General features: G+C 63.1%; 51 protein-coding genes, 1 rRNA gene and 1 pseudogene (1 of these 53 only partly in view). 28 read left to right on the top strand and 25 right to left on the bottom strand.

What is annotated here, in order from left to right:
• The 8 genes from DBO86_RS22460 to DBO86_RS22425 form a co-directional block, all read right to left on the bottom strand.
• Nucleotides 1-678, bottom strand: partial view of a PrkA family serine protein kinase gene (locus DBO86_RS22460; RefSeq protein ID WP_021488765.1) — the beginning only. 1,245 nt of this gene lie to the left of the window's left edge; only the first 678 of its 1,923 coding nucleotides appear in the window; its start codon is at nt 676-678; the stop codon falls past the left edge of the window.
• A gap of 284 nt (nt 679-962) precedes the next feature.
• Nucleotides 963-1,292: a thiosulfate sulfurtransferase GlpE gene (glpE, locus tag DBO86_RS22455; RefSeq protein ID WP_003463537.1), complete on the bottom strand. Its 330-nt coding sequence runs from the start codon at nt 1,290-1,292 to the stop codon at nt 963-965.
• Nucleotides 1,293-1,331: 39 nt separating this feature from the next.
• Complete coding sequence (locus DBO86_RS22450; RefSeq protein WP_003463533.1) at nt 1,332-2,150, bottom strand: symmetrical bis(5'-nucleosyl)-tetraphosphatase; 819 nt, start codon at nt 2,148-2,150, stop codon at nt 1,332-1,334.
• Nucleotides 2,150-2,530 carry a Co2+/Mg2+ efflux protein ApaG gene (gene apaG / locus DBO86_RS22445; RefSeq protein ID WP_084340932.1) on the bottom strand — a complete coding sequence of 127 codons (381 nt, stop codon included), beginning with the start codon at nt 2,528-2,530 and terminating at the stop codon, nt 2,150-2,152. The genes DBO86_RS22450 and apaG overlap by 1 nt, the downstream gene beginning before the upstream one ends.
• A 29-nt stretch (nt 2,531-2,559) precedes the next feature.
• Nucleotides 2,560-3,369, bottom strand: coding sequence for a 16S rRNA (adenine(1518)-N(6)/adenine(1519)-N(6))-dimethyltransferase RsmA (gene rsmA, locus DBO86_RS22440; protein ID WP_003463530.1), 810 nt, complete (start codon nt 3,367-3,369; stop codon nt 2,560-2,562).
• Nucleotides 3,370-3,482: 113 nt separating this feature from the next.
• A complete protein-coding gene (gene pdxA / locus DBO86_RS22435) occupies nt 3,483-4,478 on the bottom strand; it encodes a 4-hydroxythreonine-4-phosphate dehydrogenase PdxA (RefSeq protein ID WP_108234892.1) in 996 nt (331 codons plus the stop codon).
• A 288-nt stretch (nt 4,479-4,766) separates the two neighbouring features.
• Nucleotides 4,767-6,059, bottom strand: a complete 1,293-nt coding sequence (locus tag DBO86_RS22430) for a peptidylprolyl isomerase (protein WP_108234897.1) — start codon at nt 6,057-6,059, stop codon at nt 4,767-4,769.
• The gene (locus DBO86_RS22425; protein ID WP_108234891.1) at nt 6,040-8,814 is read right to left on the bottom strand and encodes an LPS-assembly protein LptD; all 2,775 of its coding nucleotides are present in this window, start codon (nt 8,812-8,814) and stop codon (nt 6,040-6,042) included. The genes DBO86_RS22430 and DBO86_RS22425 overlap by 20 nt, the downstream gene beginning before the upstream one ends.
• Before the next feature lie 124 nt (nt 8,815-8,938).
• On the opposite strand from DBO86_RS22425, the gene DBO86_RS22420 reads away from it, so the two are divergent.
• From DBO86_RS22420 to DBO86_RS22410, 3 genes are read left to right on the top strand one after another with little or no spacing between them, the layout of a single operon-like run.
• Complete coding sequence (locus DBO86_RS22420; RefSeq protein ID WP_108234890.1) at nt 8,939-9,964, top strand: aminoglycoside phosphotransferase family protein; 1,026 nt, start codon at nt 8,939-8,941, stop codon at nt 9,962-9,964.
• Nucleotides 9,961-10,632, top strand: a complete 672-nt coding sequence (gene murU / locus DBO86_RS22415) for an N-acetylmuramate alpha-1-phosphate uridylyltransferase MurU (RefSeq protein WP_108234889.1) — start codon at nt 9,961-9,963, stop codon at nt 10,630-10,632. The genes DBO86_RS22420 and murU overlap by 4 nt, the downstream gene beginning before the upstream one ends.
• Nucleotides 10,633-11,394 carry a DnaJ domain-containing protein gene (locus DBO86_RS22410; protein WP_108234888.1) on the top strand — a complete coding sequence of 254 codons (762 nt, stop codon included), beginning with the start codon at nt 10,633-10,635 and terminating at the stop codon, nt 11,392-11,394.
• A 21-nt stretch (nt 11,395-11,415) separates the two neighbouring features.
• Here DBO86_RS22410 and DBO86_RS22405 read toward each other — a convergent pair whose 3' ends face one another.
• Entirely contained in the window at nt 11,416-12,405 is a 990-nt protein-coding gene (locus DBO86_RS22405) for an alpha/beta hydrolase family protein (RefSeq protein ID WP_108234887.1), read from the bottom strand.
• A 113-nt stretch (nt 12,406-12,518) separates the two neighbouring features.
• Between DBO86_RS22405 and DBO86_RS22400 the strand changes: the two are divergent.
• From DBO86_RS22400 to trpE, 13 genes and pseudogenes are all read left to right on the top strand, one after another.
• Nucleotides 12,519-14,923, top strand: a pseudogene (locus DBO86_RS22400) (PAS domain-containing sensor histidine kinase).
• Nucleotides 14,920-15,549, top strand: coding sequence for a response regulator (locus DBO86_RS22395; RefSeq protein ID WP_108234886.1), 630 nt, complete (start codon nt 14,920-14,922; stop codon nt 15,547-15,549). Before DBO86_RS22400 ends, DBO86_RS22395 begins: the two are co-directional and overlap by 4 nt.
• 261 nt (nt 15,550-15,810) lie before the next feature.
• The gene (locus DBO86_RS22390; protein ID WP_108234885.1) at nt 15,811-16,908 is read left to right on the top strand and encodes an ABC transporter ATP-binding protein; all 1,098 of its coding nucleotides are present in this window, start codon (nt 15,811-15,813) and stop codon (nt 16,906-16,908) included.
• Between the two features lie 53 nt (nt 16,909-16,961).
• Complete coding sequence (locus DBO86_RS22385) at nt 16,962-17,993, top strand: ABC transporter substrate-binding protein (protein ID WP_108234884.1); 1,032 nt, start codon at nt 16,962-16,964, stop codon at nt 17,991-17,993.
• A gap of 154 nt (nt 17,994-18,147) precedes the next feature.
• Entirely contained in the window at nt 18,148-19,395 is a 1,248-nt protein-coding gene (locus tag DBO86_RS22380; RefSeq protein ID WP_108234883.1) for an ABC transporter permease, read from the top strand.
• A gap of 203 nt (nt 19,396-19,598) precedes the next feature.
• Nucleotides 19,599-20,426 (top strand): ABC transporter permease, encoded by an 828-nt coding sequence (locus tag DBO86_RS22375; RefSeq protein ID WP_108234882.1) that lies wholly within the window; start codon nt 19,599-19,601, stop codon nt 20,424-20,426.
• Between the two features lie 104 nt (nt 20,427-20,530).
• On the top strand, nt 20,531-21,895 hold the full coding sequence (locus DBO86_RS22370; protein WP_108234881.1) for a sigma-54 interaction domain-containing protein: 1,365 nt from the start codon (nt 20,531-20,533) through the stop codon (nt 21,893-21,895).
• Nucleotides 21,896-22,072: 177 nt separating this feature from the next.
• Entirely contained in the window at nt 22,073-23,221 is a 1,149-nt protein-coding gene (locus DBO86_RS22365) for an iron-containing alcohol dehydrogenase (RefSeq protein WP_003463513.1), read from the top strand.
• Between the two features lie 77 nt (nt 23,222-23,298).
• Entirely contained in the window at nt 23,299-24,678 is a 1,380-nt protein-coding gene (locus DBO86_RS22360) for a hypothetical protein (protein WP_108234880.1), read from the top strand.
• Between the two features lie 62 nt (nt 24,679-24,740).
• Nucleotides 24,741-26,201 (top strand): NADP-dependent succinate-semialdehyde dehydrogenase, encoded by a 1,461-nt coding sequence (gene gabD / locus DBO86_RS22355; RefSeq protein WP_108234879.1) that lies wholly within the window; start codon nt 24,741-24,743, stop codon nt 26,199-26,201.
• A gap of 358 nt (nt 26,202-26,559) precedes the next feature.
• Nucleotides 26,560-27,234 (top strand): ribulose-phosphate 3-epimerase, encoded by a 675-nt coding sequence (gene rpe, locus DBO86_RS22350; protein WP_108234878.1) that lies wholly within the window; start codon nt 26,560-26,562, stop codon nt 27,232-27,234.
• A complete protein-coding gene (locus DBO86_RS22345) occupies nt 27,231-27,911 on the top strand; it encodes a phosphoglycolate phosphatase (protein ID WP_108234877.1) in 681 nt (226 codons plus the stop codon). The genes rpe and DBO86_RS22345 overlap by 4 nt, the downstream gene beginning before the upstream one ends.
• A 274-nt stretch (nt 27,912-28,185) precedes the next feature.
• Nucleotides 28,186-29,664: an anthranilate synthase component I gene (gene trpE, locus DBO86_RS22340; RefSeq protein ID WP_108234876.1), complete on the top strand. Its 1,479-nt coding sequence runs from the start codon at nt 28,186-28,188 to the stop codon at nt 29,662-29,664.
• A gap of 127 nt (nt 29,665-29,791) precedes the next feature.
• Here the strand turns inward: trpE and DBO86_RS22335 are convergent, their stop codons facing one another.
• The 5 genes from DBO86_RS22335 to DBO86_RS22315 are packed head-to-tail and all read right to left on the bottom strand — an operon-like array spanning nt 29,792 to nt 35,967.
• Nucleotides 29,792-31,522, bottom strand: coding sequence for an acetyl/propionyl/methylcrotonyl-CoA carboxylase subunit alpha (locus DBO86_RS22335; RefSeq protein WP_108234875.1), 1,731 nt, complete (start codon nt 31,520-31,522; stop codon nt 29,792-29,794).
• Entirely contained in the window at nt 31,519-33,132 is a 1,614-nt protein-coding gene (locus DBO86_RS22330; protein WP_108234874.1) for a 5-oxoprolinase subunit B/C family protein, read from the bottom strand. The genes DBO86_RS22335 and DBO86_RS22330 overlap by 4 nt, the downstream gene beginning before the upstream one ends.
• Nucleotides 33,133-33,141: 9 nt before the next feature.
• The gene (locus DBO86_RS22325) at nt 33,142-33,948 is read right to left on the bottom strand and encodes a putative hydro-lyase (RefSeq protein WP_108234873.1); all 807 of its coding nucleotides are present in this window, start codon (nt 33,946-33,948) and stop codon (nt 33,142-33,144) included.
• Nucleotides 33,945-34,715 carry a LamB/YcsF family protein gene (locus DBO86_RS22320; protein ID WP_108234872.1) on the bottom strand — a complete coding sequence of 257 codons (771 nt, stop codon included), beginning with the start codon at nt 34,713-34,715 and terminating at the stop codon, nt 33,945-33,947. Before DBO86_RS22320 ends, DBO86_RS22325 begins: the two co-directional genes overlap by 4 nt.
• A gap of 16 nt (nt 34,716-34,731) precedes the next feature.
• Nucleotides 34,732-35,967: an NRAMP family divalent metal transporter gene (locus DBO86_RS22315; RefSeq protein ID WP_108234871.1), complete on the bottom strand. Its 1,236-nt coding sequence runs from the start codon at nt 35,965-35,967 to the stop codon at nt 34,732-34,734.
• 275 nt (nt 35,968-36,242) lie between these two features.
• Here DBO86_RS22315 and DBO86_RS22310 point away from each other — a divergent pair, with 275 nt between their 5' ends.
• The 4 genes from DBO86_RS22310 (at nt 36,243) to trpC (ending at nt 40,066) form a co-directional block, all read left to right on the top strand.
• Nucleotides 36,243-36,905, top strand: a complete 663-nt coding sequence (locus DBO86_RS22310; protein ID WP_108234870.1) for a GntR family transcriptional regulator — start codon at nt 36,243-36,245, stop codon at nt 36,903-36,905.
• Nucleotides 36,906-37,590: 685 nt separating this feature from the next.
• A complete protein-coding gene (locus DBO86_RS22305) occupies nt 37,591-38,187 on the top strand; it encodes an aminodeoxychorismate/anthranilate synthase component II (RefSeq protein WP_106733183.1) in 597 nt (198 codons plus the stop codon).
• Entirely contained in the window at nt 38,184-39,230 is a 1,047-nt protein-coding gene (trpD, locus tag DBO86_RS22300; RefSeq protein ID WP_074679595.1) for an anthranilate phosphoribosyltransferase, read from the top strand. Before DBO86_RS22305 ends, trpD begins: the two co-directional genes overlap by 4 nt.
• Entirely contained in the window at nt 39,227-40,066 is an 840-nt protein-coding gene (trpC, locus tag DBO86_RS22295; RefSeq protein ID WP_108234869.1) for an indole-3-glycerol phosphate synthase TrpC, read from the top strand. The genes trpD and trpC overlap by 4 nt, the downstream gene beginning before the upstream one ends.
• A gap of 49 nt (nt 40,067-40,115) precedes the next feature.
• On the opposite strand, the gene crp is transcribed toward trpC, so the two are convergent.
• The gene (gene crp, locus DBO86_RS22290) at nt 40,116-40,760 is read right to left on the bottom strand and encodes a cAMP-activated global transcriptional regulator CRP (protein ID WP_017675648.1); all 645 of its coding nucleotides are present in this window, start codon (nt 40,758-40,760) and stop codon (nt 40,116-40,118) included.
• A gap of 236 nt (nt 40,761-40,996) precedes the next feature.
• Between crp and DBO86_RS22285 the strand changes: the two genes are divergently transcribed.
• The gene (locus tag DBO86_RS22285) at nt 40,997-41,419 is read left to right on the top strand and encodes an OsmC family protein (RefSeq protein ID WP_017675647.1); all 423 of its coding nucleotides are present in this window, start codon (nt 40,997-40,999) and stop codon (nt 41,417-41,419) included.
• 45 nt (nt 41,420-41,464) lie between these two features.
• On the opposite strand, the gene coq7 is transcribed toward DBO86_RS22285, so the two are convergent.
• Nucleotides 41,465-42,112: a 2-polyprenyl-3-methyl-6-methoxy-1,4-benzoquinone monooxygenase gene (gene coq7 / locus DBO86_RS22280; RefSeq protein ID WP_021488790.1), complete on the bottom strand. Its 648-nt coding sequence runs from the start codon at nt 42,110-42,112 to the stop codon at nt 41,465-41,467.
• A gap of 205 nt (nt 42,113-42,317) precedes the next feature.
• Nucleotides 42,318-43,145 (bottom strand): formylglycine-generating enzyme family protein, encoded by an 828-nt coding sequence (locus tag DBO86_RS22275; RefSeq protein WP_108234868.1) that lies wholly within the window; start codon nt 43,143-43,145, stop codon nt 42,318-42,320.
• A gap of 123 nt (nt 43,146-43,268) precedes the next feature.
• Here DBO86_RS22275 and DBO86_RS22270 point away from each other — a divergent pair, with 123 nt between their 5' ends.
• Nucleotides 43,269-44,750, top strand: a complete 1,482-nt coding sequence (locus DBO86_RS22270) for an AAA family ATPase (protein ID WP_108234896.1) — start codon at nt 43,269-43,271, stop codon at nt 44,748-44,750.
• 8 nt (nt 44,751-44,758) lie between these two features.
• Here DBO86_RS22270 and DBO86_RS22265 read toward each other — a convergent pair whose 3' ends face one another.
• The 5 genes from DBO86_RS22265 to hemJ all read right to left on the bottom strand — a co-directional run bounded on the left by DBO86_RS22265 (nt 44,759) and on the right by hemJ (nt 49,448).
• Nucleotides 44,759-45,547 (bottom strand): SDR family NAD(P)-dependent oxidoreductase, encoded by a 789-nt coding sequence (locus tag DBO86_RS22265; RefSeq protein ID WP_021488793.1) that lies wholly within the window; start codon nt 45,545-45,547, stop codon nt 44,759-44,761.
• A 9-nt stretch (nt 45,548-45,556) separates the two neighbouring features.
• Nucleotides 45,557-46,519 carry a DUF805 domain-containing protein gene (locus DBO86_RS22260; protein WP_064495180.1) on the bottom strand — a complete coding sequence of 321 codons (963 nt, stop codon included), beginning with the start codon at nt 46,517-46,519 and terminating at the stop codon, nt 45,557-45,559.
• Between the two features lie 124 nt (nt 46,520-46,643).
• Nucleotides 46,644-47,906 carry an alanine racemase gene (locus tag DBO86_RS22255; RefSeq protein WP_108234867.1) on the bottom strand — a complete coding sequence of 421 codons (1,263 nt, stop codon included), beginning with the start codon at nt 47,904-47,906 and terminating at the stop codon, nt 46,644-46,646.
• Complete coding sequence (locus DBO86_RS22250) at nt 47,903-48,865, bottom strand: NAD(P)H-dependent flavin oxidoreductase (protein WP_100549048.1); 963 nt, start codon at nt 48,863-48,865, stop codon at nt 47,903-47,905. Before DBO86_RS22250 ends, DBO86_RS22255 begins: the two co-directional genes overlap by 4 nt.
• A gap of 154 nt (nt 48,866-49,019) precedes the next feature.
• Entirely contained in the window at nt 49,020-49,448 is a 429-nt protein-coding gene (gene hemJ, locus DBO86_RS22245) for a protoporphyrinogen oxidase HemJ (RefSeq protein ID WP_017675639.1), read from the bottom strand.
• A gap of 134 nt (nt 49,449-49,582) precedes the next feature.
• Between hemJ and argC the strand changes: the two genes are divergently transcribed.
• The 4 genes from argC (at nt 49,583) to erpA (ending at nt 52,180) form a co-directional block, all read left to right on the top strand.
• Entirely contained in the window at nt 49,583-50,617 is a 1,035-nt protein-coding gene (argC, locus tag DBO86_RS22240) for an N-acetyl-gamma-glutamyl-phosphate reductase (RefSeq protein WP_108234866.1), read from the top strand.
• Nucleotides 50,614-51,357, top strand: a complete 744-nt coding sequence (locus DBO86_RS22235) for a DUF6776 family protein (RefSeq protein ID WP_242408763.1) — start codon at nt 50,614-50,616, stop codon at nt 51,355-51,357. The genes argC and DBO86_RS22235 overlap by 4 nt, the downstream gene beginning before the upstream one ends.
• Entirely contained in the window at nt 51,347-51,757 is a 411-nt protein-coding gene (locus DBO86_RS22230) for a bactofilin family protein (protein ID WP_003463429.1), read from the top strand. The genes DBO86_RS22235 and DBO86_RS22230 overlap by 11 nt, the downstream gene beginning before the upstream one ends.
• Nucleotides 51,758-51,829: 72 nt before the next feature.
• A complete protein-coding gene (gene erpA / locus DBO86_RS22225) occupies nt 51,830-52,180 on the top strand; it encodes an iron-sulfur cluster insertion protein ErpA (protein ID WP_003463426.1) in 351 nt (116 codons plus the stop codon).
• A gap of 50 nt (nt 52,181-52,230) precedes the next feature.
• Here the strand turns inward: erpA and DBO86_RS22220 are convergent, their stop codons facing one another.
• The gene (locus DBO86_RS22220; protein WP_108234865.1) at nt 52,231-53,322 is read right to left on the bottom strand and encodes an anhydro-N-acetylmuramic acid kinase; all 1,092 of its coding nucleotides are present in this window, start codon (nt 53,320-53,322) and stop codon (nt 52,231-52,233) included.
• Nucleotides 53,323-53,325: 3 nt separating this feature from the next.
• A complete protein-coding gene (locus tag DBO86_RS22215) occupies nt 53,326-54,753 on the bottom strand; it encodes a peptidoglycan DD-metalloendopeptidase family protein (RefSeq protein ID WP_108234864.1) in 1,428 nt (475 codons plus the stop codon).
• A 181-nt stretch (nt 54,754-54,934) separates the two neighbouring features.
• Here DBO86_RS22215 and tyrS point away from each other — a divergent pair, with 181 nt between their 5' ends.
• Nucleotides 54,935-56,134: a tyrosine--tRNA ligase gene (gene tyrS, locus DBO86_RS22210; protein WP_108234863.1), complete on the top strand. Its 1,200-nt coding sequence runs from the start codon at nt 54,935-54,937 to the stop codon at nt 56,132-56,134.
• Here the strand turns inward: tyrS and DBO86_RS22205 are convergent.
• Nucleotides 56,121-56,564 (bottom strand): hypothetical protein, encoded by a 444-nt coding sequence (locus tag DBO86_RS22205; RefSeq protein ID WP_244185593.1) that lies wholly within the window; start codon nt 56,562-56,564, stop codon nt 56,121-56,123. The two genes, tyrS and DBO86_RS22205, sit on opposite strands and share 14 nt — an antisense overlap.
• 153 nt (nt 56,565-56,717) lie before the next feature.
• On the opposite strand from DBO86_RS22205, the gene DBO86_RS26345 reads away from it, so the two are divergent.
• Nucleotides 56,718-56,790 (top strand): 16S ribosomal RNA (locus DBO86_RS26345); the annotation flags it as partial.

Genomic DNA, 56,790 nt, shown 5'->3' with positions numbered 1-56,790 from the left:
ATCCACCTTGCCGACCAAGGCGGAGATGTCCTGGTTGTTCTCATCGCCCGGCTCGGTCTTGGCCACGGCGATCTGGTTGAGGATTGAGGGGTACAGCTTGACCACGCGGAACTGGCTGATGTCGCCGCCGAACTCCTGCAGGCGCTTGGTGGCCCACGGCGACATGATCGAGCTGAGGTAACGGCGCGGGATGCCGTAGTCCTCTTCGAGAATGGCGCCGTCTTCGGTGGCGTTGAACAGCCCCAGCGGCGACTCGAACACCGGCGAGCCCTTGATGGCGTAGAAGGGCACCTTCTCCATCAGTTGCTTGAGCTTTTCCGCCAGCGAGGATTTACCGCCACCCACCGGACCCAGCAGATAGAGAATCTGCTTCTTCTCTTCCAGGCCCTGCGCGGCATGCCTGAAGTAGGAGACGATCTGGTCGATGCACTCTTCCATGCCGTGGAAGTCGGCGAAGGCCGGATAGCGGCGGATCACCTTGTTGGAGAAGATGCGTGACAGCCGTGAATCGCTGGAGGTGTCCAGCAGTTCGGGCTCACCGATGGCCATCAGTAGACGCTCGGCCGCAGTGGCGTAGGCGCTGCGGTCCTGCTTGCACAGTTCGAGGTACTCCTGCAGCGAGTACTCCTCCTGGCGGGTCGCCTCGAAACGTTGTTGGAAGTGACTGAAAATGCTCATGACTTCACCTCGCTCGATGCTGAAAGCTGGCTCAGGATCGGTCGTGCGTGCAGGTGCTGGGTAACCCCGGCTCGGATACAAGTCGGGAAGAATCCCCCAAAACCCAAAAGTCGTTACCGATGGCCCGATGCCGGTTTGCCGGCTCTACCTTGAGTGGGATGGCCTGATTAACAGAATAGTTCGTTCTGCAGAGCGTCAAGGGCGGGACAGCGATAACGGGATGTTACCGTGCGTCGGGGAAGGGCGGCAGGCCAGAGCGGGCGTGGCCTGCCGGCTGAAGAAATTTATTCTTCGCTGCTTTGCGCGGTTTCGCTCGGGTAAGTGGCGTGCCACAACTCGAAACCACCGTCGAGGCTGTACACCTCGGAGAAACCCTGGGCGACCAGGTAGGCTGCGGCGCCCTGGCTGGAGTTGCCGTGGTAGCAGGAGACGATCAGTGGCGCGTCGAGGTCGGCGTGGCTGATGAAGTCATGCAGTGAGTGGTTGTCCAGGTGGCGCGAGCCGCTGATATGACCATTGGCAAAGCTGTGTGGGTCGCGGATGTCGACCACCACGGCGCCCTGGGCGCGCAGCTCCTGCGCCTGTTGCGGGGAGATACGCTTGAATTCGCTCATGTTGGTGCCTCGCGTGATTCTTGGGGGCGCCTTGGGCGCTTATTCCTTGGGACAGGTGCAGCGGTGCAGTGCTCCGCTGTCGACGTCGAGCAGGGTCATCGCACCACCCCAGACGCAGCCGGTGTCCAGTGCGTAGAGGCCTGGTTCGCTGCAATTGCCTTCCAGCGCCGCCCAGTGGCCGAAGATGATCTTCTCGCCGCGCATCTTGCGCTGCGGGTGGCTGAACCAGGGGGCGAAGCCGGGCGGCGCGTTGTCGGCGCCTTCCTTGCTCTTGAGGTCCAGCGTGCCATCTGCCTTGCAGAAGCGCATGCGGGTGAAATAGTTGGTGATGACGCGCAGGCGGGTTACGCCATGCAGGTCCTTGTGCCACTTGGCTGGTTCGTTGCCGTACATGCCATCGAGAAACAGCGGCAGACGGGCATCGTCACGCAGCGCCTCTTCGACCTCGGCGGCACGACGCAGCGCCTTGCTCAGCGTCCATTGCGGCGGGATGCCGGCATGTACCAGGGTCACCTTGCGCTCGGCGTCGTGGTGCACCAGCTTCTGCATGCGCAGCCAATCGAGCAGATCGTTGCGGTCCGGCGCATCGAGAATCTCGCGCAGGGTATCGCCCTTCTTCAGACGCTCGATGTTGTGGGCCACGGCCAGCAGATGCAGATCATGGTTGCCCAGCACACAGGTCACGGCGTGGCGAATGGAGTAGAGAAAACGCAGAGTCTCCAGCGACTGCGGGCCGCGATTGACCAGGTCGCCGACCAGCCAAAGCTGGTCTTGCGCGGGATCGAAGGACACTTGCTCGAGCAGGCACTTGAGCGGTTTGAGGCAACCCTGCAGGTCGCCGACGGCATACACCGCCATCAGTGAAGGGCTCCCGGTACAGCCAGGCGGAAGGGCGCGATAGTCGCGTCGAAGCGTTTGCCGTCCTCGGCGAGCATCTGGTAGCTGCCCTGCATGGTGCCGACCTGGGTGGTCATGACCGTTCCGCTGCTGTAGGTGTGGCTGGCGCCGGGCTCGATATGCGGTTGCTGGCCGATCACGCCGGCGCCGCGCACTTCCTGCACGCGGCCGTCGCCGTCGGTGATGATCCAGTGGCGCGACAACAGCTGAGCGGGCAGCTCGCCGTTATTGACGATGGTCACGGTGTAGGAGAACGCGTAGCGGCTCTGCTCCGGCTGCGACTGCGCGGCCAAGTAGCGGGTGGTGACGCTGACGTCGATCTGATAACGAGGGTCGGACATGCGATGAATCCGTTGAGCGTGAATGCAGTTTAGTCCGCCGCAACCGAGGGCTGCAGGGCCAACTGGTCGGCCAGACGAACGAAGGCGGCCAGATCCAGCTGTTCGGGGCGCAGGCTGCCATCGACCCCTGCCGCTTCGATGGCATCGGCGGGCAGCAATTGCTTGAGCGTGTTGCGCAGGGTCTTGCGGCGCTGGTTGAAGGCCTCACGCACAACGCGTTCGAGCAGGCGATGGTCTTTGGCGGGGTGCGGCAGGGTTTCATGCGGCACCAGACGGACGATGGCCGAGTCGACCTTGGGTGGTGGGTTGAAGGCCCCGGGGCCGACGTTGAACAGGTGTTCCACGCGGCAGTGGTATTGCACCATGATCGACAGCCGCCCCCAATCGCCGCCGCCCGGGCCGGCGGCCATGCGCTCGACCACTTCTTTTTGCAGCATGAAGTGCATGTCGCGAATCAGCGGTGCGTTGTCCAGCAGGTGGAAAATCAGCGGCGTGGAGATGTTGTAGGGCAGGTTGCCGACAACGCGCAGGCTGCGTGGTGGCGCGTCGAGGCGGGCGAAGTCGAATTTCAGTGCGTCGCCCTGATTCAGGCGAAAACGCGGATTGTCGCCGAACTTGTTTTGCAGGATGGGGATCAGGTCGAGGTCGAGTTCGATCACGTCGAGTTGTGCGCCGCTGCCGAGCAAACCCTCGGTAATGGCGCCCTGGCCTGGGCCGATCTCCAGCAGGCGTTCATCTTCCTTGGCGCGAATGGCGCGCAGGATACGGTCGATCACCCCGGCATCATGCAGGAAGTTCTGGCCGAAGCGCTTGCGCGCGCGGTGTTGGTATTCGGGCATGTACGGCTCCGCGCAACGCCTCGAGTCGTGTTGCTCGAGGCTGGATGCAAAAAAGAAAGTCGCACAGTCTACCAGCGAATGGCGCCGCGGGCGCGGGCCGCGGTCTCAGGGGTTCATTCCTGGCGGCTGGCGGCCATCTGGTAGGCGGTTTCCAGTGCCACCTGCAGGCTGCCGATGTCCACCTTGCCGGTACCGGCCAGATCCAGGGCAGTACCATGATCCACCGAGGTGCGGATGATCGGTAGGCCCAGCGTGACATTGAGCGCCGCACCGAAGCCCTTGAACTTGAGCACGGGCAGGCCCTGGTCGTGGTACATGGCCAGTACGGCATCGGCATGGTCGAGATACTTGGGGGTGAACAGGGTGTCGGCCGGCAGCGGGCCGATCAGGTTCATGCCTTCGCTGCGCAGACGCTCCAGCGTCGGTTCGATGATCTCGATTTCCTCACGGCCCAGATGCCCGCCTTCGCCGGCGTGGGGGTTGAGACCGCAGACCAGGATTCGCGGCTGGGCGATACCGAACTTGCCTTGCAGGTCTGCGTGGAGGATGCGCGTGACGCGTTCCAGGCGCTCGGCGGTGATGGCGGCGGCGACATCCTTAAGCGGCAAGTGCGTGGTGACCAGGGCGACGCGTAGACCATGGGTCGCCAGCATCATCACCACCTGCTGGGTGTGGGTCAGTTCGGCGAGAAACTCGGTGTGGCCAGAGAAGGCGATACCCGCTTCGTTGATCACGCCCTTGTGTACGGGCGCCGTGATCATCCCGGCAAATGTCCCGTCCAGGCAGCCTTGGCCAGCGCGGGTGAGGGTCTGCAGCACATAGGCAGCATTGGCGGGCGTCAGTTTGCCGGGGACGGCAGGTGTCGCCAGGGGCGTATCCCAGACGTAGAGGCCGCCAGCCGCTGCGGGGCTGTTTGGCCATTGCTGCGGGCCGACGGTCAGCAATTCGATATTCAGCCCCAGTTGCTTCGCGCGTTCTGCCAGTAGCTCGCGGCTGGCGATGGCGACCAGAGGCACTGGCTGCGCCTGCCGGGCTAGCAGCAGGCAGAGATCGGGACCGATACCGGCGGGCTCGCCAGGTGTGAGGGCAAAGCAGTGCTGCGCAGTCATGGTCGCTCTCTGTGCGGGCTGGGGCGTCAGTTTACGCTGCCGGGCCAATAACGAAAAAGCCCGGCACTTGGCCGTAATGCTGTTCACTTAAGAAACGGTCGAGCTCGATCAGTCCCCTCGCCCCTCCGGGGGAGAGGGTTAGGGAGAGGGGGAAACTGGCAGTTTTGCGGTGTTTTCTGCCCTCTCCCCCAGCCCCTCTCCCATAAATGGGAGAGGGGAGCCAAACGTGTGCAACCTTAAGTGAACAGCATTACGGCACTTGGCCGGGCTTTTGGAGCGATACCGCTGTTACAGCTTGGTCTCGACGTAGGCTTCGTCGCGGATCTGGCGCAGCCAGGCCTGCAGCTCTTCGTCGTACTTGCGGTTACGCAGCAGGTTTGCGGCCTGTTGCTCGCGGAACTGCGCGCTGCTGTCAGTGGCGCGGCGGCCCATGACCTGCAGCACGTGCCAGCCGTAAGGACTCTTGAACGGCTTGGACAGCTCGCCGCTGGCAGTGTTGTTCATCACTTCACGGAACTCGGGCACCAGCGCCTCGGGGTCGATCCAGTTCAGGTCGCCGCCATTGAGTGCAGAACCCGGATCTTCCGAGAAGTTCTTCGCCAGTTCGGCGAAGTCCTCGCCATCGACGATGCGCTGGTACAGGCGCTCGGCCAGGCGACGGGTTTCTTCTTCGCTGCGAATCTCGCTGGGCTTGATCAGAATGTGGCGAACATGCACTTCGTCACGCACCTGAGTATCGCCACCACGTTTCTCGATCAGTTTGAGGATGATGAAACCACCCGGCGTGCGCACCGGCTCGGTGACTTCGCCCGGGTTCAGCTGGCTGATCATGTTGTCGAACGGTGGCGGCAGCTGACCGGCTTTACGCCAGCCCATCTCGCCGCCTTCCAGCGCGTTTTCACTGGCCGAACGGGAAATCGCCAGTTGGGCGAAGTCTGCGCCTTGCTGCAGCTGCTGATACACCTCCTGCGCCTGCCGCTCGGCGGCCTGGATTTCACTGGAGGACGCGCCCTCGGGAACTGGAATCAGGATGTTGGCCAGACGGAACTCTTCCGACAGCTGCATCTTGCCCAGGTCGGAGGCGAGGAAGTTCTGCACTTCCTGGTCGGTGACCTGGATGCGTTCGGCCACGCGGCGCTGACGCACACGGCTGATGATCATCTCGCGACGCACCTGATCACGGGCATCGGCATAGGACAGGCCATCACGAGCCAGCGCTTCGCGGAACTGCTCCAGGCTCATGCCGTTGCGCTGGGCGATGGTGCTCATGGCCTGGTTCAGCTCTTCGTCGGTGATACGAATGCCGGAGCGCTCGCCGATCTGCAGCTGGATGTTCTCGATGATCAGGCGTTCGAGCACCTGCTGGCTGAGTACATTCTCCGGAGGCAGGGCGCCACCGCGCTTGTCGATGGTCTGTTGCACTTCACGCAGGCGAGCGTCGAGCTGGCTCTGCATGACCACGTCGTTGTCGACGATGGCCACGACGCGATCCAGTGGGCGAACCTGGGCCTGAGCCGTTGCCGCCAGCAGTGCTGCGCCCAATAGCAGGGGGCGCAGGCGATCAGAAAGCTTGGTCTTCACGTTCACGGTAACCTTGAATGCCTTGGTCGAGGAAAGTTTCCACCTTGTTGCCCACAACGCCACCGAGGCCCTTGAGGACGATCTGCAGGAAGATGCCGCGATCCGGCTCGTCGTTGCGCGATGGGTTGAGGCTGACTTCGTCGTAATCGATCCAGTAACGGTTGATCAGGCGCAGCTTCCAGCAGCAGCTGTCGTACTCGAAGCCGCCGAAGGCTTCGAGGGTACGGTTGCGGCCATAGTCGTACTGCCAGCGCGAGATCAGGCTCCACTGTGGCGCAAGTGGCCAGATGACGGAGAAGTCATGCTGGTCGATCTTGTAGTAGTCCTTGATGTAGTAAGGGTCGCCCGGCCTGCCGTAGTCGCCGCCGAAGACCCATTGGCTGCTCTCGCGGTCGTAGCGCATGGTGTCGTTGCGGTAGCGATAGCCCAGGTTGACGACCTTGTTCGGGTTGTCTTCCGGCTGGTAGTGGAACATTGCGCTACCCGAGCGGGTACTGCGTTGATCCGGATCCCAGTTGAAGGTCGACGAGAAGCGCCAGTCGCGGTTGAAGCGATACAGGTACTCCAGCGCGTAGGGCGATACGTCGGAGGTGGCATCTTCGCGAGTGCGGTAGTCAATACCCGGCATCTGTACCTTGCGGTCTTCGAAGTAGAAGGCCTGGCCGATGCTAAAGCGCTGACGCTCAAAACCATTCGACTCGATCCAGCGGCTGGTCACGCCTAGCGACAGCTTGTTCTCATCGCCGATGCGATCCTTGCCACTGAAGCGGTTTTCACGCCATAGCGAGGCATAGCTGAAGCTTGACTCGCCGCTGTCGAAAACAGGGATATCAGTCTGGTCTTCTTCTGGGACGTAAAGGTAGAACGCGCGCGGTTCCAGGGTCTGACGGAAATCCTTGCCGAATAGCTGGGTGTTGCGGTCGAAGTAAAGACCGCTGTCGACGCTGAACAGGCCTACACCACGATTCTGGGAGGATTTGTATTGCTGTTCGGGCAGCAATCCGTTAGGGCCATTACCTTTACCAATACTATCTAGGCTCAGGTCGTATTGAGTCTGCATGTATTTGATCTGAGGCTTGAGGAAACCCCAGGTCCAGTTCAGCGGCAGGCTGACAGCTGGCTCGACATGCAGGCGCTGACCCTCCGCCCGGGCAAGGCCTCTGAGGCGAGCGTCATACCAAGGGCCTTCATCTACGCCATCTTCGTTTACGTAGTTGCCCGAGCGCAGGTTGCGATCAAACCGCACGTACTCGGTACCGTAGGTGAAGTCCAGACCACCCGGATTGAACGGCAGCTTGCCGTCAAGGGTGATCTGCGGCAGACGGTCATACGGCGTCACATCGGTGATGTTGGCCAGTTCGTAGGCATGCAGGTTCAGCCGCGCGCGGTAACTGTCACCACGATAGGTCAGGGTGCCGCGCTGGTTGACATAGGTCTGCTTGTCGATACCCAGGTCGGTATCGAGATCCTGGAAGTAGTAGGGATCGCTGATGTCGGTGTAGTCGACTTCGGCGAGCAGGCGCGAGTTCAGGCCCTGCTTGTGCTGCCAGCTGTACATCCAGCGCTGATCTTCGTACTCGGACTGCAGTTTGCGCTCGTCTTCGTCGTCATTCAGCCATGCGCCGCCGACCTGGCCTTCGCTGCTCTCGGTCAGGTAGCGGAACTCACCTTCCATCAGCAGGCCACGATTGGCCATGTAGGTCGGGTACAGCGTGGCGTCGTAGTTCGGCGCCAGGTTGAAGTAATACGGCGTTTGCAGCGAAAAACCGGTGTCGCTGGAGGTGCCGATGCTCGGCGGCAGGAAGCCGGACTGGCGACGGTCGTCGATCGGGAAGTAGATGTACGGGGTGTAGAACACCGGAATGTCCTTGACCCGCAGCGTCACGTTGGTCGCGGTGCCGAAGCCGGTCGCCGGATTCAGGGTGACGTTGTTGCCCTTCAGGTGCCAGGCATTGTCGCCCGGTTCGCAACGGGTATAGGTGCCATCCTTGAGGCGGATGATCGCGGTCTCTTCGCGCTTGGCGTAGAGCGCGCTACCGCGCACGTGGGCCTGGTGCATCACGTATTCGGCATTGTCGATACGCGCTTCGCCGTTATCCAGTTGCAGTTCGGCGCGGTCGCCGACCACCAGCATGCCCTTGTCGCGCAGGCGTACGTTACCGACCAGCTCGCCACGGTTTTCCGTCTGGTGCAGGCTGGCTTCGTCGGCCTCGACCTGCATGCCGGATTGGCGCAGGACGACGTCACCGGCGAGGGTGGCGATCTGTTTTTCCTGCTCGAAGCGCGAGGCTTTGGCGGAAACGAACATCGGCGACTCGTCCAGCGGCGTGGTGTCATCCATGCCGGGGCGCAGCGGTTCGACATAGGTGCCTGCGCAATAAGGGCCGGCTTCGGCCAGTTGCGCGGCAGTCAACTTATCGCGCGGGACCCAGTCCAAGTGACTGTAATCGGGGCTGCGCGAGGCGAGGGCGCGGCCCTTGCTTTCGGTGACCAGCACCGGGGCAGCCTCCTGCTTGGCTACCGCCTCGTTGCTGGCTCCACCGGTGCTGACAGCATCACGGCTGTGCACCGGGCGCGGGGGCAGGGCGCTGGCCACTGATTTCGGCGCGCAGGCCCAGCCGCCCGTGGGCGACGCCTGGCAATCGTATTGCTCGGCGGCAAAGGACTGTAGGCTGAACGCGGGCTGTAAGGCCAGGAGGCTGCCGGTGACCAGCAGCGGGAATTTCTTGCGGAACGCGGGGTATTTTACTGCCATCTTGTTAGTCCGGGCTTCCTGCGCGCTATCGGCCCAGGGCCCGCACGCCTCTCGATGGGCTGAAAAAGATGCTGGATAATAAAGCATGACCCGCGCAACGGCTAGCGCCGTCGGAGACCCCTTGATGTCTGAACACGATGTACGTCTGCAACAGCTGCAAACCTGGCTCGCCGAGCAACTGCCCCCCCTCTTCGCAGCACGCGAATGGGGAGTGGTGCCTGAGGCCGAGCTCACTCCCGCCAGCAGCGACGCCAGCTTTCGCCGCTATTTTCGTTGGCAGGCCGGTGAGCGCAGCCTGATCCTGATGGATGCGCCGCCACCTCAGGAAAACTGCGAGCCCTTCGTGCGTATCGCGGCATTGCTGTCCAGCGCCGGTGTGCATGTGCCGCAGGTGTTGGCTGCCGATCTCGAGCAGGGCTTCCTGATTCTCGATGACCTGGGCCGCCAGACCTATCTGGACGTGATAAACGAACACAATGCCGACGAGTTGTTCGACGATGCCATCGAGGCCTTGCTGCAGCAGCAGCGTTTGCCCCTCGACAGGCACCTGCCGCATTACGACGAGGCGTTGCTGCGCCGTGAGTTGCAGTTGTTTCCCGAGTGGTACGTGCAGCGTCACCTGGGGCGCAGCTTTACCGCCGAGCAGGACGCCGCCTGGCAGCGTATCAGTCGCCTGTTGATCGACAGCGCCCTGGCGCAGCCCAAGGTGGTCGTGCACCGCGACTTCATGCCGCGCAACCTGATGCAGAGCTCGCCCAACCCCGGCGTGCTGGATTTCCAGGATGCCGTCAACGGCCCGGTCACCTACGACATCACCTGCCTGTTCAAGGATGCCTTTCTCAGCTGGCCCGAGGCGCGCGTGCACGCCTGGCTGCAGGATTATTGGCAGCGTGCCAGGGCGGCGGGCATTCTGGTGCAGGCCTCGTTCGACGACTTTCTGCGCGCCAGCGATCTGATGGGTGTGCAGCGCCACCTCAAGGTCATCGGCATCTTCGCGCGCATCTGCCACCGCGATGGCAAGCCCAAGTATCTCGGCGATGTGCCGCGTTTCTTCTCTTATATAGAAGCTGTGCTGGCGCGTCGGCCGGAGCTCGTCGAGCTGGGTGAGCTGTTTGCCAGCCTGGCGAAAGATGAAGGGGCACGTGTATGAAGGCGATGATCCTCGCGGCGGGCAAGGGCGAGCGCATGCGTCCTTTGACGCTGCATACGCCAAAACCGCTGGTGCAGGTGGCGGGCGTGCCGTTGATCGAGTACCACATCCGCGCCCTGGCTGCTGCAGGCTTCACCGAGCTGGTGATCAACCACGCCTGGCTAGGCAAGCAGATCGAGGACTACCTCGGCGATGGCTGGCGCTTCGGCGTGCGTATCGTCTATTCCCCCGAAGGTGAGCCGCTGGAAACGGGGGGCGGCATCTTCAAGGCGCTGCCGCTGTTGGGTGCCGAGCCATTTCTGGTGGTCAATGGCGATGTCTTCACCGACTACCCCTTCACCGCGTTGCGTGAGCCGCTCGCCGGTCTGGCACATCTGGTGCTGGTGGATAACCCGGCGCATCACCCGCAGGGCGATTTCGTTCTGGCGGCCGGCCAGGTGCAGGACAGCGGCACGATGGGTGAGCGGCTGACCTATAGCGGTCTTGCCGTGCTGCATCCGCGCCTGTTCGCGGCCTGTGCTCCAGGCGCCTTCAAGCTGGCGCCGCTGCTGCGTGAGGCGATGACGGCCGGGCAGGTCAGCGGCGAGCACTATGGCGGCTGCTGGGTCGATGTCGGTACGCACGAGCGCCTGGCCGAAGTCGAGCGCTTGCTACAGGAGGCACGCTAGGTGTTGTGGCCGGCCACCATGCTCGGGGCAGCGGCCGGGCTCGCCCTGGCCAGCATCCCAGGTGCTCTGCTGGGCGGTCTGCTCGGGCAGGTGCTGGATCGTCGTTTGCGCCTGCATGGCTGGGACAATCTGCGTGAGCGTCTGGGCGGTCGTGCGGCGCCGTCGGATGACGACCTGCTGTTTCTGATGCTGGGGCGTCTGGCCAAGAGTGACGGTCGGGTGGTGCAGAGCCATATCCAGCAGGCTCGCTCGGAAATGCAAAGGCTGGGGTTGGACGCTGCGGCTCAGCGACGTGCCATCGAGGCCTTCGCCCGGGGCAAGACCGGGCGTGACAACCTGCGTACGCCGCTGCAGCGTCAGCGTGAGCGCGCCGATGCCATGCTGCGGGCCTGCTGGCGCATGGCCTGGGTCGATGGACGGGTATCGGCCAGTGAGCATGAGCTGATTCTGCTCTGGGGCAAGTGGCTTGGCTGGGACAGCACCCGGCTCGATAGCCTGGGCGAGGAATACGCACCGCGTCGCAGTCAGCAGCCGGCACCGGCTGGCGGCAGTTACCAGGAGGCGCTGCGCCTGTTGGGCGTCAATGAAGGCAGCGAGCCTGAGCAGATCAAGCGCGCCTACCGGCGCCTGCTCAGCCGCCATCACCCGGACAAACTGGCCGGCTCCGGCGCCTCGCCTGAGCGCATTCGTGAAGCCACCGACACCACGCGCCAACTGCATCAGGCCTATGCGCTGATTCGCCAGCGCCGAGGCATTCGCTAGCAGGTAGTTTTCAACGGACTGCTAGCTGCCTGCGGTGCGAATATGCTGCGTCAACCAGCCACGTAGACGGCGGTAAAGCTGCTCTTGCTGAACATCCAGGTTACCCGGCAGAGCTTTCATCGCTACCTGGATGTAGTTGGGCAGCTTGGCTCGCTTGCTCGCCTGCAGGCGTTTCAACGCAGCCATGCGGTCGGTGGCTTGGTCCTTGTAGAAGAAGTCGCCGGTGGCCACGGCCAGCTGCGCGACCATCTCATCCAGTGGCGGCGCGAAACCGGCAGGTAGTTCGGCTGCCACCATCAGCAGATTCTGCACGTTGTCCGGCTGGCGCTCGCTCAGGTAGCGCGCAGCCCAGTAAGCGCCACTGCCATGACCGAGGAGGACGATAGCCCTGGCCTGCTGCTGGTTGGCGAAGGCGATGGCGGCATCGATGCGCGCCATCACCCGTCCGGCATGCGCCAGACGCCGTTGCTCCGGGCTGATCGCGCCGCTGCCCGCTGGTTGTGCAGCCTCGTCTACGGTCGCGTCGGACGCGCTCTCGACGGCAGGAGCGCTCTCGGTAGTGGTGGTATCGCTTTGCGGTGCCGCTGTTGCAGTGGCGGCAGTGCGCAGTGGCAGCGGGTCACCGTCCGGGTCCGGCAGCGTCAGGCTCAAGCTGTGCCAACCGGCGTCGGGCAGCTTGCGTCGCAGCGGGCCGATTGCGGCGGCGCCGTCGGCGTTTTCCACATCAGCGGGCAGCAGAATCACCGCCCCACTGGGCTCGCCGACGTTGGCTGGCAGCCACAGGGCAAGAAAACTTTCGGCGCCGGCCTGCAGCATCTGCTGCTCACGTTTGTCCAGACGTTGCTCCAGTGTCTGCGCGTCGCTGATGCTGCGTTCGGGCAACAGCGGGCGTTCGCTCGCCGCGGGGGCGTCGGCGCTATCAGCCGGCGCATCCTCGGCCGGCTCCTCGGCCCAGGCCGCGGGACAGGAGAGCAGGCAGAAACCGAGCAGTGCTAGTGAATGAAGGCGCATCGATGAGGCTCCTGATCGTCTGCTACAGAGCCTAATGCCGGGCTCCGCTTTTGTCAGGCGATTGGCGCAAGACTGGAGTAAGGTAGGGGATCGCGTCACCGGATTCGCCGTGCATGAATTTCCTTCTTCGTTCCCTCGCCCTCCTGCTGATGCTGGCTATGTCTACCGTCTGGGCCGAGAGCGCGCGCATGCCGTTGCGTCCGGCTTTCGATGCCGAGCAGCGCGCCTGGCTCAAGGAGCATCCCGTGCTGCGCGTGGGCCTGATCCAGCAGGCGCCTTGGGTTCTGCGTGGCCAGAACCGACAGTTGACGGGCGCCAATGTCGAGCTGATGCAGCGTCTGCTCGAAGGCATGGGCGTCGCGCCGGACTGGCGCCTGTATCCGAATCTGGAGGCGCTGGAACGGGCAGCCAGTGCGGGCGAGGTGGATCTGGCGCCAGGCCTGCAGCAGACACCGGCCGGCCTGCGCATCTGGCATTACTCCATGCCTTACCTGCGAGTACCGCATCTGGTAGTCGGCGAGCGCAGCGGCAATGGTGCGGTGGACCTCGACCAGTTGCCGCTGGAGCAGATGGTGGCCCTGCGCTCGCCGAGCCAGGCTGCCGAATATCTGGAGCGCACTCATACCAACCTGCGTCTGCGGGCGACGCCTTCGGAGCGTTCGGCGCTGTTGCTGGTGCTGAATCAGGAGGTCAGCTATGCGGTGCTGGACGAGGCGAGCCTCAGCCTGTTGCTGCGCGAATCACGTTTCTCCAGCCTGAGCATCGTTGGCGACATCGGTTTGCCGCAGCTCCTGCGCCTGGCCACGCGCCGCGATCAAGCGCTGTTGTCCGGCATCGTCGATCAGACCCTGAAGGCACTGCCGGCTCGCGAGTTGGAGGAATTGCGCGACACCTGGATGCCTTTGCGCTATCCGCAGTCCACCGATTTCGTCGGCTTCTGGAAGACGCTCGCGCTATTTTTCGGCCTGCTGCTGATGCTGGGGGCAACCGCGCTTTATCGGCAACGACAGCAGACGCGTTTGCTCGAGCGAGGGCTGCTGGGCGCACGTGGCGAGCTGGATCGTCACCAGCAGGCCGCCGAGGCATTGCGCCTGAGTCAGTTCTCCATCGACCACAGCACGGTGGGCATTCTCTGGGTCAACTGGGACAGTCACCTGCGCTACGCCAACCGCGCTGCCGAACGCATGCTCGGCTACGCCCCCGGTGAGCTGGTGGACAAGCCATTGAGTCAGTTGGAGCCCGGCCTGCATATGGACCGCTGGCTCAACCTGTGGAAGCGCGTGCGCGAGCAGGACGAGGGTTCACCCAGCTTCGAGGTCGACTGCCTGCGCGCCGATGGCAGCCGCATGCCGGCTGACGTATCGCTGAGTTTTCTACGCTATCGCCAGGCCGAGTACCTGGTGGTGTTTCTCAGCGATGTCACCGAACACCGTCGCGCTCGTGCGGCGCTGGAGGAGAGCGAGGCGCGCTTCAAGGGCATTGCCGGCAACGTGCCTGGCCTGGTGTTTCGCCTGGAGCGCGCCGGGCCGGGAGCGGTGGTCAACTTTGCCTACATCAGCGAGGCCAGCCAGGACATGGTCGGCTGGCCGGCGCAGGAGCTGCAGCGGGAGGAGCGCGGCATCCGCAGCCTGGTGCATCCGCAGGATCTGAACAGCTATCTGAACAGCCAGACGCTGGCGCTGGAAGGCGAAAGCGACTGGTACTGGCAGGGGCGCATCCTCACCGCCGAGCAGGAGGTGCTGTGGGCGGACATTCGTACCACCGCGCGTCCGCTGGGCAATGGCCGGGTGGTGTGGGACGGCATCCTCTGGGATATCACCGAGAACAAGCTGGCCGAGCTGGCACTGGCCATTCGCGGGCGCGTCTGCGCGAACTGTCGGCGCACCTGGAAAGCGTGCGTGAGGAAGAGAAGGCGCGCATCGCCCGCGAAGTGCATGACGAACTGGGCCAGGTGCTGACGGTGCTCAAGCTGGAGACGGCGATGTGCGAGCTGGTTTGCGCCGGGCAGATGCCCGAGCTGGACGAGCGCCTGGCGAGCATGAAGCGTCTGATCGCCCAGTTGTTCCAGCTGGTGCGTGATGTGGCCACGGCGCTGCGGCCGCCGATTCTCGATGCCGGCATTGCCTCGGCCATCGAGTGGCAAGTGCGGCGCTTCGAGGAGCGCACGCAGATTCCTTGCCTGGTCGAAGTGCCGGAGCACCTGCCGCATCTGCCGGATGCCCAGGCCATCGGCATGTTCCGCATTCTTCAGGAGGCGCTGACCAACGTCATGCGCCACGCTGGCGCGCACAGCGTCGAGGTGCGTTTGTGGCAGGAGTGCGGCAGCCTGTGTCTGTCGGTGGTCGACGATGGCAAGGGCTTCGATCCGGTGCTGCGCAAGCCGGGGCAATCTTTCGGCCTGGTCGGCATGCAGGAGCGCATGCTCATGCTTGGTGGCCAGTTGCAGATTGACAGCCAGCCGGGCGAGGGCACTACCCTGTGCGCGCGCATCAATCTGGAAGAGGAGATCGCAGCGTGATTCGGGTACTGGTAGCCGAAGACCACACCATCGTGCGGGAAGGCATCAAGCAACTGATCGGCATGGCACGCGATCTCGAGGTAGCGGGCGAGGCATGTAACGGCGAGCAATTGCTCGAGGTGCTGCGGCGCACGCCTTGCGACGTGGTGCTGCTGGATATCTCCATGCCCGGTGTCAACGGTTTGGAGGCCATTCCGCGTATCCGTGCGCTGAGCGAGGCCCCGGCGATTCTGGTGCTGTCGATGCACGACGAGGCGCAGATGGCGGCGCGTGCGCTCAAGGCTGGTGCCGCCGGTTATGCCACCAAGGACAGCGACCCGGCGCTGCTGATCACCGCGATTCGCAAGGTGGCCAGTGGTGGTCGCTATATCGACCCGGCGCTGGCCGACCGCATGGTCTTCGAGGTCGGCCTGACCGATTCGCGTCCGCCCCATGCGCAACTGTCCGAGCGCGAGTTCTCGGTGTTCGAGCGTCTGGTACGCGGCGAAGGCGTCAACGACATCGCTCTGCACCTGGCGATCAGCAACAAGACCGTGAGCACACACAAGGCGCGCCTGATGCAGAAGCTTGGCGCGCATTCGATGGCGGATCTGGTGCGTTACGCCATGGAGCATCGCCTGGTCTGAGCGACCGCTTTCGTAGGAGCGGCTGGGCGGCACTCCGCTTCAGTCGCGATGAATCGCCCACCGGAGCTTCGCGGCTGAAGCCGCTCCCACGGTTTTCATGCGCTGTATAACCGATGCGATTACTCGGAATTTGTAGGGCAATCCCTACACAAGAATTTCCTCGCGCCTGATATCAGCTTGTCATCCCGCCCGATTTTTCACCCGGTCTTGTCGACCTACTCTTGAGTCATCGGCCTGAGACAAGAACAAGGGTGTGGTGTGATGGCAAACGATGTACTGGTGAGCTTCCGTGGCGTACAGAAGAGCTATGACGGCGAAACGCTGATCGTCAAAGACCTCAACCTGGATATCCGCAAGGGTGAGTTTCTGACCCTGCTCGGCCCGTCCGGTTCCGGCAAGACCACCAGCCTGATGATGCTGGCCGGTTTCGAGACGCCGACCGCTGGCGAAATCCTCCTCGATGGCCGCTCGCTGAACAAACTGCCGCCGCACAAGCGCGACATCGGCATGGTGTTCCAGAACTACGCGCTGTTCCCGCACATGACCGTGGCCGAGAACCTGGCCTTCCCGCTGAGCGTGCGCGGCATGTCGCGCACCGATATCAGCGAGCGGGTCAAGCGCGCGCTGTCGATGGTGCAACTCGACAGCTTCCGCAACCGTTACCCCGGCCAGCTTTCCGGTGGTCAGCAGCAGCGTGTGGCCCTGGCCCGTGCGCTGGTGTTCGAGCCGCAGCTGGTGCTGATGGACGAACCCCTCGGCGCGCTGGACAAGCAACTGCGCGAACACATGCAGATGGAGATCAAGCACCTGCACCAGCGCCTGGGCGTGACCGTGGTCTACGTCACCCACGACCAGGGCGAGGCGCTGACCATGTCCGACCGCGTGGCCGTGTTCCATCAGGGCGAGATCCAGCAGATCGCGCCGCCGCGCGAACTCTATGAGGCGCCGCACAACACCTTCGTTGCCCAGTTCATCGGCGAGAACAATCGTCTGACTGGCGAGCTGGTCAGTCGCGATGGCGAGCAGTGCGTGGTGCGCCTGGCGCGCGGTGAGGAAGTGCGCGCCACAGCGGTCAACGTCGGCGCCGTCGGTGAGGCGGTGAGCCTGTCGATCCGCCCCGAGCGCATTCGCCTCAACGGCCACAGCGAGGCCTGCCCGAACCGCTTCTCCGGGCGTATCGCCGAGTTCATTTACCTGGGCGACCACGTGCGCATCCGCCTGGAGGTCTGCGGCAAATCCGATTTCTACGTCAAGCAACCCGTAGCTGAGCTCGATCCGGCGCTGGCGGTTGGTGACCTGGTTCCGCTCGGCTGGTCTGTCGAGCATGTCCGCGCGCTGGATCCACTCCAAGTCGAGTGAGCCTTTCGCGCAGTGCTTCACCTTTACCCCGTAACACAGAGGAGCTGATAAGAATGACGAAATCCCTGAAGCTCGCGGCGTTGGCCCTGGGCGTTAGCTGTGCCATGCCGGTACTGGCGGTGGACCTAACCGTGGTTTCCTTCGGCGGCGCGAACAAGGCGGCGCAGGTCAAGGCCTTCTACGAACCTTTCGAGAAGGAAACCGGCAACAAGGTGCTGGGCGGCGAATACAACGGTGAAATGGCCAAGGTCAAAGCCATGGTCGACACCCGCAGCGTGAGCTGGGATCTGGTGGAGGTGGAGTCGCCGGAGCTGGCCCGCGGTTGCGACGAAGGTCTGTTCGAGGAGCTCGAGCCGGCCCAGTTCGGCGATGAAGCCAACTTCATCGACGGCGCCATCCAGCCGTGCGGCGTGGGCTTCTTCGTGTGGTCCACGGTATTGGCCTACAACGCCGACAAAATGAGCGCCGCACCGACCAGTTGGTCCGATTTCTGGGACGTAGCGAAATTCCCGGGCAAGCGCGGCCTGCGCAAGGGCGCCAAGTACACCCTGGAATTCGCCCTGATGGCCGACGGCGTGCCGGTCAAGGACGTATACAAGGTGCTGGCCACCAAGGAAGGCCAGGATCGTGCGTTCAAGAAACTTGACGAACTCAAGCCCAATATCCAGTGGTGGGAGGCCGGCGCTCAGCCGCCGCAGTACCTCGCCTCCGGCGACGTGGTGATGAGCTCGGCCTACAACGGCCGCATCGCGGCGGTGCAGGGCGAAAGCAACCTACAAGTAGTGTGGAACGGCGGCATCTACGACTTCGACTCCTGGGCCATTCCGCGTGGCGCCAAGAACGCCGAGCTGGCCAAGCAGTTCATCGCCTTCTCGGTCAAACCCGAAGCGCAGAAGACCTACTCGGAGAACATCGCCTACGGCCCGGCCAACAAGCAGGCCATCGAGCTGCTGGCGCCGGAGCGTCTGAGCCTGATGTCGACCACCCCGGAAAACATCGCCAACCAGGTGGCCATCGACGTGACCTTCTGGGCTGACTACGGCGAGCAGCTGGAGCAGCGTTTCAACGCCTGGGCGGCCCGTTAACCCGTGCGTCGCGCAGCGACGCCTTCCTCGTCCCCTTCTCCTACGGGAGAAGGTGGCGCATAGCGCCGGATGAGGGGGCGGAGCTGCCCAATCGATGTTTGTCGTATCCCCGAATTTCTGCCGCCAGATGCGGCCTTAGCTTGCGGAGTTGTCCATGGCCGCCGTACTGCCTGCCAATGATTTGCCCGGGCCAAGCCTGAAGCAGCGACTGGCCCGTGCCGAGCGTTTCAATCGCCTGAAGTCCAAGGCGCTGATCCTGCCGCTGTTGCTGTTTCTCTTGCTGACCTTCCTGCTGCCCATCGGCGCCTTGCTGCTGCGCAGTGTGGACAACCCGGAAGTGGTCGGCAGCCTGCCGCGCACCGTCGAGGCGATTGCTGCCTGGGATGGCCGTGGCCTGCCGGATGAGGCGGTATACCGGGCGATTGCCAGTGATATGCTCGAGGCACGGCGTAACCAGAGCCTGGGCGATCTGTCCAAGCGCCTGAACATGGAACTGGCGGGCTTTCGCAGCCTGGTCAGCGCCACCGCGCGCAAACTGCCGCTAAGCGAGGAACCGGCGTCCTACCAGGAGGCCTTCCTCGATATGGACGAGCGCTGGGGTGATCCCGCCTACTGGCAGGTGATCCGCCGCAATGCCTCGTCGGTCACCCCCTATTACCTGTTGGCCGCGCTCGATCACCGCATCGACGACCTCGGCGAACTGGCCAAGGCCACGCCGGATCAGGCCATCTATCTGGACATCTTCGCCCGTACCTTCTGGATGAGCCTGGTGATCACCGCCATCTGCCTGGTGCTGGCTTACCCGCTGGCCTACCTGCTGGCCAACCTGCCGACGCGGCAGGGCAACCTGCTGATGATTCTGGTGCTGCTGCCGTTCTGGACCTCGATTCTGGTGCGGGTGGCGGCCTGGATCGTGTTGCTGCAGTCAGGAGGGTTGATCAACAGCGCGCTGATATCGCTGGGCATCATCGAGCAACCGCTGCAACTGGTGTTCAACCGCAGCGGCGTGTACGTGGCCATGGTGCACATCATGCTGCCGTTCATGATCCTGCCGATCTACAGCGTGATGAAGGGCATCTCGCCCAGCTACATGCGTGCGGCGGTGTCACTCGGCTGCCACCCGTTCGCCAGCTTCTGGCGGGTGTATTTCCCGCAGACCCTGGCCGGTGTCGGCGCCGGTTGCCTGCTGGTGTTCATCCTGTCGATTGGCTACTACATCACCCCGGCGCTGCTGGGCAGCCCGAACGACCAGATGATCAGCTATTTCGTCGCCTTCTACACCAACACCACCATCAACTGGGGCATGGCCACGGCCCTCGGCGGCCTGCTGCTGGCCGCGACGCTGGTGCTCTACGTGGTGTACAGCTGGCTGTTCGGCGCCAGCAAGCTGAGGCTTGGCTAAAAAACGGCCTGCGTAGCAGGCCATCTGATGACCCTCTCCCGCTTGCGGGAGAGGGTGCCCGAAGGGCGGGAGAGGGGGCTTGTTTCGGCACTCTGCTTCTCGGTAACCGAACTCGGGAGGAGGGCGCATGAAGAGCGCCCTCTCCCCCAGCCCCTCTCCCATAAATGGTAGAGGGGAGCTAAACGCTAAATGGAGTCACAGCCATGCTCAGCCCCTACATGTCCCCCGTCGAGCGCCTCTGGTACTACGGTCTGCGCATTCTCTGCGGCCTGGTGCTGCTGTTTCTGATCCTGCCGGTGCTGGTGATCGTGCCGTTGTCGTTCAACTCCGGAACCTTCCTGGTCTACCCGCTGCAGGGCTTCTCGCTGCGCTGGTACGAAGACTTCTTCATGTCCGCCGACTGGATGCGCTCACTGAAGAACAGCCTGATCATCGCCCCGGCCGCCACCCTGTTGGCCATGGTCTTCGGCACCCTGGCCGCCATTGGCCTGACCCGTGGCGAGTTCCGTGGCAAGGCCCTGGTGATGAGCCTGCTGATCTCGCCGATGATCGTCCCGGTGGTGATCATCGGTGTTGCCAGCTACCTGTTCTTCGCCCCGCTGGGCATGGGCAACAGCTACCTGTCGCTGATCCTGGTGCACGCAGTGCTCGGCGTGCCGTTCGTGATCATCACCGTGTCGGCGACGCTGCAGGGCTTCAACCACAACCTGGTGCGTGCCGCCGCCAGTCTCGGCGCCTCGCCATTGACGGCGTTTCGCCGGGTGACCCTGCCGCTGATCGCGCCGGGCGTGATCTCCGGTGCGCTGTTCGCCTTCGCCACCTCGTTCGACGAAGTGGTGGTGACCCTGTTCCTCGCCGGCCCCGAGCAGGCCACCCTGCCGCGGCAGATGTTCAGCGGTATCCGCGAGAACCTGTCGCCGACCATCGCTGCCGCCGCCACGCTGCTGATCGGCTTCTCCATCCTGCTGCTGCTGACCCTGGAGTGGCTGCGTGGGCGTAGCGAGAAGCTGCGAACTTCGGCGCCGGAATAAATCGCTGCAGCTGCATGCTCAGGGCCTCGCCGGGAAACCGGCGGGGCCTTGCTCGTTTTCGGGCGTAGAATGTGCAGTTTCTCCTGTCCCAACAAGGCGGCCAGATGGACTTCGATGATCCCGGTTTTCGTGAACTGATCGACGCGTTGCACGATGGCGTCTACATCACCGACGCCGATGGCATCACCCTAAAGGTCAACAGTGCCTATGAGCGCCTGACCGGGCTGCGTGCCGAGGACGTCGTCGGCCAGCACATGCAGGCGCTGGTAGAGCGGGGTGTGATCTCGCAGTCGGTGTCCTTGCGCGTGCTCAAGGAAGGCAAGGCGCTGTCGCTGATGCAGAGCGTCAGCCAGGGCAAACGCCTGCTGGTCAGTGGTACGCCGATCTTCGCCTCCGATGGACGCGTGCGCTACGTGGTCATTACCGTGCGCGACATGACCGAGCTGCTGCGCATGAAGCACGAGCGCGACGAGCTGCAGCAACTCAAGCAGCTGCGCAACAGCACGGCCAAGCTGCATGCCGGGCAGCGTGACGATCTGCTCGATGCCTCGCCAGTCGCCGATCAGCCCACCTCCGGGCGCGTCTTCATGCAGGCGCGGCAGGTCGCGGCCAGCGACGTGAAGGTGCTGTTGCAAGGGGAAACCGGCGTCGGCAAGACCCTGATCGCCCAGTACATCCACAAGAGCAGCCCGCGCGCGGCGCAGCCGTTCCTGGCGCTGAACTGCGGTGCGCTGCCGGAGAACCTGATCGAGGCCGAGTTGTTCGGCTATGTGCCGGGCGCGTTCACTGGCGCCGGCAGCAAGGGCAAGCGCGGCCTGCTGGAGCTGGCGCACCAGGGCACGGTTTTTCTCGATGAGATCGGCGATCTGCCGCTGCCGCTGCAGGTCAAGCTGCTCAAGGTGATCGAGGAGAGCCGCTTCATTCCGGTTGGTGGCCTGGAGTTGAAGGAGGTGGACGTGCGCATCATCACCGCCACCCACCACGACCTGCGCACGATGGTCGCCGAGGGCCGCTTTCGCGCCGACCTCTACTACCGCCTCAACGTCGTGCCGATCCACATCCCGGCGCTGCGCGAGCGCCCCGAGGAAATTCAGCCGCTGCTGGATTTCTACCTGGCCGAGTTCAACCAGCGTTATGGTCGAGCGCTGAGCTGGGAACTCGAAGCGCTCGATGCACTGACCGACTACGCCTGGCCCGGCAACATCCGTGAGCTGATCAATCTGGTCGAGCGCCTGGTGGTGACCTGCAGTGGTGAACGCATCGAGCTGTGCGATCTGCCGGAGGAAATGCGCGTCGCTCGCAGCGATGTCGACGACCTGCTGCCATTGCGCAAGCAGGTGGAGAACCTCGAGCGGCGCCTCATCCGCCGCGCCCTGATGCAGCACAAGACCACCCGTGAAGCGGCCAAGGTGCTCGGTCTGAGCCAGGCGACGCTGGTGCAGAAGATGAAGCGCTGGGAGCAGGGTTGATTGGAAAATGGATCGTAAAAGGCTCATTTGATTGGTTTTCTGATCAAGCGCAACCCGCTGCGCGCTGTGACAAATCGACGCAAGCCTTCTAGCACGCCGCTTTCAGCGAGCTGGCACAGGATTGGCTATGGCAAGCCCCGAACCCGCTCAGCACAACAACGCACAAGGGGCCTGCTGATGAACACTGCCGCATTCAAGATCGCCAACAAGCTACTGACCGGCCAGGGTGCCGTGGAGCAACTGGCTCTCGAGCTGTCTCGACTGAATATCACCAACCCGCTGATCGTCACCGACGCCATCCTGATCAAGTCCGGTACGGTCGAGCATGTCCTCAAGCAACTCGGCGAGCGCCGCTATGGCATCTATGACGGTGTCGAGCCGGAGCCGGAGATCGCCATCGTCGAAGCCTGCGCCAAGGTCTATCGCGACGGCGGCCACGATGGCCTGATCGGCGTCGGTGGCGGCAGCGCCATCGATATCGCCAAGGCGGTGGCTGGCTATGTCGGGCATGACGGTGCATTGGAAGAGTTGTTCGGCGTCGATCAGATCAAACGTAAAGGCCCGCCGCTGATTGCCATTCCGACCACCGCCGGCACCGGCTCGGAAGTGACCAACGTGTCGATCCTCTCCGATAAGCAGGCGCAACTGAAAAAGGGCATCGTCAGCGATTACCTGCTGCCCGACGTGGCGCTGGTTAGCCCGCTGATGACCCTGACCTGCCCGCGTGGCGTGACCGCCGCCAGTGGCGTCGATGCCTTGGTGCACGCGGTGGAGTCCTACCTGTCGGTGAATGCCTCGCCGATCACCGACGCCCTGGCCATCGGCGCAATCAAGCTGATCGCCAAGGCGTTGCCCAAGGCCTATGCCAATCCGGCTGACCTGCTCGCTCGCGAAGACATGGCCACCGCCAGCCTGATGGCCGGTATGGCCTTCGGCAATGCCGGCGTGGGCGCCGTGCATGCGCTGGCCTATCCGCTGGGCGGTCGCTTCAATATCGCTCATGGCGTCAGCAATGCCTTGCTGCTGCCTTACGTGATGGCCTGGAACAAGCTGGCCTGCGTCGAGCGCATGGCCGAGATCGCTGCTGCTCTCGGTGTGCAAACCCATGGCCTGAGCGACAAGGCCGCCGCCGACCTGGCCGTCGAGGCCATGGCCGAGCTGTGCGCCAGCGTCGACATTCCCAAGGGCATGCGCAGCTTCGGCGTGCCGGAAGATGCCATCCCGGCCATGGCCGAAGAGGCCAGCAAGATCGACCGCCTGATGCGCAACAACCCGCGCCGCCTGACGGCCGGCGATATCGAGCAGATCTACCGCGCCGCCTACTGATTACCGCAACGAAGATGAAAGGCCCCAGTGTACTGGGGCCGGCTGAAATACAACTCTAATAAAGCTGGGTGACTCAAATGTCCGAACTGCATCAACAAGACCTTGGTGTGGAAGCCCCCTACTGGCCGGTGGGGCCATTCAAGGTGCGTCTGCCTTTCATTCATTACCGCTTTGAAATCTCCGACTACATGCAGGGCCTGCTCATGTGCGCGGTGGATCTGGCGGCGATTCCGCTGATGACCGAATTCCTCGGCATGCCCTTCGAGGTGGCGCTGGCAGTGGTCATGCTCAATGGCCTGCTGTACTTGACTCACCATTTGCTGGGCGATCCGGTCGTTCCGGGCTGGATCACCCCGGCGATCCCACTGCTGATGGCCTACTGCAGCCAGTTCCCGGAGGGCCCGGAGCGGGTGCATGCGCTGATTGCCTTCCAGTTGATGCTGGGGATATTTTCCATCGGCCTGGGCATGACCGGCATGGCGCGCAAGGTGGTGTCGCTGGTGCCCTCGGCGCTCAAGGCCGGCATCATCATGGGCGCCGGCCTTAGTGCGGTGGTGACGGTGTTCAAGGAAGGCGGGCGCTTCGACGCCTTCCCCTGGACCATCTCCATCGCCGTCGGCATCGCCTTTTACCTGGTGTTTTCCATCCATTTCCAGGAGCTGAAGAAGCGCAACCGCTTCTGGTGGAACTTCGCCAAGCTGGGCATCTTCCCGATCATCCTGCTGGCGGTGATCGTCGCGCCGATCTTCGGTGAGGCGCCGTGGCCGAGCATCGAGTGGGGCTTCAGCCAGCCGGACTTCGTCACCCTGTTCAACGAATACACGGTGTTCGGTCTGGGCATGCCGCCGCTGATGATGTTCATCACCGCCATTCCCACCGTGTTCGCCGCCTATCTGGTGGTGTTCGGCGACGTGCTCGGCGCCAAGGCGATCCTCGGCGAAGCCGACCATGTGCGCCGTGACGAGAAGGTCGACTTCAACCCCGACCGCTCGCACCTGATCTTCGGTGGGCGCAATGCCTTCATGAGCATCTTCGGGCCGGACGTGGCCGTGTGTGGTCCGCAGTGGTCCGCCATGCAGGTGGTGATCACCGAACGCTTCAAGGGTGGCGCCAAGGCGATGAAATCCATCTACGGCGGCGTCGGCTCGTTCCGTTGGGGCACCAACACCGGTCTGCTGCTGTTGCCGGTGGTGACCCTGGTGCAGCCGATTCTCGGTGTGGCGCTGGCGCTGACCCTGCTGATCCAGGGCTACGTCAGCGTGCGCCTGGGCATCATGGAGGCGCGCAGCCAGCGTGACCTGGGCATTGCCGGCGTGATCGGCGCGGTACTGGCGATCAAAGGCGCCGGCTGGGCCTTCGCCATCGGCGTCGGTCTGTGCGCGCTGATCTATGGGGCACGGATGTTCCGCGGCGAGAACGACCAGACCTTCACCAAGGATCTGCCGCCCGCCGAGTGAGGCCTGTGCAATCCCTAATTCAGCCGAGGGGTGATCTCCGCCCTCGGCAGCAGGAGAAAATCATGCAACTGAACGATCCCGATCTGCTGCGCCATCAGGCCTATATCGACGGCCAATGGTGCGACGCCAGCAATGGCGATGTGACTGAAATCTTCAATCCTGCCAACGGCGAGTCGCTGGGCGTGGTGCCGAACATCGGTGGCGCGCAGACCCGTCAGGCCATCGAGGCGGCGCAGGCTGCCCAGCCCGCCTGGCGTGCGCTGACGGCCAAGGAGCGGGCGGCGCGGCTGCGCAAATGGTACGAGTTGATGCTGGCCAATCAGGAAGACCTGGCGCGGATCATGACGGCCGAGCAGGGTAAGCCGCTGACCGAGGCGCGCGGTGAGGTGCTTTACGCGGCATCCTTCATCGAATGGTTCGCCGAGGAAGCCAAGCGCGTCTACGGCGACACCATCCCAGGCCACCAGCCGGACAAGCGCCTGATCGTGACCAAGGAGCCCATTGGCGTGACCGCGGCGATCACGCCCTGGAACTTCCCGGCGGCGATGATCACCCGCAAGGCCGGTCCGGCGCTGGCCGCTGGCTGCGCCATGGTGCTCAAGCCGGCGCCGCAGACACCGTTCAGTGCCCTGGCGCTGGCTGTGCTGGCCGAGCGCGCGGGCATCCCGGCCGGGCTGTTCAGCGTACTGCCGGCCGATGCCGAGCGTTCCCGCGAAGTCGGCGCCGAGCTGTGCGCCAACCCCATCGTGCGCAAGTTGTCGTTCACCGGCTCCACCGGCGTTGGCATCAAGCTGATGGAGCAATGCGCTCCGACCCTGAAGAAACTTTCGCTGGAGCTGGGCGGCAATGCGCCGTTCATCGTCTTCGAGGATGCCGATCTCGACGCAGCGGTCGAAGGCGCGCTGGTGGCCAAGTACCGCAACGCCGGGCAGACCTGCGTCTGCGCCAATCGCCTGTATGTACACGAGGCCGTCTACGATGCCTTTGCCGAAAAGCTGGCTGCGGCCGTGGCCAAACTGCGGGTTGGCCCGGGTGATGAAGCAGGCGTCGTCATTGGGCCGTTGATCGACGGCAATGCCGTGGCCAAGGTGCAGGCACATCTGGCCGATGCGCTGGAGAAGGGCGCCAAGGTGCTGCAGGGCGGCAAGGCGCATGAGCTGGGCGGGCACTTTTTCGAGCCGACGGTCATCACCGACGTCACCCCTGATATGCGTGTGGCCCGTGAAGAAACCTTCGGTCCGCTGGCGCCACTGTTCCGCTTCAACGACGAAGCCGAGGTGGTACGCCAGGCCAACGACACCGAGTTCGGCCTGGCCGGCTACTTCTATACCCGCGACTTGGGGCGCACCTTCCGTGTCGCCGAAGCGCTGGAGTACGGCATGGTCGGCATCAACACCGGGCTGATCTCCAACGAGGTAGCGCCTTTCGGTGGCATGAAAGCCTCCGGCCTCGGTCGTGAAGGCTCCAAATACGGCTTGGATGAGTACCTGGAGATCAAGTACCTCTGCCTCGGCGGTATCTGAATCAGGTCGCTATCGTGGGGGGGCTTTAGCCGCGACTGGCTTGGCACAAAGCCAGACGCTCGCCGCTGAAGCGCCTCCCACTGTCTCCTGCGCTTGTCGATCAAGGGCGCCACAGCCGTTACAATGCGCGCCACCGTTATCCAGCACTACGAACCGTTTGCGATCTGCTGCGCGTCGGCCAGCCGTCGTTAAAAACAGGCTCGGAATGCTCATTTACTTCAGTAAACTCCGCTTGATTCGCTGCGCTCCCCCTACGGGCCAGCCTGCGGCTGTTACTTCACTTCGTTACGTTCTCGCCAGTTTTTGCCTAGCCCGGCTCTAGCTCGCGAGATCCCAAATCGGTTCTCAGAGGTGCGCCATGCAACCCTTCGCCATCGCCCCGTCGATCCTTTCCGCTGACTTCGCCCGCCTGGGTGAGGAAGTGGACAACGTACTCGCCGCCGGGGCGGACATCGTCCACTTCGATGTCATGGACAACCACTACGTGCCCAACCTGACCATCGGCCCGATGGTCTGCGCGGCGCTGCGCAAGTACGGCATTACCGCGCCGATCGACGCACACCTGATGGTCAAGCCGGTGGATCGCATCATTGGCGACTTCATTGAAGCTGGCGCCAGCTACATCACTTTCCACCCGGAAGCCTCCGAGCACGTCGACCGCTCGCTGCAACTGATCAAGGCCGGCGGCGCCAAGGCGGGTCTGGTGTTCAATCCGGCCACCCCGCTGGACGTGCTCAAGTACGTGATGGACAAGGTCGACATGATTCTGCTGATGAGCGTCAACCCCGGTTTCGGCGGGCAGAAGTTCATCCCCGGCACCCTCGACAAGCTGCGTGAGGCCCGTGCGCTGATCGATGCCAGCGGTCGCGAGATCCGCCTGGAGATCGACGGCGGCGTCAATGTACAGAACATCCGCGAGATCGCCGAGGCGGGTGCCGACACCTTCGTCGCCGGCTCGGCGATCTTCAACCAGCCGGACTACAAAACCGTGATCGACGCCATGCGTGCCGAACTGGCCCAGGTGCGTGGATGAAACCGCTGCGCGCGCTGTGCGGCGGCGAGTTGCCGCGCCTGGTGATGTTCGACCTGGACGGCACGCTGATTGACTCGGTGCCCGATCTGGCCGCAGCGGTTGACCGCATGCTGGTCGAGCTGGGTCGCCCACCGGCTGGCGTTGAAAACGTGCGTGACTGGGTCGGCAACGGCGCGCGGGTGCTGGTGCGCCGTGCCCTGGCCGGTGGTCTGGATCACGCCGCCGTGGGTGAAGCCGAGACGGAAGAGGCGCTGGCGCGCTTTCTCGATATCTACGCCGACTGTCATAACCTGACCGCACTCTATCCCGGTGTGCACGAGTTGCTCGAGGCGCTCAGCACTGCAGCCGTGGAACTGGCGGTGGTGACCAACAAGCCGGAGCGTTTCGTCGCGCCGTTGCTGGAGCAGGTGGGTCTCGGCGGTTATTTCCGCTGGATCATTGGCGGCGATACCCTGCCGCAGCAGAAGCCGGACCCTGCGGCGCTACTGCAGGTGATGCACCTGGCTGGGGTCGAGGCGGCGCAAGCGTTGTTCGTCGGCGACTCGCGCAACGACGTGCTGGCCGCGCGCGCTGCGGGCGTACCTTGCATCGCAGTGAGCTATGGCTACAACCATGGTCGCCCGATTGCCGAGGAAGAGCCGAGTCTGGTGGTCCATAGCCTGGCCGAGTTGCTGTAATCGCATTTGTGCGTAGGAGCCCGCTTGCGGGCGATGATTCGGTTGATCGCCCGCAAGCGGGCTCCTACGGGTTGCTTAGCCTGAGCGGCTGCGCTACCTTGGTCGCTCTCCCTATTCCCCGCCTGTCGAGATCGCACCGTGGTGGTCAGCTGCAAACTCTGGATGAAAGTGATCAAGGCTCTGGCCCGTTGGCGCTGGCGCGCCTGATCCCGTCCTGCCGCCGCTGCGCGGCCCGTTTGCACCCGACCGTTTACCCCGAGCCATGAGGCTGATCATGACCCATGAAGAATTCCTGCGTTTAGCCGCTGAAGGCTACAACCGCATTCCGCTTGCCTGCGAAACCATCGCCGACTTCGACACGCCGCTGTCGATCTACCTGAAACTGGCCGATGCGCCCAACTCCTACCTGCTTGAATCGGTGCAGGGCGGCGAGAAATGGGGCCGGTACTCGATCATCGGCCTGCCGGCGCGCACCGTACTGCGTGTGCACGGACATGAGGTGGTGATCACCACCGACGGCGTCGAGGTCGAGCGTCACGAGTGCGCCGATCCGCTGGCCTTCGTCGAGCAGTTCAAGGCGCGCTACAAGGTGCCGACCATCGCCGGCTTGCCGCGCTTCAATGGCGGCCTGGTCGGTTACTTCGCCTACGACAGCGTGCGTTACGTCGAGCCCAAGCTGGCTGCCGGGGGGAACCCCGATGCGCTGGGCACGCCGGACATTCTGCTCAACGTCTCCGATGCCGTGGTGGTGTTCGACAACCTGGCGGGCAAGATGCACGCCATCGTGCTGGCTGACCCGGCCGAGGCGGACGCCTTCGAGCGTGGCCAGGCGCAACTGCAGGAAATCCTGCATAAGCTGCGTCAGCCGTTTACACCGCGTCTGGGTGTGGATCTGAACAAGCCGGCAGGCGCGGAGCCAGCGTTTCGCTCCAGCTTCAGCCGCGAGGATTACGAACGCTCGGTCAGCGCCATCAAGGACTACATCCTGGCCGGAGACTGCATGCAGGTGGTGATTTCCCAGCGCATGTCGATTCCGTTCAAAGCGGCGCCCATTGATCTGTACCGCGCGCTGCGCTGCATCAATCCGACGCCTTACATGTACTTCTTCAACTTCGGCGACTTCCACGTGGTGGGTTCGTCGCCCGAAGTGCTGGTGCGCGTCGAGGACAACCTGGTAACCGTGCGGCCCATCGCCGGCACTCGCCCGCGCGGCGCCACCGAGGAGCAGGACCTGGCGCTGGAAGAAGATCTGCTGGCCGATGCCAAGGAAGTCGCCGAGCACCTGATGCTGATCGACCTTGGCCGCAACGACACTGGGCGCGTCTCGGAAATCGGCTCGGTGAAACTGACCGAGAAGATGGTCATCGAGCGCTATTCCAACGTCATGCACATCGTTTCCAACGTCACCGGCGAGCTGAAGAAAGGCCTGACTTCGATGGATGCCCTGCGCGCCATCCTGCCGGCCGGCACGTTGTCCGGTGCGCCGAAGATCCGCGCGATGGAAATCATCGACGAGCTGGAGCCGGTCAAGCGCGGCGTCTACGGCGGTGCGGTCGGTTACTACGCCTGGAACGGCAATATGGACACGGCGATTGCCATTCGTACCGCCGTGATCAAGGACGGCGAGCTGCACGTCCAGGCCGGCGCCGGCATCGTTGCTGACTCGGTGCCAGCCCTTGAGTGGGAAGAAACCCTGAACAAGCGCCGCGCCATGTTCAAGGCCGTGGCCCTGGCGGAACAGGGCTCGCGCTGAGGCAGCATAAGTCGTTTTGATGTAGGAGCCGGCTTGCTGGCGATACGTTTTAAGAGCATCGCCGGCAAGCCGGCTCCTACAGACAAACCGCAGCCTGGGTGGAGCGCAGTGATACCTGGGGCCGATCTCAGCCCTCGAGCTTGGCCAGCGCCGCTCCGGCGTCCAGATAAGCGCCGGCCTGCTCACGAATGCGCAGGGTGCCGTCCGTCGGCGCGGTGACCTGGGTTTCCATCTTCATCGCCTCCATCACCGCGATCACGTCGCCGGCTTTGACCTGAGCGCCGTCTTCGGCCAGCCAGGCATGCAGGTTGCCGGAGATCGGTGCGCTGACCAGGCCTTTTTCGGCGGCATGTGCCGAGGCCTGAGGCGCCGCCTGGACGTTACCGCCCAATGGCGCCAGGCCTTGCAGCAGGGCGCTGGGCAGGCCCAGTTCATGGCGCTTGCCGTCGATCTCGATGAAGGTGCGCAACACCGCGTCGCCGGCCACCGACAAGGTGCGCGGCGCCAGGGTGATCTGCTCGGCGAAGTCGGTTTCGATCCAGCGGGTGTGCACGGCGAAATGCCCGCCGGTGAAATCGGCGTGATCCATCACCGCGCGATGGAAGGGCAGCACCGAGGCGATGCCGTCGATCTTGAACTCGGCCAGGGCGCGGCGTGCGCGGGTGATGGCCTGCTCGCGGGTGGCGCCGGTGACGATCAGCTTGGCCATCATCGAGTCGAAGGTGCCGGGCACCATCGAGCCACTTTCCACGCCGCTGTCCAGGCGTACGCCGGGGCCGCTCGGGGCGCGGAATTCGCTGATCTTGCCGGGGGTGGGCAGAAAGCCCTTGCCGGCATCCTCGGCGTTGATGCGGAACTCGAAGCTGTGGCCGCGTGGCGTCGGTGTTTCACTGAACGACAGCGGCAGGCCGTCGGCAATGCGCAATTGCTCGATGACCAGATCGACGCCGGCGGTTTCCTCGGTGACCGGGTGTTCGACCTGCAGGCGGGTGTTCACCTCCAGGAATGACAGTGTGCCATCGGCGCTGAGCAGGTATTCCACGGTGCCGGCGCCGACATAGCCGGCCTTCGCACAGATGGCGTGGGCGGACTGGTGAATGCGCTGGCGCTGCTCATCGGTGATGAACGGTGCTGGCGCTTCTTCCACCAGCTTCTGGTTGCGGCGTTGCAGCGAGCAGTCGCGGGTGCCGACTACCACCACGTTGCCGTGACTATCGGCGATCACCTGGGCTTCGATATGGCGCGGGCGGTCGAGGAACTGCTCGACGAAGCATTCGCCGCGCCCGAAGGCGGCTTCGGCTTCACGCACTGCCGAGGCATACAGCTCGGCCACTTCGTCCATGCGCCAGGCGACCTTCATGCCGCGTCCGCCGCCGCCGAATGCGGCCTTGATGGCGATCGGCAGGTCATGCTGTTCGGCGAAGGCCAGCACCTCGGCGGCGCTCTGCACCGGGCCGGGCGTGCCGGCCACCAGGGGCGCGCCGACCTGCTGGGCGAGCTTGCGAGCTTCGACCTTGTCGCCGAGCACATCGATGGTTTCCGGGTTCGGGCCGATCCAGATCAGCCCGGCGCCTTGTACGGCGCGGGCGAAGTCGGCACGCTCGGAGAGAAAGCCGTAGCCGGGATGTACAGCATCGGCACCGGCGCGCTTGGCGATAGTCAGCAGCTTGTCGATATTCAGGTAGGTGTCGGCCGGGCGCTCGCCGTCCAGCCCATAGGCTTCGTCGGCCTGGCGCACATGCAGGGCGTCGATATCGGCATTGGCGTACACGGCCACGGAGGCTACACCGTAATCACGGCAGGCGCGGGCGATACGCACGGCGATTTCACCACGGTTGGCGATCAGGACTTTTTTCATGGTTGGTTCTTCGCATCGGCAGTGAGATGGGAGGCGTCGGGCTCGAGTTCGGCGAACGCCTCGATCGGGTTGAAGCGGATCTGCGCGTTGATCGGGATTTGCCCGGCCAGATCCAAGTGGTGGCTGGCCACGGCGGCAATCACCGGGTAGCCGCCGGTCAGCGGGTGGTCGGCGAGAAACAGCACCGGCTGGCCGCTCGCGGGCACCTGTATGGCGCCCAGTGAAGTGCCTTCGGTGGGCAACTCGTCATGGTTGCAGCGCTCCAGCGGCACCTCGCCCTCGAGGCGAATGCCGACCCGGTTGGATTGCGGGGTGACGCGCCACAGCTGGCTGCTCAGGCGTTCGATGGCCGCCGGGGTGAACCAGTCGCTGCGCGGGCCCATCACTACATCCAGGGTGATCACGTCCTTGCTGGTCGGCAGCTCGAATGCCGGGCCTTCGCTGATAGAGACGCTGGTGCCAGCGCTGATTGCGTCGAAGGCAAGACGGTCGCCAGCCTTGAGCGGCGGCGGGCCGACCTGGGCCAGGCTGTCGTAGGACAAACTGCCCAGCACCGGCGCCACCTGAAAGCCACCGCGAATCGCCAGGTAGCTGCGCAGCCCGGCCTGGGGCGCGCCGAGGCTGACGCGGTCGCCGTCATCCAGTTCGATAGGCTGGTAATTACCGGGCTGCCATTGCAGGCCGCTGGCGGTGGTGACGGTGATGGGCGTTTGCGCGCCGGTAATGGCGATGAGCGTGCGACCGTGGCAGACGAAGCTCAGACCGCCGAGCACCACTTCCAGGCAGGCGCAGGCCGAGTCATTGCCCACTGTGCGATTGGCCGCGCGTAGGGCACCGCGATCCAGGGCGCCGGACATCGACACGCCCTGGTCGGTATGACCTGCGCGGCCAAGATCCTGCAGCACCGTTTGCAGGCCGGGGCTGAGAATTTCAAGATGGGCACCGGCCGGCGGCTTGCTGGCTGTCGTTTGTTTATGGGCGGGCAGACCACCTGCTGGCAGCGGGCCGGCATCCACAAAACGCACCTTGTAGCCAGGGCGCAGCAGAGCCGGCTCGTCGCGCTGCAAATCCCACATCTGCAACGGTGTGACGCCGATGATCTGCCAGCCACCGGGGCTGGCCTTGGGATACACGCCGCTGAAGTTGCCCGCCAGGGCCACGGCGCCGGCTGGAATGCGCGTGCGCGGCGTCTGCCGGCGCGGCACCTGGAAGTCGGCGCCGCCGGTCAGGTACCCGAAGCCGGGGGCGAAGCCGCAGAAAGCCACTTCGTAATCGGCGCTGGTGTGGCGGCGTACCACTTCCTCACGGCTGATGCTGAGCAACTCAGCGACCTCATCGAGGTCCTCGCCATTGTAGTGCACGGGAATTTCCACGCGGCGGCTCTCGCGGGAGCTGCGCCGGCTCAGGTCGCGGCGGGCCAGATTATCGATCAACGCCTGGCGGTCGATGGCGCTGAGCCGATACTGGATCAGCAGGGTACGCGCCGCCGGGACGATTTCCTCGACCCCGGCGATAGGCTCGGCCTGCAGCGCGTCGAACAGCGCCAGGGTTTCGTCGAGGTCCTGCAGTTCGACGAGCAGCGTATCGAGGTTGGCTGGGAGAAAACGCACGGGCTTGTCCTATACGTGATACGTGCTGTCAGGCACGTCAGTGATGAACATATGGCCCGGCGAATGGGTGATCGCGAAAGGCACGCCGGAGGCCATGACCGCCGCCTGGGGCGTCACGCCGCAGGCCCAGAACACCGGCACCTCGCCGGGCTCGATACGCACCGCGTCGCCGAAATCCGGCTTGTGCAGGTCTTTGATGCCGAGGCGATCCGGCTCGCCGATATGCACTGGAGCGCCGTGCACCGAGGGATAGCGCCCGGAAATACCGGCCGCCTCGGCGACGCGATCCGCCGGGATCGGCCGCATCGACACCACCATCTCGCCATGCAGGCGACCCGCCGGGCGGCAGGCGCGGTTGCTGCGGTACATCGGCACGTTGCAGCCATCGGCAATGTGCCGCACTTCGATGCCGGCTTCCTGCAGGGCCGTCTCGAAGGTGAAGCTGCAGCCGATCAGAAACGCCACCATATCCGGGTGCTCGGCCCAGGCGGCAGTGGCGTCGCTGACCTCTTCGGCCAGCTTGCCGTCGCGCCAGATGCGATACAGCGGCAGATCGCTGCGCAGGTCGGCGCCTTCGGCCAGCACCGTGCGTGGGCTGCCAACGTCACTCACGTCGAGCACCGGGCAGGCCTTGGGGTTGCGTTGGGCATAGAGCAGAAAGTCGTAGGCCCAGTCGCGGGGCAGGGCGATCAGGTTGGCCTGGGTCATGCCCGGCGCGATGCCAGCTGTGGGCGCGACGCGGCCGTTGCGGTACTCGGCGCGGGCCAGGCGGGCGGCCGCAATGGCGGCCTGCTGGGCACGTTGCATGGCGTTCATCGGGAGGCTCCGGCGAAGGGTTGCAGGGACACACCAGAGTGCTCCAGCAACTGGCGTACCTCGCGGGCCATCTGGATGGCGCCGGGGCTGTCGCCGTGTACGCAGATGGAGTCGGCTTCGATGCGGGTGAGGCTGCCATCGATGGCTTCGACCGTGCCGGTCTGCACCAGGCGCAGCATGCGTTGCGCCACCTGTTCGGCGTCGTGCAGCACGGCGCCTGGCTCGCGGCGCGATACCAGAGTGCCTTGCGGTGTGTAGGCGCGATCGGCGAAGGCTTCGGCGATGCAGGTCAAACCTTCGCGGCGCGCCAGTTCGATCAGCGGTGAGCCGGCCAGGGCGACCAGCACCAGGCTCGGGTCAACGGCGCGGATCGCTTCGATCACCGCCAGCGCCTGGCGGGTGTCGTGGGCAATGGTGTTGTACAGCGCGCCGTGGGGTTTGACGTAGCGCACCGAGGTGCCGGCGGCTTGAGCCAGTGCCTGCAGCGCGCCGATCTGGTAGATCACGTCGGCGGTCAGCTCGTCGCTGGCGATATCCATGTTACGGCGGCCGAAGCCGACCAGATCGGGATAGGCGACGTGGGCGCCGATGGTCACGCCTTTGCTTGTGGCCGCTTTGAGCGTGCGCAGGATACCGGCGGGGTCACCGGCGTGAAACCCGCAGGCGACGTTGGCACTGGTGACGATATCGAGCATCGCGGCATCGTCGCCCATGGACCATTGGCCGAAGCTCTCGCCCAGGTCGCTGTTGAGGTCGATGGTTGGCATATCGGGTATCCTGGAGTCAGGCCACGTTGAGGAAGGCGAAAATCGGGCCGACCGATTTGACCGCCATGTACCAGGTCAGGATGCAGGTAGCAGCACCCAGGATCAGCAACCAGCGCGGATAGTGGTAGCCGCCCATCAGGTCGGATCGGCGCCAGCCGACGTAGACGAACAGGCTCAGGCCAATCGGCAGAATCAGGCCGTTGAAGCCACCAGCGAACACCAGTAGAGCGGCTGGCGCAGTGCCGAGCATGAGGTAAACGCTCAGCGAGAGGGCGATGAACAGCACCGTGGCACGGTTACGCCCGCGTTCGCTGATGCCAGGCATGAAGGCGGTGATGAAGGACATCGAGGTATAGGCAGCGCCGATCACGCTGGTGATGGCCGCAGCCCAGAGTACCAGGCCGAAAGTGCGCAGGCCGAGTTGGCCCGCCGCCGCCTGGAAGGCTTGCGCCGCCGGGTTGGCGCCCTGGCCGGAGGTGTCGATTACCACGCCACTGGCAGCCACGCCGAGAATCGCCAGGAACAGGATGTAGCGCATCACGCCGGTGACCGCGATGCCGCTCAGCGCTGCCTTGGTGACTTCCTGCACATGCTCTTCGCCGACCAGACCGCGATCGAGCAGGCGGTGCGCGCCGGCATAGGTGATGTAGCCACCCACGGTGCCGCCGACGATGGTAGTGATGGTGGCGAAGTTGATCGTGTCCGGCCAGACGGTCTGGCGCAGCGCCTCGCCAAGCGGCGGATTGGAAGCGAAGGCGACGAACAGGGTGAGCAGGATCATCAACAGGCCCAGCACCACGATCAGGCGGTCGACGGCGATGCCGGCGCGCTTGGACAGGAAGATGCCGATGGCGATGAGTGCACTGAGGCCGCCGCCCCATTTCGGATCCAGCCCCATCAGCGCATTGAGGCCCAGGCCAGCGCCGGCGATGTTGCCGACGTTGAACACCAGGCCACCGAAGATCACCAGCACCGCCAGCAGATAGCCGCTACCGGGAATCGCGGCGTTGGCCAGATCCGAGGCACGCATGCGGGTCAGGGTGACGATGCGCCAGACGTTCAACTGGACCACGAAATCGATGAGGATCGAGGCAAGGATGCCGAAGGCAAAGGCGGCGCCCATGGTCGCCGTGAAGGTGGCGGTCTGGGTGATGAAGCCGGGGCCAATGGCCGAGGTAGCCATCAGGAAGATGGCCGCGATCAATGATGAGCGGCGTGAGCGGGCAAAGTCAGTAGTGGTCTGGGCCTGCATGGGGCGCTCCTGGAAAGGGGAGGATCAGTTGTCCATGACAAGGCAATCGCTGTGCCAATATCCTTCGAACCTGTCTGTATTGTTGATTATTAATGAATATATTGTTCAACAATAAATATTTTATAGTTCATCAATATGCACTGTTTTGTTACCTAATTACCCGCTGGTGTTCCATTGCTGTGCATCTGGTTACACCCGGCAGCGCTTGCTTCAGGGGGCGGACTCATGGAGCATCTGCGAGCCCCGCAGCCCCATCAACTGCAATGGATGGAACGATGAGCAAAGACACGCCTGACAATCCGCGTACTCTCGGCGAAACCGTGACCGCCGAAATCCGCCGCAAGCTGGTCGGCGGTGAGCTGGTGCCTGGTCAGCGTCTGTCCGAGGCGGCGCTGAGTGAAAGCCTGGATATTTCGCGCAATACCCTGCGCGAGGCCTTTCGTGTGCTGACCCAGGAAGGTCTGCTCAAGCACGAGCCCAATCGTGGCGTTTTCGTCGCTGTACCGGATATGGCTTCGATCATCGACATTTACCGGGTACGCCGCTTCATCGAATGCCAGGCGCTTGCCCAGGCCTACCCCAAGCATCCCGCCGTGCAGCGCATGGCGCAGGCCGTAGCCGCTGCCGAGCGCTGTCGTGAGGCGCAGGACTGGAGCGGGGCGGGCACCGCGAACATGGCGTTTCACGCCGCCATCGTCGAACTGGCCGACAGTGAGCGCCTCAATACCTTCTACGCCCATCTGTCCGCCGAGCTGCGCCTGGCCTTCGGTCTGCTCAACGATGCCGAGTTTCTCCACTCGCCCTACATCGACATGAATGCGGCGATTCTCCAGCGCCTCGAAGCCGGGCAGGCTCAGGAGGCTGCGCAGGCGCTTGATGCCTACCTGGTGCAGTCCGAGCGCACCGTGCTGGCTGCCTATGCGCGTCGCTCACGTTGATCCGCCGACGCCTGACAGGGAAATGAAGCGGGATGTGATGAGACGGAGTTTTTACGGCGGGTTTGTAAGACTTGTTGGCGGCTAATTTCTTTTCATGTCAAGACGTTTTTATAGAATCTGCAAAAAACCGCATAAAGCGAAGAAAGGTGTTCTTCGGAGGTTCTTTTGGGCGTATCTAGATAACCCTCTGAAGAAAATAGGGGGTTCAAAATGCACCGTCTAATTATTGATTTCCTCTTGGATGTTCTGGTAGGGGTTGCTGTTGAGCTCGTGATCAGGCTTCTCGATTCCGTTCAGGTAATCCCTCTTTTTATAGGGCGGGGCCTCGGGGTGTGATCTCGCGCCGACTATCAGTCAGGGCATATGCCCTGCGAAACGCTGGGTTGCCCCATCGCTCGTGTTCATGCGCTGGTGGGTATAGTGATATTGCACCGTGTAGCTTGCTGGGCTACTGTGCGGCATCCGTAACGCGAGATTCCTCCCGTGATCCACAGCAGTATCCTCCTGATGCGTCTCATCAAGGCCGTCGCCCGTTGGCGCTGGCGCGCCTGACCTTTCCCTTGCCGGCCCGGCCGGTTCGTTATCGTTCGCCCCCGTTGTTTCCCGTGTCGTCGAGCCGTGCTCGGGCGTGAAACCTGTCCAACGAAGGGCTACCAAGGCAGTACATCAAGAGGCGACGCATACCATGCTGCTGATGATCGACAACTACGACTCCTTCACCTACAACGTCGTGCAGTACCTGGGTGAGCTGGGCGCCGACGTGCACGTGATTCGCAACGATGAACTGACCATCGCCGAGATCGAAGCGCTCAAGCCCGAGCGCATCGTCGTTTCGCCCGGCCCGTGCACGCCGACCGAGGCGGGGGTGTCCATCGAGTCCATCCTGCATTTCGCCGGCAAGCTGCCGATCCTGGGTGTCTGCCTCGGCCACCAGAGCATCGGCCAGGCCTACGGCGGTGATGTGGTGCGCGCGCGCCAGGTGATGCATGGCAAGACCAGCCCGGTGTTCCATGAGGACAAGGGCGTGTTCGCCGGCCTTAACAACCCGCTCACTGTGACCCGCTATCATTCCCTGGTGGTCAAGCGCGAAACCCTGCCGGATTGCCTGGAGATCACCGCCTGGACCCAGCATGAAGACGGCTCGGTCGACGAGATCATGGGCCTGCGCCACAAGACCCTGAACATCGAGGGCGTGCAGTTCCACCCCGAATCCATCCTCACCGAGCAGGGCCACGAACTGTTCGCCAACTTCCTCAAGCAGACCGGAGGCGTGCGCGCATGAATATCAAGGAAGCCCTGGGCCGCATCGTCGCCCAGCTCGATCTGACCACCGAGGAAATGCAGGCGGTGATGCGCGAGATCATGACCGGCCAGTGCACCGACGCGCAGATCGGCGCCTTCCTCATGGGCATGCGCATGAAGAGCGAAACCATCGACGAGATCGTCGGCGCCGCCAGCGTCATGCGCGAGCTGGCTGCACCAGTGGTCATTGACGCCGAGCGGCTGGTCGACACCTGCGGCACCGGTGGCGATGGCATGAACATCTTCAACGTCTCCACCGCCGCGGCCTTCGTCGTCGCCGCGGCCGGTGGCAAGGTGGCCAAGCACGGTAACCGCGCAGTCTCCGGCAAGAGTGGCAGCGCCGATCTGCTGGAAGCCGCCGGCGTCTACCTGGGGCTCAAGCCGGAGCAGGTCGCGCGCTGCGTCGAGAGCGTGGGCGTCGGCTTCATGTTCGCGCCGTCTCATCACGGGGCGATGAAGCACGCCATCGGCCCGCGTCGCGAATTGGGCCTGCGCACCATCTTCAACATGCTTGGCCCGATGACCAACCCGGCCGGTGCCAAGCATCAGGTCATCGGCGTGTTCAGCCAGGCGCTGTGCCGGCCGATGGCCGAAGTGCTGCAGCGCCTGGGCAGCGAGCACGTACTGGTGGTGCATGCGCAGGATGGGTTGGACGAGATCAGCCTGGCCGCGCCGACCTTCATTGCCGAACTCAAGAATGGCGTGGTCAGCGAGTACCGCATCCAGCCCGAGGATTTCGCTATCAAGAGTCAGAGCCTGATCGGCCTGACCGTCGACAACGCCGAGCAGTCGCTGGCGCTGATCCACGATGCCCTCGGCCGGCGCAAGACCGACAACGGTCAGAAGGCCGCCGATATGATCGTGCTCAATGCTGGCGCGGCGCTCTACGCTGCGGATCATGCCAGCAGCCTGCGCGAAGGTATGCAGCTGGCGCATGACGCCCTGCACACCGGCCTGGCGCGCGAGAAGCTGGAAGAGCTGGTGTCCTTTACCGCGGTATTCAAACAGGAGAACGAAGGGTGAGCGTGCCAACCGTACTGGAGAAGATCGTCGCCCGTAAGTTCGAGGAAGTCGCGGCGCGCCGTGCCCAGGTCAGCCTGGCCGAGGTCGAGGCTGCTGCGCGTAGTGCCGACGCACCGCGTGGCTTCGCTCGCGCGCTGCTCGAGCAGGCGGCGCGCAAGCAACCGGCGGTGATCGCCGAGATCAAGAAGGCCTCGCCGAGCAAGGGCGTGCTGCGCGCCGACTTCGTGCCAGCGGATATCGCCCGCAGTTACGAAGCGGGTGGCGCCACCTGCCTGTCGGTGCTGACCGATATCGATTTCTTCCAGGGTGCCGACCAGTACCTGCAACAGGCCCGCGCGGCCTGTGCGCTGCCGGTGATCCGCAAGGACTTCATGGTCGATCCGTACCAGATCGTCGAAGCCCGCGCCCTCGGTGCCGACTGCGTGCTGCTGATCGTGTCCTGCCTGGATGACGTGCGCATGGCCGAGCTGGCCTCGGTGGCCAAGGACGTCGGCCTCGACGTGCTGGTCGAGGTGCATGACGGCGCCGAACTGGAGCGGGCGCTGAATACGTTGGACACACCACTGGTGGGGATCAACAACCGCAACCTGCACACCTTCGATGTCAGCCTGGAAACCACCCTCGACCTGCTGCCGCGTATTCCGCGTGATCGCCTGGTGGTGACCGAAAGCGGCATTCTCAATCGCGCCGATGTCGAGCTGATGGAGATCAACGAGGTCTATGCCTTCCTGGTCGGTGAGGCCTTTATGCGCGCCGAGAGCCCGGGCGGCGAATTGCAGCGTCTGTTCTTTCCCGAACGCGGCCGGCCTGCAGTAATCGGCACGGACCCGGAATAACGCGCATGAAAAAGCCGGCAATCAAGCCGGCTTTTTCTATTGGGGCTGTTCAGCGCGTGCCGAACACCACCATGGTCTTGCCTTTGACGTGTACCAGGCCCTGCTCTTCCAGGGACTTGAGCACTCGGCCGACCATCTCGCGCGAGCAGCCGACGATGCGGCCGATTTCCTGACGCGTGATCTTGATCTGCATGCCGTCCGGGTGGGTCATGGCGTCCGGCTGCTTGCACAGGTCGAGCAGGGTGCGCGCAACACGGCCAGTGACATCGAGGAAGGCCAGGTCACCGACCTTGCGCGTGGTATTGCGCAGGCGTTCGGCCATCTGGCTGCCAAGGGCGAAGAGGATTTCGGGATCTTGCTGGGTCAGCTCGCGGAACTTGGCGTAGCTGATTTCCGCGACTTCGCATTCGGTCTTGGCGCGAACCCAGGCGCTGCGTTCCTTCTCTGAGCCATCCTTCTCGAACAGGCCCATCTCGCCGAAAAAGTCGCCAGAGTTGAGATAGGCGATGATCATTTCACGGCCATCGTCATCCTCGATCAGGATGGTGACCGAGCCCTTGACGATGAAGAACAAGGTTTCGCAGCGATCACCTGCGTAGATGATGGTGCTTTTGGCTGTGTAACGACGGCGATGACAATGCGCAAGAAGCTTGTCGAGGTTCTTAATTTTTGGTGTAAGGGTAATAGCAACCATGCCCGAGTCCCGGAAAAATAAATGGTAGGCCTTTGTCCCGCAGGCAATTTCTTATTGGTTATCCGTACCAGTGTGCCAGCAATCCGGCGCCAGCTTAACAGGTGGGGGGATAGTCAGGGGGCGTTTTGCGACCTGAGTAACATAACCCAGGGGAACTTTAGTCCACTGAGTACACATCGGATTGCAGCCTGCCTGTGCTAATCTGCCGAACTTTTCCACTCTGGGAGCCAATATCGATGAAAGCGCGTGTGCAATGGGCCGGTGAAGCTCTGTTCCTCGGCGAGTCCGGTAGTGGCCATGCCGTGGTGATGGACGGTCCGCCCGATGCCGGTGGTCGTAATCTCGGTGTTCGACCGATGGAGATGCTGCTGATCGGCCTCGGTGGCTGCAGCAACTTCGATGTGGTCAGCATTCTGCGCAAGGGCCGCCAGCCGGTAGAAAGCTGCGAAGTGTTCCTCGACGCCGAGCGCGCAGGCGAGGAGCCCAAGGTGTTCACCAAGATTCACCTGCACTTCGTGGTCAAGGGCCGCGGGCTGAAAGAGGCGCAGGTGAAGCGGGCGGTGGAGCTGTCGGCGGAGAAGTACTGCTCGGCCTCGATCATGCTGGGTCGTGCCGGCGTCGATATCAGCCACGATTACGAAATCGTCGAACTGGGCTGAGGTTCGCTGAAAATGACGAGGGCGCCAATGGCGCCCTCGTTCGTTTCAGACGCGGTAGGTGCTCTTGGTCATCACCTTCGACAGCAAGGTCATGCCGAACTTGATCGGCGCCGGGAAGCGCACGCCGCCCGCCGCCAGGGCACTGTTGGCATGTTGCTGTTCGTCGATGCGCATCTGCTCGAGGATGGCGCGCGACTTGGCATCATGCTCGGGCAGTTGCTCCAGGTGCTCGTCCAGGTGTTTGCACACCTGATCCTCGGTGGCGGCGACGAAGCCCAGGCTGACGCGATCACTGACTAGTCCGGCAACGGCGCCAACACCGAAGGACAGACCGTAGAACAGCGGGTTGAGCACGCTGGGCTGGCTGCCCAGCTCACGAATGCGCTGTTCGCACCAGGCCAGGTGGTCGATTTCCTCATCGGCCGCATGCTCCATGGCGCTACGCACTTGCGGCAGCTTGGCGGTCAGCGCCTGGCCCTGATAGAGCGCCTGGGCGCAGACTTCACCGGTGTGATTGATGCGCATCAGGCCGGCGACATGACGCGACTCCTCACTGCTCAGCTCGGTCTCGTTCTGCACGATGGCAGGCGAGGGGCGACTCGACGCGCCGCTGAATGGCAGCAGCGTGCGCAGCGCGGCATCGGCTTGCAGTAGCAGGCGGTCGACGGGGGAATACTGGCGTTCGCTGGCCATGGGGCACCTCCAGAGGTAACAACAGCGCTAGTCTACTGCAAAGTCGCCAGGTCGTCCGTGGCTCAGAGGCTGTTCTAAAGTCTCGCGAGCTAGGATCGTGCAAGGCAAAAACAGGCGAGGAAGCGGAGTGTACTTTTGTACATGAGCATTCCGAGCCTGTTTTTAACGCAGCAGGGCCGACGCGCAGCAGACTTAGGACAGTCTCTCAGGGTAGCTCGCGCAGCACGCGAAAGCCCAGGGCATAGTCGCGGTGATGCGGTTGCTTGAGGTCGCGCATGCTGCTGCGCAGGTAGACCGGGCCGCTGTTCCAGGCGCCGCCGCGCACCACGCGCGGGCTATTGTCGAGCAGGCCGGCACTCTGCGTTTCGCTGCCGTCGAAGCGCTGGGTGAAGTTCGAGCCCGTCCACTCCCAGACGTTGCCCGCGGTGTCATGCAAGCCGAAGCCATTGGCCGGGAACTGGCCGACGGCTGCCGTCTTGTTGCGCAACAGGCGCGAGCTGGCGCAACCACGGCAGTGGGCGCGTGGCGCCTGCTCGCTGCTGTCGAGTTGCTCGCCCCACCAGTAGTAGCTCTGGCTGCCTCCGCGCGCTGCATACTCCCATTCGGCTTCGGTCGGCAGGCGATAGCGCGCGCCCGTCTCGCGTGACAACCACTGGGTGTAGGCGTGAGCGTCACGCCAGGACACATGAATCACCGGGCGCTGCGCCGAAAGGCCCCAGCCCTCGTTGTCAGGCATGGGCAGCCCGTTGGCGTCGGCGTACTTCTGCCAGTCGGCGAAGGTGACTTCGTAGCGGCCGATGGCGAAGGGTTGATCGAACGCAATCGATCGTTGCGGGCGCTCGTTGTCATTGCCGCGACCGCTGGCATCGCCAATGCGGAACTCGCCAGCCGGAATCACCACCACTTCGGGGCCCTGAGCGCCGCCGGGCAAAGGGTCGCTGATGGTTTCGATAGCAGCGGCCTGCAGGTTAACCAGCAGGCCGGCTGCGATGGCCATGAATACTGTGACACGACGCGCTTTCAGCACTTGCACGGCGTGATGCCTCCGGCGACGATCTGCGTGTTCAGGCGGTCCATGCGGTAAGTTCTCGATTCTGTGAAACCGCGGATGGTAACCCTGCGTGCCTGGCTGGCCAAATCTCCCAAGGAGTCGGTGTTGAAGAACGATATTCATGATCTTGGACTGGTGCTGGATTCCAAGGTCAAGCTGGTGGTGATCGAGTCCTGGGACGAGCTGCGCGTGCTGGAAACCCTGACAGGTTTGGCGATCAAACGCGGTCTCGGCCTGCACACCTGGTCGGTGACCGAGGGCCTGCAGCGTCTGGGTTTCGGCGGCGCAGCAGTGGACGAGTCGCCGACCCTTGAGCCCGAAGCGGCTCTGCGCATGATCAAGGCCGATCTGCAGCCGAACCTCTACGTGATGTGCGACCTGCATCCCTTCCTCGATGACAACCCCAGGCTGGTGCGCCTGCTCAAGGAAATCGCCATGAGCGAGGCCGCGCACAAGCCGACGCTGGTGCTGGTGTCGCATGCGCTCAAGCTGCCTGCCGAAGTACAGCGTTTCGCGGCTCGTTTCAGTCTCGCGCTGCCGTCGGAAGACGAGCTGCTGAGCATCGTGCGTGACGAGGCGACGCGTTGGAGCGAAGGCAATCGCGGCGCACGCGTGCGTACCGACAACCGTACCCTGCAGCAGGTGGTGAAGAACCTGCGCGGCCTCAGCCACGGCGAGGCCCGGGCGCTGGCGCGCAACGTGATCTGCGATGATGGCGCGATCACCCAGGAAGACATCCCCGAGCTGAACAAGACCAAGTTCCAGCTGCTGGATCTGGAGGGCGTGCTCAGCTTCGAATACGACACTGCACGCTTCGCCGAAGTCGGCGGGTTGGTCAACCTCAAGCGCTGGCTGGCCGAACGTCAGGCCGGCTTTCTCGAAGGCAAGCTCCTGGACGCGCCGAAAGGCGTGATGCTGGTCGGCGTACAGGGCGGTGGCAAGAGCCTGGCGGTCAAGGCGGTTGCCGGGCTCTGGGGCTTGCCGCTGCTGCGTCTGGACTTCGCCTGCCTGTACAACAAGTTCTTCGGCGAGACCGAGCGCAACCTGCGTGAGGCGCTGCGTCTGGCCGAACAGATGGCGCCCTGCGTGCTGTGGATGGACGAGGTGGAGAAGGGGTTGGCCAGTGGCGACCACGACGGTGGCGTGAGCCAGCGCGTGCTCGGCACCCTGCTGACCTGGATGGCTGAGCGCAAGGCACCGGTGTTCGTGGTGGCCACGGCCAATGCCATCGACCGTCTGCCGCCGGAACTGGTGCGCAAGGGGCGCTTCGACGAGCTGTTCTTCGTCGACCTGCCCAGTGCCGAGGTGCGGGCCGACATCTTCCGTATCCACCTGCAACGTCGTGAACTGGAACCAGGCAACTTCGATCTCGCGCAGCTGGCTGCTGCCAGCGAGGGCTACTCGGGTGCCGAGATCGAGCAGGCAGTGGTCAGCGCGCTGTACGCTGGTCAGGCGCAGCAGCAGGCGGTCGATCAGGGGTTGCTGCTGCGCGCACTGCAGAGCACCGCGCCGCTGTCCGTGGTGATGGCCGAGCGCTTGATGGCGTTGCGAGAGTGGGCCGATGGGCGCACGGTCAATGCCGGCTGAGTACCCGGTCAGGCGCCGGTGAAGGGGCGGGTCAGGCGACCGCTGAGTTTGCGTACCAGCCAGCGCGGCGCGAGGCGTGGACTCAGGGCCAGCAGGCGGTTGCGCCAGCCGGGAATGATGATGGCGCGGTTCTTTTCCAGTGCACGCACGGTGATCAGCGCCACTTCCTCGGCGCTCATCATCAGCTTGCTGCCGGCAATCCGCGTGACGTCCATCTGCGCTGCACGGAAAAAGGCGCTGTGGGTCGGACCGGGGCAAAGTACTGACACACGCACACCGCGGCTTCTCAGCTCTTCGCGCAACCCCTCGGAAAAGTTCAGCACATAGGCCTTGCTGGCGTAGTAGCTGCTCATCCAGGGGCCGGGCTGGAAGGCCGCGACCGAGGCGACGTTGAGAATCTGCCCGCTGCCGTGCTCGGCCATGCGCTGACCAAGTGCGTGACACAGGCGGGTCAGCGCCAGCACGTTGACTTCCAACTGCTCCAGCTCGCGACTCCAGTCCTGCTCCAGGAACGGACCGGCGCAGCCGAGGCCGGCGTTGTTCACCAGCAGATCGACATGCCACTGGCCTTCTTCCAGCTCCAGCAGCAGGCCGGACAATTGCAGCGGCTCGCTCAGGTCGCATAGACGAAACAGCACTTCGACGCCGAAGCGCTGGGCCAACTCGCAGGCGATGCTTTCCAGGGCATCACGCCGGCGCGCCACCAGGATCAGGTTGCGCCCCCGGCGTGCCAGGGCTTCGGCCAAGGCCAGGCCAATGCCGCTGGACGCTCCGGTGATCAATGCATAGCTGCGCATGGTCGGGAATTACTGCTCCTGATATTCGGCGGCACGCTCGACATAACCCTGATACTGGGGAATGGCGATGGCGGCGACGATACCGGTCACTGGTACCAGCAGGAACAACCAGGCCAGTACCTTGACTGCAGTGCTGTTGGGGGGCGGTGGTGGGCCGTAGCGGTTGACGCCTTGAGTGCCCGGGATGATCAGCATCAGCAGGGCGAACACGCTGCCGACCACCGGGATCAGGTGCACCAGCAGCAGCCAGCCGGACCAACCAATGTCATGCAGACGCTGTACGCCGATGAAGATACCGATCACCACCGCGGCAATACTGACGATGCCCAGCGCCAACATGGCCAGGGTCGAGGACATCGCGGCAATGCCGGTACCGATCAACATGATCGGGATGAAACACAGCGTCATCGCCATCAGCCAGCCCAGGTAACGCACGCGGCCGATCCGGCCGCTGACGCCGAGGACCTTGAGCTCGGAGTACTGCGGCAATTGCTCGGCGACATTTGCCTGTGGCGGTGCATAGGGCGATGCAGCCGCTGCGACAGGGGCTGGGGCCGGAGCGGCTTCGGCCAGCTGTGCCTGGCGGGCGAGGTATTTCTCGATGATGATGCCGCAGGCGGAGCACTCGCTCGCCTTGGCCTGCTCATGACCGCATTTGGGGCAGGTCATATGCGGCGTGGCCGCGTCCACGGCCTGCTCTGTTTCGGCTTCGGTTGGCACCAGACTCAGGCTGGCGGCCTGATCCAGCTCCTTGCGCACCTTGGCCCCCGCCTTCTGCAGAGCGTTGAGGTACTGTTCCGCCTCGCCTTCGCCCAGATCACGCTTGAGCGCCACCGGCGTTCCGCTGAACAGACTGTCGATACGGGCAAGGTCGCTCTTGAACAGGCGGGCCAGGTTTGTCTTGACCATTTCCAACGATGCCTCGGGCATCAGTTGGCCGTCGAACACGATCTTGTAACGCGGTTGATTCATGCGAGCTTCCTTGTCGGCGGGAAGTGGGGGAGCGAAGCGCCCGTTGAGCAGCAGGCGAGGCATAAGCCTAGAGTGCCGCGAGGCCAATATACAAGCGGCCTGAAGCGCCGCTCATGGCTATTTTTCAGCTGTCGCCTATTGTGCTCCAGCGGCCGACCAGCTGGCCGCGGCGTAGTAGACGTATTTCGCTGAAATCGCCCAGCACACCTTCGCTGATCGCGGGGCGCAGAAATACCCAATCGTTGCTCGTCAGTCGTGTGCCTCTACCACCCACCAGGCGCTCCTGATTGGCGCTACGGCCGTAGAGTTCGTCGTAGTCGAGCCCGGCCGGTGAGACGGGCTGTGCCGGCCAGCGACCGCCGTAGAGGTAGTAGGCGTTCTCTCGGTTGGGATTCCAGGCACTGATCAGAGGCTGCAGCGGTTGCAGGTAGGGCAGGGCGCCGTCGACCACCTTGAGTACGGGGCTGGCGATCCACAGGGCTGGCTGATGCTCCTTGAGCAGTGGCGTGTCGCGCTCCGCGGGCTTGAGCAGGGCGGAACCGACGGCGACTTCATTGAGCGAAGTCTCCTGCTGGCTGTGCAGCAGGTAGGTCAGGCTGCCGGCACCGTTGAGCAGCGGCTTTGCTGGCCAAAGATCGCTGAACCCCTGAGCGCTGCTGATGAATAGTCGATAGCGCTCATCGGTCTCGCTGAATGCTCGTAACTGATTCTGCCAGGGTGGGCTGTGTGCGACATGCGCGTCATATCCCATCAGCCCCTGCAGACGCAGTGCCGGCAGTTGACGAAGTTGCAGCAGCGCCTGAGCCAGCGCCTGCGGGGTGGCGAAACCGCCGCGCTCCAGGCCGACGTCGATTTCCAGCGCAATGCGCAGCGGTCGCCCCAGCGCCTTGGCCAATTCACCGTATTGCATCAGGCGCTGCTGGCTGTCGATCAGCCAAGTCACCTGGCGGTCGGGATCGAAATCCAGGTGGTGCGCAAGCTGGCGATAGAAATTCAGCGCAGCGGCAACCGGCATGGGTTTGCCAAGCAGCAGGTCGGCCTGGGGAAAACTCCTGGCCAGGCGATTCAGTTGCGGCTGATAAAAGACCATGAAGCGCTGGGTCTGCAGGCGCTTGGCCAGGTATTCCAGCAGGCCGGTGCTGGCCAGCGATTTGGTCACTAGGCGCAGCTGGAGGCGACCGCCCAGTCTTGCGGCCAGCAGATCGGTGTTGGCGTCGAGCCGATCGAGGTCGAGCAGCAGGGTGGGGATGCCCTCGCCATCGCGCTGTAGCTGCCGGTTGAGCTCGGCGAAGTAGGCGTCATGCTCGCGACCTCGATCAGTTGGGCGCAGCGCCCAGCCGCCGAGCAGACCGAGCGCGCCCAGGCCCAGCAGGTGGCGACGCTTCATCGCGGCCAGCGTTGCCCCAGCGCTTGGCTACGTGTCAGTGCGGCGCGATATTCGTGGTCGAGTCGCGACACCAGCTCCTGCACCGACGGCAGGTCGTCGATGCCGCCGACGCCCTGACCGGCCGACCAGACGGTTTTCCAGGCCTTGGCTTCTTCATCCATCGGTTTGAGCTTCTCGCCGTAGTTGATATCGCCCTTGTTCTGCAGCTGTTTCAGGTCGTAGCCGGCCTGTTCAAGGCTCTGGCGCATGAAGCTGGCCGGTACACCGGACACGGCGGGTGTGTGAATGATGTCGGCGGCCCGCGCTTCGAGAATCATCGCCTTGTAATCGGCCGACGCATTGTTCTCGGTCGTGGCGATGAAGCGGGTGCCCATATAGGCCAGGTCGGCACCGAGCAACTGCGCGGCGAGAATTTCGTGGCCGTGGTTGAGGCAGCCGGACAGCAGCACGGTCTTGTCGAAGAACTGACGAATCTCGGCCAGCAGGGCGAAGGGGCTCCAGGTCCCGGCGTGGCCGCCAGCGCCGGCTGCCACGGCGATCAGGCCATCCACGCCGGCCTCGGCAGCTTTTTCAGCATGGCGGCGGGTGGTCACGTCATGGAACACCAGGCCGCCGTAGCTGTGCACCGCATCGACCACTTCCTTCACAGCACCCAGGCTGGTGATGACGATGGGCACGCGGCGTTCGACGCAGATGGCCAGATCCGCCTGCAGGCGTGGGTTGCTGTTATGCACGATCAGGTTGACGGCATAGGGCGCGGCGTTGCTCGCCAGGCTGGCTTCGATCTCGTCGAGCCAGGCGGCGAAACCGGCGCTCTCACGCTGGTTCAGCGCCGGAAAGCTGCCGACGATGCCGCTGTTGCAGCAGGCACTGACCAGCGCCGGATTGGATACCAGAAACATCGGCGCAGCGACCAGGGGCAGACGCAGACGTTGTTCGAGCAGGGCGGGCAGAGACATGGCGAACTCCTCAGCAGGCTGTGGAAAAATGTAGGCGAGGCAGTCATTGCAAGGCAAAAACAGGCGAAAAAGCGGAGTTTACGAGTTGTAAATGAGCATTTTGAGCCTGTTTTTAACGCAGCAATGGCAACGCAGGTAGTTTTTCAACGGCCTGCTAGAAGGGGCGGACGACGACCAGGATGACGATGCCCAGCAGAGCCAGCACCGGCGCTTCATTGAACCAACGATAGAACACGTGACTGCGGCTGTTCTCGCCGCGGGCAAAGCGCTTGAGCTGAGCGCCGCACAGGTGGTGATAGATCACCAGCGCCACTACCAGGGTGAGCTTTGCGTGCATCCAGCCTTGCGTGAAGTAGTACGCCGAATTGAGGCTGAGTAACCAGATGCCCAGGCCAAGCGTGGCGATCATCGAGGGGATCATGATGCCGCGATACAGCTTGCGCTCCATGATGCAGAAACGTTCGTGACTGGCGGCGTCGCTGCTCATGGCGTGATAGACGAACAGGCGCGGCAGATAGAAGAGGCCGGCGAACCAGCAGACCATGGCGATGATGTGCAGAGCCTTGAGCCAGAGATAGAGCATTTTCGCTTCCCGCACTGAAAAATGGCCTCGATAGTAGAGGCAACTGACGGTCTGCGTCACCTCCGCGGTTGGAGCTTGGCCGATGCGGCTTTATCATCGGCTACTTTCCAATGGCTTTTGCAAAGGGGCATGTGATGATCAAGGTCGGTATCGTCGGCGGCACGGGCTACACCGGTGTCGAATTGCTGCGTCTGCTGGCGCAACACCCGCAGGCAGAGGTGACCGTGATTACTTCCCGTTCCGAGGCCGGCCTGCGCGTCGACGAGATGTACCCCAATCTGCGCGGCCACTACCCCGAACTCGCGTTCAGCGTGCCGGATGTCGCCACCCTGGGCGCCTGTGATGTGGTGTTCTTCGCCACACCGCACGGCGTGGCCCATGCGCTGGCTGGTGAGTTGCTCGCTGCGGGCACGCGAGTAATCGACCTCTCCGCTGACTTCCGTCTGCAGGACGCCGAGGAGTGGGCCAAGTGGTACGGCCAGCCGCACGGCGCCCCCGAGCTGCTGAGCGAGGCGGTGTATGGTCTGCCCGAGGTCAATCGTGAGGCGATCAAGACTGCGCGCCTGATCGCCGTACCCGGCTGCTACCCGACCGCTACTCAGCTGGGGCTGATCCCGCTGCTCGAAGCCGGGCTGGCGGATGTCGGTAGCCTGATCGCCGACTGCAAGAGCGGTGTCAGCGGTGCCGGTCGTGGCGCCAGCGTTGGTTCGCTGTTCTGTGAGGCCGGCGAGAGCATGAAAGCCTACTCGGTCAAGGGCCACCGCCACCTGCCGGAAATTCGCCAGGGGCTGCGCCAGGCAGCAGGTAGCGATGTCGGCCTTACCTTCGTGCCACACCTGACGCCGATGATTCGTGGCATTCATGCGACCCTCTATGCGCGCGTGGCCGATACCTCGGTCGATCTGCAGGCACTGTTCGAGAAGCGTTACGCCGGCGAGCCTTTCGTCGATGTGATGCCGGCGGGCAGCCATCCGGAAACCCGCAGCGTGCGCGGAGGCAACGTTTGCCGCATCGCCGTGCACCGTCCGCAGGGCGGCGACCTGGTGGTGGTGCTCTCGGTGATCGACAACCTGGTCAAGGGGGCCTCCGGCCAGGCGGTGCAGAACATGAACATCCTCTTCGGTCTCGACGAGCGTCTCGGCCTGTCGCACGCGGCCCTGCTGCCGTGATACCGGGCTGGGAGGTCCGCCTCAGCGATCCGCGTCGTGAGCGCAGACGCCGTTGGCTGCAACTGCTGCTGGTGCTCGCCGTACCGGCGGCCTTTGCCCTGGGATGGTACTGGCCACAGGTGCAGCCTCAGCAGACGCCCGAAGATACGCACGCACTGCTGACCCGTGTTGCCGAACAGGAGCAGGAACTGGAGCTGTTGCGCCAGCGCCTGGCTGTGGTCGGCAGTAGCGACAAGGTCACTCAGCAGGCCATGGAGCAGAATCGCCGCACCATCAAACTGCTGGAGGAGCAGATCTTCAAGCAGCAGCAGGATCTGGCCTTCTATAAAGGCGTGTTGGCACCTGCCAGTCGTCGTGAAGGCATTCGCATTCGCGCCTTTGAGCTGCAAGCCACGGACGCGCCGCAGCGATTCCGCTACAAATTGCTGATGAGCCGAGTCGGTACCAGTGATGAGGCATTGCAGGGGCGCTTGCGTATCACGGTCGAAGGACTGCAGGACGGTAAGCCGGCCATGTTGGAGCTGGCGGCGTTGTCCGACGAGGTCAGCGAGAGCAGCATTGCCTTCTCCTTCAAGCACTTCCAGTCCTTCCCCGAAGCGGGTCGTTTCGGCGAGCTACAACTACCTGAGGGCTTCGAGCCGCGTCAGGTCAAGGTTCAGGCGGAGGTCGAGGGTGACAAACCGCTGAGCCGTACATTCGAATGGATAAAATCAGGAGCGATAGCCACCCATGTGGAGTAAAGACAAGACCAAACCCGACTTGCAGCGCTTCAGCGGTAAGACCAGCCTGATTGCCGTTGGCGCCGAGCTGGTAGGCGACATGCGCTTTCAGGGCGCGGTGCAAGTGGATGGTCGGGTCACCGGTAATCTGTTGGCTACCGAAGGGCTGGTGCGCGTGAGTGCAGGCGGCCTGGTTGAAGGTGAGATACGCGCACCCCATATAGTGATCGATGGAGAGGTGAGTGGTGATGTGTTCGCCAGCGGCCATCTTGAGCTGGGTTCACGCTCCCGGGTTCGCGGCAACCTGCATTACGGCCTGATGGAGATGGCCATGGGGGCGCAGATCGAGGGGCGCCTCTGTCACCTCAAGGATGGTGAGCGGCCACTCGAGCTTCCCGCTACGCTGGAAATCGAGCAATAGTTGACCAATTTCGTCGGGCAAGCGGATAATGCACGCCCAAAGCAGTATGGCGCATGGCGCCGGGAGTCCAGAATGAGCGTCGAAACCTTCACCCCTGCCCCCTTGCACTTTACCCAAGGCGCGGCCAGCAAGGTGAAGAACCTGGTCGATGAAGAGGGCAATCCGCGCCTGAAGCTGCGCGTGTTCGTCACGGGCGGCGGCTGCTCGGGCTTTCAGTACGGCTTTACCTTCGATGAGGACGTGGCCGAGGACGACACCATCGTCGAGCGTGAAGGTGTGAGTCTGGTGGTCGATGCCATGAGCTTCCAGTATCTGGCTGGTTCGGAGGTCGACTATCAGGAAGGGCTGGAAGGTTCGCGTTTCGTGATCAAGAACCCCAATGCCACCACTACCTGTGGTTGCGGGTCGTCCTTCTCGATCTGAATGCTTTGCCTGATGACAGACGCCGCGCTCGATGCGCGGCGTTGTCGTTTTCAGGCCGGGTAGATGGCGCCGAGCACGCGCAGGCCTCTGGCTCCAGTCACGCTCGGTCGATTGCCAGCAATGCCTTCAAGTGCGCAATGTGCCAGCCAGGCGAAGGCCATGGCTTCGACCCAGTCCGGGTCTACGCCCTCAGTCGCGGTGCTGCTGACCTCGGTTCCTGCCAGCATCTCGCTCAGGCGCTTCATCAAGCAAGCGTTGTGAGCGCCGCCGCCACACACCAGCAGAGCGTCCGTGTGGGCTTGCGCGTTGCGCAAGGCGCTGACGACAGTGCACGCGGTGAGTTCTACCAGGGTCGCCTGAACGTCTTCGCCGGCCAACGGTGGCAATGCTTGCAGATGGGCAAGCAACCAGTCGAGATTGAACAGCTCGCGACCGGTACTCTTCGGTCCCTGGGTAGCGAAGAAGGGATCGCCCAGCAGCCGTTTCAATAGCTCCGGGTGTACGGTACCGCTGGCTCCCCAGGCACCATCATGGTCATAGGCCAGGCCCTGGCAATGCTGAATCCAGGCGTCGAGCAGAACGTTGCCAGGGCCGCTGTCGAATCCCAGAACCTCCTGGCCGGGTGAAAGCAGGCTGAGGTTACTGAAACCGCCGACATTGAGCACGGCGACCTGCCGCTGGCTATTGCCGAACAGATCATGGTGGAAAGCTGGGACCAGGGGAGCCCCTTGACCACCGGCGGCCACATCGCGGCGGCGAAAGTCTGCGACCACGCAAATGCCCGTAAGCTCGGCCAGCAATGCCGGGTTGCCAATCTGGATGGTGAAGCCGCGCGCCGGTTCATGGCGCACGGTCTGGCCATGGCTGCCGATGGCGCGAATCTGTTGCGCGGTCAGGTTCTGTTGCTGCAGGAGTTCGTTGATAGCGGCAGCGGCCAGTTCGACCCAGCGCTGTTCTGCAATGGCCGCGCGCGCCAGTTCATCATCGCCCGAGGTGCACAGCGCCAGCAGGTCGCTACGCAGCTGTTCTGGCATGGGGCGATAGAGGGTGGCGAGCAGGTGAGGGCGCTGATCCTGATCGATCAGCGCGATGTCCAGCCCATCCAGGCTGGTGCCGGACATCACGCCAATATAGAGGGGCACGGCTTACTGCTGGTTGGCGGCTAGCATGGTGGCCTTTTCCTGGTCCATGCGTGCCATCAGCGGCTTGCTCAGTTGCATGAAGCGTTGCTTCTCGCTCGCTGCAATCGGGTCGGCCATCGGCAGCTTCTGGCTGAGCGGGTCGACGTGTACGCCATTGACCTGGAACTCATAGTGCAGATGCGGGCCGGTGGAGAGTCCGGTAGTACCGATATAACCGATGATCTGGCCTTGCTTGACGTTCGCACCGTTGCGCACACCTTTGGCAAAACCCTGCATGTGTGCGTAAAGGGTGCGATAGCGCTGGCCGTGCTGGATGATCACGGTATTGCCGTAGCCACCGTTACGACCTGCCAGCGTCACACGACCGTCACCGGCTGCCTTGATCGGCGTGCCACGTGGCGCAGCATAGTCGACACCCTTGTGTGCGCGGATCTTGTTCAGGATCGGGTGCTTGCGACCGGTGGAGAAGCGCGAGCTGATACGAGCGAAGTCCACCGGCGTGCGGATGAATGCCTTGCGCATGCTTTCGCCATCGGCATTGTAGTAGCTGGTGGTGCCTTGCTTGCTGGTGTAGCGCACGGCGGTATAGGTCTTGCCGCGATTGGTGAAGCGCGCCGAGAGAATGTTGCCGGTGCCAACGCGCTTGCCGTTCACCACCTTCTCTTCATAGATCACCTCGAACTCGTCGCCTTCGCGAATATCCATGGCGAAATCGATGTCGTAGCCAAACACGTTGGCCAGGTCCATGGTCAGGCTATGAGACAGGCCCGCACGCTTGGCGGAAAGGAACAGCGAGCTGTTGATCACGCCGCGGCTGTATGCGGTGACCACCTCAGGCTTGACCTGATCGCGCTGGAAATCGAAGCCTTTGTCGGTACGGCTGAGGCGAATGGTCTCCAGATCGCTGAGCTTGCTCTGCAGGCTCTTCAGCTTGCCGTCTTCGTTCAGTTCGAAGTCCAGCACCTGGCCCACTTTGAGACGGCTGAACTGCTTGGCGTCCTTGCTGCTATTGAGCGCTTCATGCAGATCATTGGCGTTCAGACCGACCTTGGCGAACACGGTAGAAAGCGTATCGCCATTACTGACCGTGATGTTGTGGTGGTTGGGGTCGGAAGGAGGAGTGGTGTCAGCTGTTTCTAGGAGGTTTTCGTCAGCGTCTTCTGCGCTGTTCTCTGCGGTGTTCGCGCTTTGCTCGATCTTGGCGAAGGGCGAAGCGGCGCCAGGCACTGGCAGTCCCGCTCGGAGGTCATCCTTTTCCTGCAGCACCTGCTCGGTATCGTTACCGAGATCCAGGTCGAGAAAGGTTTTCTGCGCTTCGACTTCACGCGAAGGAAACACCAGCAGAGCCAGGCTCAGCAGCGCAGCTACACCACTAGCAGCCAGGATATGGCTTTTAGGGTAGGGCGGGGCTTTAGGAATATTTTGCGTCATGGCGTGAGGCGTTTTCTTGGAATATGCATTAACTGTATAAAATATAACCAAAATCGGCTTGGGGCAACCCTTGACATGCCGAACGGACGCTCAGGGCGCTTACCCTGGGCAAAACTTGTAATTAGTCCGCGATCTTGTATGGTTGGTTCCCTTTCAATTTCCAGTGGTTGCGGGTTCTGTCATGAAGTCGGTCGAAGAGCAGCTGGCGCTGATCAAGCGCGGTGCAGAAGAGGTTCTGGTTGAGGCTGAGCTGGTCGAAAAGCTCAAGCGTGGTCAGCCGCTGCGGATCAAGGCGGGTTTCGACCCTACCGCGCCAGATCTGCATCTCGGTCACACCGTGCTTATTAATAAGCTGCGTCAGTTTCAGGAACTCGGTCACCAGGTGATCTTTCTGATTGGGGACTTTACCGGAATGATCGGTGACCCCAGCGGCAAGAGCGCCACGCGCCCGCCGCTGACCCGTGAGCAGGTTCTGGATAATGCTGAGACCTATAAACAGCAGGTATTCAAGATTCTCGATCCGGCCAAGACCGAGGTGGCGTTCAACTCCACCTGGATGGATCAGCTCAAGCCCGCTGACTTCATCCGTCTGGCTTCGCAGTACACCGTGGCGCGCATGCTCGAGCGCGATGATTTCGACAAGCGCTACACCGGCAACCAGCCGATCGCCATTCACGAGTTTCTCTACCCGCTGGTGCAGGGCTACGACTCCGTGGCGCTGAAGGCTGATGTCGAGCTGGGCGGTACCGACCAGAAATTCAATCTGCTGATGGGGCGCGAGCTGCAGCGCGCCTATGGGCAGGAGTCGCAGTGCATTGTCACCATGCCGCTGCTGGAAGGTCTCGATGGCGTGAAGAAGATGTCCAAGTCGCTGGGCAATTACGTCGGCATCCAGGAAGCGCCGGGCGTGATGTACAACAAACTCGTGTCCATGCCTGATGCGCTGATGTGGCGGTACTTCGAGTTGCTCAGCTTTCGCTCCATGGAGGAGATCGAACAGTTCAAGCGTGATGTCGAGCAGGGCGCCAATCCACGTGATATCAAGATCAAGCTGGCCGAAGAGCTCGTGGCGCGCTTTCACGGTGAAGAGGCTGCGGCCACTGCGCACCGTTCCGCTGGCAATCGTATGAAGGATGGCGAGCTGCCGGAAGATCTGCCCGAAGTTGAGTTGGCTTCGGTTGAAGATATGCCGATCTCATCCGTCCTTAATAAAGTAGGCCTGGTTAAGAATGCTGCCGTGGCTCGCGATCTGCTGGGTTCGGGTGGCGTGCGCGTCGATGGTGAGGTGGTTGACCGCGCTTTCCTGTTCAAGGTGGGTTCTACCCATGTCTGTCAGGCCGGCAAGAGGGCCTTTGCGCGCATCACGCTCAAAGCCGAGTAATAAAACTGCAATTAAAGCTTGACGCGCATTCTGCTGGCGGTAGAATGCGCGCCACTTCAGCGATGAAGCGCTTCAAAAACTGCTTTTTAATCAATAAGTTAAGTTGAATGAAGGGTTTGCAAAGCTGAATCTGGCGTGTAGAATGCGCGCTGGTCGACAGGGCGGTGGTTTGGTCCTGTTGATGCTTCGGTCGAGTGGATCGAAAGCGGTTTGGAAGAGGTGGTTGACAGCGGTTTTGAACGCTGTAGAATGCGCCTCCCGCTGGAGAGAAGAAGATCTGATCGAAGGCGCAAGTGGTTGAGTAGAAAGAAGTTTCTCCGGAAACAAAATCGAAAAACAGCTTGACAGATAGAGAGGCTGCTGTAGAATGCGCGGCCTCGGTTGAGACGAAAGACTTAACCAACTGTTCTTTAACAACTGAATCAAGCAATTCGTGTGGGTGCTTGTGAGGTAAGACTGATAGTCAACTGATTATCAGCATCACAAAGCAACACTCGTTAATTCGAGAGTTACCTTTCATTAATTTGAAAGTTTTGCGATTGCTGAGCCAAGTTTAGGGTTTTCTCAAAACCCAAGCAGTATTGAACTGAAGAGTTTGATCATGGCTCAGATTGAACGCTGGCGGCAGGCCTAACACATGCAAGTCGAGCGGATGA

It is taken from the genome of Ectopseudomonas oleovorans (assembly GCF_003052605.1).
Classification (GTDB): domain Bacteria; phylum Pseudomonadota; class Gammaproteobacteria; order Pseudomonadales; family Pseudomonadaceae; genus Aquipseudomonas; species Aquipseudomonas oleovorans_A.
The sequence above is the reverse complement of the archived record's forward strand: the minus strand, read 5'-3'. Positions and strand labels throughout refer to the sequence as shown.

Excerpts from the sequence above, each read along its gene's own strand:
- DBO86_RS22425 (WP_108234891.1), bottom strand. The coding sequence starts at position 8,814 with ATGGCAGTAAAATACCCCGCGTTCCGCAAGAAATTCCCGCTGCTGGTC.
- DBO86_RS22385 (WP_108234884.1), top strand. The coding sequence starts at position 16,962 with ATGACGAAATCCCTGAAGCTCGCGGCGTTGGCCCTGGGCGTTAGCTGT.
- DBO86_RS22310 (WP_108234870.1), top strand. The coding sequence starts at position 36,243 with ATGAGCAAAGACACGCCTGACAATCCGCGTACTCTCGGCGAAACCGTG.
- crp (WP_017675648.1), bottom strand. The coding sequence starts at position 40,760 with ATGGTTGCTATTACCCTTACACCAAAAATTAAGAACCTCGACAAGCTT.
- coq7 (WP_021488790.1), bottom strand. The coding sequence starts at position 42,112 with ATGGCCAGCGAACGCCAGTATTCCCCCGTCGACCGCCTGCTACTGCAA.
- DBO86_RS22255 (WP_108234867.1), bottom strand. The coding sequence starts at position 47,906 with ATGAAGCGTCGCCACCTGCTGGGCCTGGGCGCGCTCGGTCTGCTCGGC.
- DBO86_RS22450 (WP_003463533.1), bottom strand. The coding sequence starts at position 2,150 with ATGGCGGTGTATGCCGTCGGCGACCTGCAGGGTTGCCTCAAACCGCTC.
- glpE (WP_003463537.1), bottom strand. The coding sequence starts at position 1,292 with ATGAGCGAATTCAAGCGTATCTCCCCGCAACAGGCGCAGGAGCTGCGC.
- DBO86_RS22375 (WP_108234882.1), top strand. The coding sequence starts at position 19,599 with ATGCTCAGCCCCTACATGTCCCCCGTCGAGCGCCTCTGGTACTACGGT.
- rsmA (WP_003463530.1), bottom strand. The coding sequence starts at position 3,369 with ATGCCCGAATACCAACACCGCGCGCGCAAGCGCTTCGGCCAGAACTTC.
- hemJ (WP_017675639.1), bottom strand. The coding sequence starts at position 49,448 with ATGCTCTATCTCTGGCTCAAGGCTCTGCACATCATCGCCATGGTCTGC.
- DBO86_RS22335 (WP_108234875.1), bottom strand. The coding sequence starts at position 31,522 with ATGAAAAAAGTCCTGATCGCCAACCGTGGTGAAATCGCCGTGCGTATC.
- DBO86_RS22215 (WP_108234864.1), bottom strand. The coding sequence starts at position 54,753 with ATGACGCAAAATATTCCTAAAGCCCCGCCCTACCCTAAAAGCCATATC.
- gabD (WP_108234879.1), top strand. The coding sequence starts at position 24,741 with ATGCAACTGAACGATCCCGATCTGCTGCGCCATCAGGCCTATATCGAC.
- pdxA (WP_108234892.1), bottom strand. The coding sequence starts at position 4,478 with ATGACTGCGCAGCACTGCTTTGCCCTCACACCTGGCGAGCCCGCCGGT.
- DBO86_RS22360 (WP_108234880.1), top strand. The coding sequence starts at position 23,299 with ATGTCCGAACTGCATCAACAAGACCTTGGTGTGGAAGCCCCCTACTGG.
- DBO86_RS22380 (WP_108234883.1), top strand. The coding sequence starts at position 18,148 with ATGGCCGCCGTACTGCCTGCCAATGATTTGCCCGGGCCAAGCCTGAAG.
- DBO86_RS22390 (WP_108234885.1), top strand. The coding sequence starts at position 15,811 with ATGGCAAACGATGTACTGGTGAGCTTCCGTGGCGTACAGAAGAGCTAT.
- DBO86_RS22305 (WP_106733183.1), top strand. The coding sequence starts at position 37,591 with ATGCTGCTGATGATCGACAACTACGACTCCTTCACCTACAACGTCGTG.
- DBO86_RS22320 (WP_108234872.1), bottom strand. The coding sequence starts at position 34,715 with ATGCCAACCATCGACCTCAACAGCGACCTGGGCGAGAGCTTCGGCCAA.
- rpe (WP_108234878.1), top strand. The coding sequence starts at position 26,560 with ATGCAACCCTTCGCCATCGCCCCGTCGATCCTTTCCGCTGACTTCGCC.
- DBO86_RS22370 (WP_108234881.1), top strand. The coding sequence starts at position 20,531 with ATGGACTTCGATGATCCCGGTTTTCGTGAACTGATCGACGCGTTGCAC.
- DBO86_RS22265 (WP_021488793.1), bottom strand. The coding sequence starts at position 45,547 with ATGCGCAGCTATGCATTGATCACCGGAGCGTCCAGCGGCATTGGCCTG.
- apaG (WP_084340932.1), bottom strand. The coding sequence starts at position 2,530 with ATGTCCGACCCTCGTTATCAGATCGACGTCAGCGTCACCACCCGCTAC.
- DBO86_RS22365 (WP_003463513.1), top strand. The coding sequence starts at position 22,073 with ATGAACACTGCCGCATTCAAGATCGCCAACAAGCTACTGACCGGCCAG.
- DBO86_RS22405 (WP_108234887.1), bottom strand. The coding sequence starts at position 12,405 with ATGCGCCTTCATTCACTAGCACTGCTCGGTTTCTGCCTGCTCTCCTGT.
- trpE (WP_108234876.1), top strand. The coding sequence starts at position 28,186 with ATGACCCATGAAGAATTCCTGCGTTTAGCCGCTGAAGGCTACAACCGC.
- DBO86_RS22230 (WP_003463429.1), top strand. The coding sequence starts at position 51,347 with ATGTGGAGTAAAGACAAGACCAAACCCGACTTGCAGCGCTTCAGCGGT.
- trpD (WP_074679595.1), top strand. The coding sequence starts at position 38,184 with ATGAATATCAAGGAAGCCCTGGGCCGCATCGTCGCCCAGCTCGATCTG.
- erpA (WP_003463426.1), top strand. The coding sequence starts at position 51,830 with ATGAGCGTCGAAACCTTCACCCCTGCCCCCTTGCACTTTACCCAAGGC.
- murU (WP_108234889.1), top strand. The coding sequence starts at position 9,961 with ATGAAGGCGATGATCCTCGCGGCGGGCAAGGGCGAGCGCATGCGTCCT.
- DBO86_RS22315 (WP_108234871.1), bottom strand. The coding sequence starts at position 35,967 with ATGCAGGCCCAGACCACTACTGACTTTGCCCGCTCACGCCGCTCATCA.
- DBO86_RS22420 (WP_108234890.1), top strand. The coding sequence starts at position 8,939 with ATGTCTGAACACGATGTACGTCTGCAACAGCTGCAAACCTGGCTCGCC.
- DBO86_RS22250 (WP_100549048.1), bottom strand. The coding sequence starts at position 48,865 with ATGTCTCTGCCCGCCCTGCTCGAACAACGTCTGCGTCTGCCCCTGGTC.
- argC (WP_108234866.1), top strand. The coding sequence starts at position 49,583 with ATGATCAAGGTCGGTATCGTCGGCGGCACGGGCTACACCGGTGTCGAA.
- tyrS (WP_108234863.1), top strand. The coding sequence starts at position 54,935 with ATGAAGTCGGTCGAAGAGCAGCTGGCGCTGATCAAGCGCGGTGCAGAA.
- DBO86_RS22285 (WP_017675647.1), top strand. The coding sequence starts at position 40,997 with ATGAAAGCGCGTGTGCAATGGGCCGGTGAAGCTCTGTTCCTCGGCGAG.
- DBO86_RS22345 (WP_108234877.1), top strand. The coding sequence starts at position 27,231 with ATGAAACCGCTGCGCGCGCTGTGCGGCGGCGAGTTGCCGCGCCTGGTG.
- DBO86_RS22325 (WP_108234873.1), bottom strand. The coding sequence starts at position 33,948 with ATGAACGCCATGCAACGTGCCCAGCAGGCCGCCATTGCGGCCGCCCGC.
- DBO86_RS22260 (WP_064495180.1), bottom strand. The coding sequence starts at position 46,519 with ATGAATCAACCGCGTTACAAGATCGTGTTCGACGGCCAACTGATGCCC.